The organism is Ramlibacter montanisoli (assembly GCF_013087525.1).
Lineage (GTDB): Bacteria > Pseudomonadota > Gammaproteobacteria > Burkholderiales > Burkholderiaceae_C > Ramlibacter > Ramlibacter montanisoli.
Window position 1 is genome coordinate 1570402 of sequence record NZ_JABFCS010000001.1, and the last position, 54880, is coordinate 1625281.

A 54880-nucleotide genomic window follows, 5' to 3' on the forward strand; every position below is an offset into this window, starting at 1 on the left:
GTGGGTGCCCAGCGGGCTCGACGCCGCCATGAAGGAAGGCCTGTGCTTCGAGGCGCAGTACCCCTACGTGCCGGTGAACCAGACCCCGGACATCGCCCAGGGCACGGTGCGCACGATCAAGGTCAGCGGCTACGACTCCAGCACCAGCACCGCGCAGATGAAGCGCTGGCTGGTGGAAGACGGCCCGCTGGTCACGGCCTTCACCGTGTTCGACGACTTCTTCGCCTTCTTCAACAGCGGCACCGGCGTGTACCAGCACCTCACCGGCGGCGTGGCGGGCGGCCACGCGGTGTGCGTGGTGGGCTACGACGACCACCAGCACGCCTGGATCTGCAAGAACAGCTGGGGCAGTTCCGCCACCCACGGCGACGGCTGCTTCCTGATCGGCTATGGCGAGTGCGGCATCGACGCGCGCATGTACGTGCCGCAGGACGCCGTGGACACCTACACCGTCGACGAGATCCCCTACGACCCCTGCAAGCTGGTGGTGGTGAACCGCGGCGCGCTGGGCTGGATGCTGACCGACGGCCGCATGTCGATGCGCCTGTTCGACAACGCCGAGGACGCGCGCAACGGCCTGCGCGTGGCGCGCCGCCCAACCGGCAATGCTTCGTCGGGCGCGACAACCCGCGCACCAACCGCATGGACTACATCCTGGAGTACTGGAGCGGCAACAGCGGCCTGCCCCGCGAGCCGCTGACGCGCACCGACGGCATCCCCTACCAGCCGGCCAACGTCAAGGCGCTGGACATCGACGCGCAGGGCTGGCGCATCCACGAGGGCGACCACTGGATGCTGATCGCCCACGACATGAACGACGCGCTGGCCATGCTGCGCGTGGCGGAGCGCCACTCGCGCATCTGCTTCATCGGGCGCAACAACCAGCGGCCCAATCGCAAGAACTACATCATGACGTACTTCGAGTGAGGGGCCGGGTGCCGCGCCGCGCCGCACGGATGGCGGCGCGTGCGCGGGCCTCGATCAGCGCGAGGCGGCCGGCGACGGCACGACGATGATGTTGTCGCCGGTGCGGCCACGCTGGCCGGTCGCGCCGGTGTCGCCCGTGCTGCCAGTGCTGCCGGTGGCGCCCGTGTCGCCCGTGCTGCCTGTGTTGCCCATGCTGCCGGTGCTACCGGTCGATCCGGTCGCGCCGGTGGCGCCTGCAGGGCCGGCCGGTCCCGGAACGGGCACCGCGATCACGGTCGGTGCCGGGGCGGGGGCTTCCACGACGGGAGCGGGTGCCGGGGTGACGACGACGTCGCGCTGGCAGGCCGCCAGGGTCACGGCCATCACGGCCATCGAGAAAGCTGCTGCGTATTTCATGGGGATCCCGTTCGTTTGCAAACGACGCCCCGATGCACAGGAATTGGCATGGCGCGAAGTTCATGGCACAGGCTATCCCGGCAGCTGCGGGCGATCTGTACGGTGCCGCACGCTCAGGCCCGCGGTGGCTGAACTGGCGGTGCCGGCCTACAGGAGCGGTGGCGCGCGACGCGATGCGCCCTCAGTCCAGCGCCCGGATCACCCGGCAGGGATTGCCGGCAGCCAGCACGCCGGCGGGGATGTCTCGGGAGACCACGCTGCCCGCGCCGATCACCGCGCGATCACCGACCTGCACGCCCGGCAGGATGATCGCGCCGCCGCCGATCCACACGTCGCTGCCGATGGTCACCGGCTTGCCGTACTCCTGCCGCCGCCGCAATTGCGCGTACACCGAGTCGCCACCGGAGCCGACCAGCTCGCGCAGCAGCTTTCGCGCCGCTGTGCGTCCTCGGAATCCAGGGCGTTGATGCGCGCGCACAGCGAACGCGCCCGCCGGCGGCCGGCGACGAGCTCGGAATCCTGCGCGTCGTAGAGCTCGCCGGCGAGCATCTTCTGGCGTGCGCTGGTCATGCGTCCCTCAGCTTGGCCTCGGGCCGCGCGGCAATCCGCGTCGGCGCGAACATGCTGCGCCCCAGCCAGCGCCACAGCGACTGCCCCTGGCGCCCGGCGCCCTGCACGTCCAGCAGGCCGGCGCGGATCTCCTGGCCCGGGTCGCTGTCGCCGGTCCAGATGTCGGTGAGCGAGCGAACGGTGGATTCCACGATCACCGTCACGTCGTGGCCGGGGTCGTCGCGGCAAAGGTCGGCGGCGCCGTCCTCCACCACCAGCCACCACAGCCGCTCCGCAGCGGGTGCGTCGCGGAAGCGGAAATGCACGACGGTGCGCTGGCTGGAGGGGAATTCATCGATGCGCGCGAAGCGGCGGATGTCCCACATCAGGAACCCGGCATCCAGCTGCTCGCGCCGCAGGCGGCTGCCGATCCAGCGCGCGCCCCAGTGGCCGATGCCCACCACGATGGGCCGCAGCTCCTCGCCGGCGGTGGTGAGGTGGTACTCCCAGCTCTTGCCGGCCCGCCTTCGTTCGACCACGCCGATCGCCTCCAGCTTGCGCAGCCGCTGCGTGAGCAGCGTCGCGGACATGCGCGGCACGCCGCGGTGGATGTCGTTGAAGCGGCAGCTGCCGCAGAGTAGCTCGCGCACCACGAGCGGCGTCCACAGCTCGCCGAGCACCTCGGCGCCACGGGCCACCGTGCAGAACTGCATGTAGTCGATCATGGCGCAGTCTATGCCCGATCGCCCGGATGGAAGACTCCAGAATCTGGACTTGAGGGGAGCGCGCGCGGGGAATACCTTGGCGCCAGCCCACGCATCTCGCGCCGGCACCGCCACCAGGAGAGCCGCATGGCCGAAACCCTTCAAGCCCCCACCGCCGCCGCCACCTTCGACCCGGACAAGTTCCGCGCCACCACGCGCACCCAGTGGGAGGCGGCGGCCGAGGCGTGGGACCGCTGGTCTCCCCTGCTCGCGCGCTGGCTGGGCGCCGCGACCGAAACGATGCTGGCCGCGGCCGGCGTCCAGGCCGGCAGCCGCGTGCTCGACATCGCAGCGGGCGCCGGCGAACAGACGCTGTCGGCCGCGCGCCGTGCCGGCCCGGAGGGATACGTGCTGGCCACGGACATCTCGCCCACCATCCTGCGCTACGCGCGCGGCGCCGCGGAGAAGGCCGGCTTGGCGAATGTCGAGACGCGTGAGCTCGACGGCGAACGGCACGACCTTCCCCGCGGGCTCCTTTGACGCCGCGATTTCGCGCGTCGGCCTGATCTACTTCCCGGACCAGCAGCGCGCGCTGGCGGGCATCCGGCATGCGCTGCGCGAGGGTGGCCGCTTCGCCGCGGTGGTGTATTCGACGCCGGACCGCAATCCCTTCTTCGCCCTGCCGGTGGGCATCATCCGCCGGCGCGCGCAGCTGCCGCCGCCGCTGCCGGGCCAGCCGGGGCCGTTCTCGCTGGGCGGCGAAGGCGTGCTGCAGCGCACGCTGGAGCAGGCGGGGTTTCGCGACGTGCGGGTGCAGAAGGTCGACTCGCCGCTGCGCGTGCCGACGGCCGCGGAGTGCGTGCGCTTCGAACGCGAATCCTTCGGTGCGCTGCTGCAGATGATGTCGGGCATGGGCGATGACGAGCGTGCCGCCACCTGGGCGGAGATCGAAAGCACGCTGGCGCAGTTCGAGACGGCGGAGGCAGGCTTCGTCGGGCCCTGCGAGATGCTGGTGGGGAGCGGGACGCGCTGAGTGAAGGGTCGGGGTTCGGCTTCGCGCTCACCCCGACCTACCGGGGCCCATGGACTCAACCCCGCCGTGCCGCCTCGATGGTGGCGATGTCGATCTTCCCCATCGTCATCATCGCCTCGAAGGCGCGCTTGGCCGCCGCGCGGTCCGGGTCGTTGATCGCTTCCACCAGCGCGCGCGGCGTGATCTGCCACGACACGCCCCACTTGTCCTTGCACCAGCCGCAGGCGCTTTCCTGGCCGCCGTTGCGGACGATCGCATTCCACAGGCGATCGGTCTCGGCCTGGTCGTCGGTCGCGATCTGGAAGGAGAAGGCCTCGTCGGGCTTGAACTCGGAGCCGCCGTTGAGGCCGATGCAGGGAATGCCGCAGACGGTGAATTCGACGGTGAGGACGTCGCCTTCCTTGCCCGCGGGATAGTCACCCGGCGCGCGCAGGATGCGCCCCACGCTGCTGTCCGGGAAAGTCTTCGCATAGAACTGCGCGGCTTCCAGGGCAGTGCCGTCGTACCAGAGGCAGATCGTGTTCTTGCTGATCACTTTCGTTCTCCACTGCGTGACAGGCGAAGGAGTCTGCCACGGATCGCGGATCGTGGGCCGCGGCCGAGCTTCGCCGAGCGATCACCTGCGGCGGCTCGCGTACTCGACGAGCGCGCGCAACTTGGTGGACTGGTTCCGGCGGCTCGGGTAGTACAGGTAGAAGCCCGGGAAGGTCGGCGAGAAGGACGCCAGGACTCGCTTGAGGCGCTTGTCCTTGAGGTGCTGGTGCACCAGCGGTTCGAAGGTGTACGCCAGGCCGACGCCTTCCAGCGCGGCCTCCACGCTGAAGATCGTGTCGCTGATGGTCAGGTTGCCACCGATCTCGTACTCCACGAGCCGGTCGTTCACCTGGAACTCCCACTTGTAGATGGCGCCGGTGCCCGCGAAGCGGAACCGCACGCAGTTGTGCCGCGCCAGGTCATCGGGATGCCGGGGCGCGGGAAAGCGCTGCAGGTACTCGGGTGAGCCCACGACGGCGACGGTCACGGGCCCGCCCAGCGGCACGGCCACCATGTCCTTGTGCACGCTCTCGCCCATGCGGACACCGGCATCGAAACCGCGTTCGACGATGTCCACGAAGCCTTCGTCGTTGGTCAGCTCCAGGTGGACGTGCGGATGCTCGCGCAGGAAGCCCGCGAGCATCGGCTGCAGGACCATCGCGATGGAAATGCGCGCCGCATTCAGGCGCAGGGTGCCTGCGGGCCTGCCTTGCAGCGCATTGAGGTCCTCGCCCGCCTCCACCACCTGTCCCAGGGCCGGCCCGACCCGCGCGAGGTAGGCCTCGCCCGCTTCGGTCAGGCTCACGCTGCGGGTGGTCCGGTGCAGCAGTTGCACGCCCAGGCGGGCTTCCAGCTGGCGTATGGCCTGGCTCAGTGCGGAAGGGGAAACCTCCAATTCCGCAGCGGCGCTCGTGAACCCACGGTGCTCCGCGACCTTCCAGAAAGCCATCAGTCCATCGAGTTGGTTCAGCTTCACACCATGAAGCTTACCTTCACAAGTCGTTCAGCGTTACCCCATTTTTCTTTGGGTCACGGCTCCCTACATTCGATGCATCCCCCACGACACATCCTCGAAGGAGCCTTCATGGAACACCCCAACCGCCGCCGGTTCATCGCCGGCACCACCCTGGCCAGCGCCGCGCTGGCCCTCTCGCCCGCATCCTGGGCAGCAACGTCCACCCGCAAAGGAGCCCGCATGAAGACACGTCAACTCGGCAAGCTGCAGGTGTCGGAACTGGGCGCCGGCTGCATGAGCATCAGTGCGAACTACGGACCGCCCGCCGACCGCAAGCAGGGCATCCGCGTGATCCGGGCCGCGCACGACAACGGCGTCACCTTCTTCGACACCGCCGAGGTCTACGGCCCCTACACCAACGAAGACCTGGTCGGCGAGGCCCTCGCGCCGGTCCGCGACAAGGTGGTGATCGCCACCAAGTTCGGCTTCGACATGGACCGGGGCGGCGCGCTGAACAGCCGGCCCGCGCACATCCGGAAGGTGGTCGAGGGCTCCCTCAAGCGCCTGCGCACCGACCGCATCGACCTGTACTACCAGCACCGCGTCGATCCGGGCGTGCCGATCGAGGACGTGGCCGGCACGGTCAGGGACCTGATCCGCGAAGGCAAGGTGCTGCACTTCGGCCTGTCGGAGGCGAGCGCGCGCACGATCCGCCGCGCCCATGCAGTGCAGCCGGTGGCGGCCGTGCAGACGGAGTACTCGGTGATGAACCGCGACCCGGAACACAACGGCGTCCTGCAGGCATGCGAGGAACTGGGCATCGGCTTCGTGCCATGGGGCCCGCTCGGGATGGGCTACCTGCCTGGGACGCTGAATGCGCGCACCCGGCTCGACCCGAAGACCGACCTGCGGTCCGGATTCGACCGATTCAGTCCTGCGAACCTGGCCGCGAACCAGCCCTTCGTCGATCTCCTGAAACGGGTGGGGCAGAAGGAGAATGCGACGCCGGCCCAGGTCGCACTGGCGTGGCTGCTGGCGCAGAAGCCCTGGATCGTGCCGATTCCCGGTACGCGCAGCCTGGGACACCTGCAGGAGAACCACCGTGCGCTGGAGGTGCAGCTCTCGCCTGCGGACCTGCGCGAGATCGACGCCGCGCTCGCCCGCCTCCAGGTGCACGGCGGCCGAATGAACAAGGAGCAGATGCTGGTGGTCGACGAGAGCGTCTGAAGCGTCAGGCCACCCACCGCCCCGCCCGAGTCAGGGCGGAGTGACGCCCGGGAACCTCGCCACGAAGTAAGCCAGCGTGTCGAGGTCGTCCACCGGCACGTGGCTCACCGCTGCCGTCATCGCCTGCGTATAACCCGCGCGCGTGCCGGCCTGGAAGCCGCGCAGCGTCATCTTCAGGTAGTCCTCGCGCTGGCCGGCGATGCGCGGAACCTGCTGGCCGCCATCCAGCGCGGCACCGTGGCAGGCCACGCACCTGTGCTGCTGTGCCAGCGCGCGTCCTTGGCCATGCCATGCGCGCCGGATCCGAGCTGCGGCCGGTGGCGGCGCCGGGACCGGCGGCAGCGTTCCGATGTGGTCGGAGAAGCCGCGCAGGTCGTCGTCGCTCATGTTCTTGGCGACGGCGTTCATCGCATCGCTGCCGCGCCGCGCCTCGCGGAACAGGAACAGCTGCGTGATGGCGTACAGCGAAGGCTGGCCCGCCAGCACCGGCGTGAGCGGCATGTCGCTGCGCCCGTTGGCGCCGTGGCAGGCCGCGCACTCGGCGGCGAAGCGCTGTGCGTATTTCGCCGCCGTGCCGTCCCTGGCCTTCGCCGCGGCGCTGGCGGCGCTCGCCGCGGCGCGGGCCTTGCGGGCCTTGTCCTGTGCTCCCGCTTGCGGAGCGGCGGCCACCAGGACCAGCATGGCCGTGCAGGACGCGAGGCCCGTTGCCCAGGCCCTCCTCATTTCTTCCCGTAGCTGATGCGGTAGATGGCACCGGCGTGGTCGTCGCTCACCAGCAGCGATCCGTCCCTGAGGATCAGGAAGTCCACCGGCCGGCCGAGGTAGTTGTTGTTCTCGACGAAGCCCGTCATGAAGGGCTCGACCTTCGCGCCGCCCTTGCCGTCAGGCCAGGCGACCGAGACGTCGGCGTACTTGATGGTGCGGTTCCACGGGCCATGGCGGGCGATGAACATGGCGCCGCGGTACTTGGGCGGGAACATCTTGCCGGTGTAGAACTTCATGCCCAGCGAACCTGCGTGGGGCCCAGCAGCGCCGCCGGCTTCTGGTAGTCGTTGCAGGACTTGCCCCAGCCGAATTCCGGGTCCGGCAGGTTGCCCTGGTGGCAGAACGGATAGCCGAAGTGCTGCTGGCCGGGCTTGGTGACCACGTTCAGCTCGTCGTTCGGCAGTTCCTCGCTCAACCAGTCGCGCCCGTTGTCGGTGAACCAGAGGTTGCCGGTCTTCGGGTCGAAGTCGAAGCCCACCGTGTTGCGCACACCGGAGGCGATCGTCTCGAGACCGCTGCCATCGAGGTTCATGCGGTAGATCTTGGCCCACTGGCCGGGATCGCAGATGTTGCAGGGCGCGCCGACCGCGTAGTACAGCTTGTTGTCGCGGATGCGCAGGTACTTCCAGCTGTGGTCCGTGCCGCCGGGAAGCGTGTCGTAGATCACCTTGGGCTCGCCCAGGTTGTCCAGTTTCCCATCGACGTTGTCCCAGCGCATGATCTTCGTGTTCGTCGCGAGGAACAGGCTGCCGTTGTGGTACTCGATGCCGGTGGCCAGCGGCATCTTGTCGACGATCACCTTGGCCTGGCGGTTGCCCTGCTCGGGCACCACGTAGACCTTGTTGGCGACGAACAGCGAACTGACGAAGACGTTGCCGTTCGGTCCCTGGCGCAGGCCGCGCGCGTCGAGGATGCCCGAGGCCCAGGTCTCCACCTTGAAACCGGGCGGCAGCTTGAACTTCGACGTGGGCAGCTTGTCCGCTGCGGTGGGAATCGGGAACGCCGGCACCGGCGCCATCTTCATGGCGGTGTCGTTCGCCTTCGGGCGTCCCTTGGCCCAGCCCGGTTCTTCCGCGGGCGGCGTCTGCGCCAGCACCGAGAAGCCCGCGCACAGCGCGCCCAGGGCAATGAGAGATCGAACGTTCCTCATGACTCGTCTCCTTTGGGGTTTTTGGTGGCGAGGATTCTGGAGGAAGCCCATGCACCGGGCAATGAGGCAAGCGCCTATGGATGAGACTCGAAGGGTCATGTTTCCAAGCGTCATCAACGACACAGCCCGTCACGTGCCGCTAGAGCTGCAGGGCTTGTCGCGGATGAGCTGCATCGCGCGTCACGCGCAGCCCTTCGCCGCCACACGCCGTCACGCGCATCTTCTATCCTCGGGGCCATGCCCCTGGAACTCGCGCGCGTGCGTGCCCTCTGCTTCGACGTCGACGGCACCATCGCCGACACCGACGACCACCTGGTTGCCCAGCTCGCCCTGCTGGTGAGCAAGATCCCCGGCGTGAGCGGCCGGCGCAGCGAACGCGTGGCGCGGCAGGTGGTGATGGGCATGGAAACGCCGGTGCATGGCGCCTACGCCCTGCTCGACCGGCTGGGCCTGGACACGCCCGTGGACAAGCTGCGCGCCCGCCTCAAGGCCACCAAGCAGCGCGGCGCCGACCCTGGCCACACGCGCAACCCGGAAGCGCTGGACGAAGTACCGCACGAGATGATGGCCGGCGTGCAGGAGATGCTCAAGACGCTGCACAAGTTCTACCCCATGTGCACCATCTCCACCGGCAGCGCGCCGCGGGTGGAGCGCTTCCTGGAGCACTACGGCGTGCGCGACCTGTTCACCGAAGTCGTGGGCGCGCAGACCACGCAGCGCATGAAGCCGCACCCGGAGCCGCTGCTCTATGCGGCCGGCAAGATGGGCGTGGCGCCCGAGAACTGCCTGATGATCGGCGACACCACCATCGACATCCGCACCGGCCGGTCCGCCGGCGCGCAGACCGTGGGCGTGCTGTGCGGCTTCGGCACCGAGGACGAACTGGTCGCCGCCGGCGCCGGCATGATCCTGCGCACCACCTCCGACCTGCTGGCCGTTCTCGATCCTCAGGAAGACGCGCTGGGCGAGACGGCCAGCCCGGAACCCAAGTCCTAGCCTCGGCGCATCGAGTCCTCCCGCAGGAGGATGAGCTTCCACGCGAGGCTTTCCGGCATCGAAAAAGTGCGTCGCTCGCCTTGTGATCTCCGCGGCACGCCCGATATGTTGCGATGCAATAACCCTTTGGAAAGGCTCGCCATGGGCTTCGATCCCGCCGCGCTCCAGCGAGCGACACAACTCACCCGCGAAGGCCGGCTGATGGACGCCACGCGCGCCATCCAGGAGGCGCTGGGCAACGGCGGCTTCGCGTCCCCCGAGACATCGCACGCGCCGCCGCCCACCTGGGCCGCGAAGGATGACGTCACGGACGTTGAATACCGCGAAGTCTCCAGCGTCCCGATGATCGAGACGCGCGCTGCGCCCGCCTCGGCGCGCCCGGCCCGCGATGCGTCTTTCACCGCCCACGTGTTCGCCTTCGGCGGCCATCGCTGGCGCTATCGCCTGTACGAGCCGCGCCGCGCGGACCCGGCCGCCCTGCTGCCGGTGCTCGTGATGCTGCACGGCTGCAAGCAGGACTCCGAGGACTTCGCCCGCGGCACCGGCATGAACGCGGTCGCGGAACGCGACGGCTTCCTCGTCGTGTATCCCGAGCAGCTGCGCAAGTCCAACCAGATGGGTTGCTGGAACTGGTTCGAGGCGCAGCACCAGCGGCGCGGCGCCGGCGAGCCGGCGATGATCGCCGCGCTGGTACAGGCGGTGGTGGCCAGCCACGGCGGCGATCCGAAGCGCGTGTACGTCGCCGGCCTGTCCGCCGGTGGCGCGATGGCGGCGATCCTGGGCGAGCTCTATCCCGACGTGTTCGCGGCGGTGGGCGTGCACTCGGGCCTGCCCGCAGGATCGGCGAGCGACGTGCCCTCCGCCTTCAGCGCCATGCGCAAGGGCCCGAGCCCGCACGCCGTGGTCGGCCGGCGCGCGGTCGCGATCCCCACGATCGTGTTCCACGGCAGCTCCGACAAGACGGTCGCGCCCGGCAACGGCCAGGCCATCGTGCAGCAGCAGCTGGCAGCGCATGCGACCGGCGGCACCTGGCTGGAACGCGAGGAAGCCCGGCCTGCGCAGGCACAGCGCGCCGCGACGCGCGAGCAGTGGCTGGACGACCAGGGCCAGGTGCGCCTGGAGAGCTGGCGCATCGCCGGCGGGCCGCACGCCTGGTCGGGCGGCCATGCCTCGGGTTCCTTCACGGACCCGCAGGGGCCGGCCGCCTCGGAGGCGATGGCGCGCTTCTTCCTGCGCCACGCCCGCTGACGCCGCCACCCCGCTTACGTTTGCTTGCCGTTGAGGCGACGGTGGCGCCCACCTGCGATTGACCCTCCCCTGCGTGCGGCGCACACTGCCGCACGCAGCGCTGCCCGCCTTCGGCGGACAGGGTTCCTGCGCCATCGTGAGGGCACCATGAACCCGCGTCACTCGCTCACCGCAGCCGCCTGCGCGCTGCTGCTCGCCTCCGGAACCACGCTCGCCCACGAAGCGGAGGGCAAAGGCAACGTCGGGCGCGTGAAGTTCGCATCCTCCTGCAGCGCCGAGGTGCAGCCCCTGCTGGAGACCGGCGTCGCCATGCTGCATTCCTTCTGGTTCAGCGCGACCGAGAAGGCGTTCCGCGAGGTGCTGGCGCGCGAGCCGTCCTGCACCATCGCCCAATGGGGCGTGGCCGCCATCCTGATGGGCAACCCGCTCGCCGGCCAGGGCGCGCTGGCCAGGGATGCCGCCGCCGCGCAGGCCGCCATCGACGCCGGACGGCTCACACCGCCCAAGACGCAGCGCGAGCGCGACTACATCGAGGCGGTCGCCACCTACTACCGCGACTTCGCCTCGCGTCCCGAGCGCGCGCGCCAGCAGTCGCGCGCCGAAGCCTTCCAGGCGCTGGCCGCACGCTACCCGGACGACGACGAGGCGCAGATCTTCGCCGCGCTGTACATCGCCGGCACCCAGTCCCAGTCCGACCAGACCTTCGCCGCCTACCGCAAGGCCGCCGCGGTGCTGGAAACGCAGTTCGTCCGCTACCCCGACCACCCCGGTGTCGCGCATTACCTGATCCACAGCTACGACGCGCCGCCCCTGGCGCAGCAGGGCGTGAAGGCGGCACGGCTGTATGCGGGCATCGCGCCCGCGGCGCCGCACGCGCTGCACATGCCCTCGCACATCTTCACCCGCATCGGCGCCTGGGAGGATTCCGCCGAGACCAACCGCCGCTCGGCCGATGCAGCCAAGAAGAGCGGCGAGCCCGACCAGGCCTATCACGCCAGCGACTACTCCGTGTATGCCTACCTCCAGCTCGGCCGCGATGCCGACGCCCAGCGCGAGATCCAGGATGCGCTGCAGGTGAAGGGCTTCAACGCCGCGGTGCGGACCGCGCCGTACGCGATCGCGGCGATGCCCGCGCGCTACGCACTGGAGCGGGGCGCGTGGCGCGAGGCCATGCAGCTGCAGCCGCAGCCCACCCGCCACCTGTACCCCGATGCCATCACGCATTTCGCCCGGGCGTTCGGGGCCGTGCGCAGCGGCGACACGGCGGCGGCGCAGAAGGAAGCGGCGGAACTGGAGCGGCTGCACAAGGGCCTGCAGGCCGCCGGCGACAACTACTGGGCCAACGAGGTCGAGGTGCAGCGGCTCACCATCGCAGGCTGGCTGGCGCTGGCGAACGGCGAGCGTGCGGAAGCCGTGCGCATGATGCGCGCCGCGGCCGACCTGGAAGACGGCACCGAAAAGCACATCGTCACGCCGGGGCGCGTGCTGCCCGCGCGCGAGCTGCTGGGCGAGATGCTGCTGGAACTCGGGCAGCCGGCGGCCGCGCTGCGCGAATTCGAGACTTCGCAGGTGCGCGAGCCGAACCGCTTCCGCGGCTTCTACGGGGCCGCGCGCGCCGCCGAAGCATCGGGCGATCGCATCAAGGCGGCGCAGTACTACGGCAGGCTCGTGGCCCTCGGCCAGCGCGCCGACAGCCCGCGGCCGGAACTCGTGCGCGCCCGTTCCTGGGTGGCGCAGCGCTGACGGTGGCGGGATCGCGGGGGCCGGCGGGCGGGGGAATCCTGGCGTGCGTGCCGGCGCAGCCTGCCTGCTGCTGGCCGCACTGCTGCTGCCCGCCGCGCGGGCCGAGCCGAGCGAGGACGCGCCGGCCGCGGCGATGCGCGACGCGGACTACGCCGCCGGCAAGGCGGCCCTGGAGCGCAAGGACTGGGGCGAGGCGGTGCGGCGGCTGCAGCTGGCGGCGCAGCGCGACCCCGAGAGCGCCGACCTGCAGAACCACCTGGGCTACGCGCATCGCAATCTCGGCCGGATGCCCGAAGCGCTGCGGCATTACGAACGCGCCATCGCGCTCAACCCGCGGCATCGCGGCGCGCACGAATACATCGGCGAGGCCTACCTCATGCTCGGCGACCTGGCGAACGCGGAAAAGCACCTGGCCGCCCTGCGGCGCATCTGCCTGCTGCCCTGCGAGGAACAGAAGGAGCTGGAAGAGGCCATCCGGCAGCACCGCCTGCGCCCGCAGCGAAGGTGAGCCGGCATCCCGCTGCTCAGGCCTTCTTCTCCAGCAGCTTCACCAGCGCCCACAGCACGCGGTTGGCGGGCGTGGGCACGCCGAGTTCCTGGCCGCGCCGCACCACGTAGCCGTTGAGGAAGTCGATCTCGGTCGGCTTGCCGCGCGCGAGGTCCTGCGCGGTGGAGGAGTACTGCGAGGGCATGCCTTCCACCAGCTTGCGCGTCGCGGTGTGCGCATCGGCCGGCACGTGCACGCCATCGGCCTTGGCGACGGCCAGGCACTCGTCGACCACGTCGCGCATCACGTCCCAGATGCCCTCGCCCCTGACGTTCTCGCCATAGGGCTTCTGCGCGATGGCGGAGATGGCGTTGTAGGCGCAGTTCAGGATCAGCTTGAGCCAGAGCGCGCCGCGCACGTTCGCCGAGATGTCGGTCGGCACGGCCGCCGCGCGCAGCGCCTCGGCGACGCGCTCGCTGGCGAGAGCAGGCTCGATCACCAGTTCGCCGCGGCCGTGGTGCTTCAGGTGGCCGGGGCCGGCCATCTCGGTCGCCACGTAGACCACTGCGGCGGCGACCGGGTGCTCGGGCAGCACGGTCCGCAGCCGGTCGGCGTTGTCCACGCCGTTCTGCAGGCACAGCACCAGGGTGTCCGGGCGCAGGAAGGGCTTGAGCTCGCGGCCCGCGGACTCGGTGTCCATCGACTTGACGCAGAACAGCACGAGGTCCGCACCCCTGGCGCCGCTCGCGTCGGTCACCGCCTCGAGGCGCACCTGCTCGTCGAAGGTCTTCGTCTCCATGCGCAGGCCGTCGCGCCGGACCGCCTCCACGTGCTGCGGCCGCGCGATCAAGGTCACCGCGTGTCCTGCGCGCGCGAGCATGCCGCCGAAGTAGCAGCCGACGGCGCCGGCGCCCATGACGGCGACCTTCAATGACGGGGATGCGGGCATGCCTGGCTCCTTCGGGGTGGGACCGTCATTCTAGGAAGGGATAATGACCCGCGATGGCCTACGTGGATCTCTCGCGCGACGCGGCCGCCATGCGCTGCATCTTCCTGTCCCTCGGCCTCGCCGGCGCAGGCGAGGAAGTGCGGGCAACGGCCCTCACCGGCGGCGTGTCCTCGGGCATCTACCGGGTGGACCTGCGCTCGGGCAGCTACTGCGTCAAGCAGGCGCTGCCGCAGCTGAAGGTGGCCAAGGAATGGAAGGTGCCGGTGGAACGCGTGTTCGCCGAGATCGGCTACCTGCAGGTGGTCGGCGCGATCGCCCCCGGCCAGGTGCCGCGCGTGCTGGGGCAGGACGAGGCCAGCCGCAGCTTCGTCATGCCCTTCCTGGGCGCCGAATACCGCAACTGGAAGGCGGAGCTGCTGGCCGGGCGCCTGGACCCGCAGGTCGCGCCTGCCATGGGGGCGCTCCTGGGCCGCATCCATGCCGCCACGGCCGACGACGCGCAGCTCGCGGCACGCTTCGCCACCGACGACAACTTCCACGCGCTGCGCCTCGAGCCCTACCTGGTGGAGACCGCGCGCATGCATCCCTCCTTCTCCGAGGCCCTGCTGGCGATCGTGCAGCGCACGGCGCAGACGCGGCGCGTGCTGGTGCACGGCGACGTGAGCCCGAAGAACATCCTGGTGGGGCCCGGCGGGCCGGTGCTGCTGGACGCCGAGTGCGCCTGGTTCGGCGACCCGGCCTTCGACCTGGCCTTCTGCCTCAATCACTTCCTGCTCAAGGCGGCGCACCGGCCCGCGCAGGCGGGCGAACTGCTGGCGTCCTTCCGCGCCTTCACCGATGCCTACTGGCCGCACGTGCGCTGGGAGGAGCCGCGGGCGCTGGAGGCGCGCGTCGCCGCCCTGCTGCCGGGCCTCACGCTCGCGCGCATCGACGGCAAGTCGCCGGTGGAGTACCTCGGCGAGCCGCAGCGCGAGGCCGTGCGCCGCGCCAGCATGGCGCTGCTGCAGGCCCCGCCCCTTCCCTGGCCAGCATCGCGTCCCGCTGGGCGCAGGTATTTTCCGCATGACCATCCGAAGCATCCTTGCCCGCCGCATCTGGGATTCGCGCGGCCGCCCCACCATCGAAGTCGAAGTCACCAACGCGGACGGCAGCGTCGGCACCGGCCTGGCGCCTGCGGGTGCCTCGCGCGGCACGCGCGAAGCGGTGGAACTGCGCGACGGCGGCGAGCGCTTCCGCGGCCTGGACGTGCAGAAGGCCGTGCGCGGCATCGAACGGGAGATCGTGCCGGCGCTGCTCGGGCGCGACGCCGCCGACCAGGCCGGCATTGACGCCGCGCTGATCGCGCTGGACGGCACGCCGAACAAGTCGCGCCTGGGCGGCAATGCGCTGATCGCCACCTCGCTGGCCGTGCTGCACGCCGCCGCCGCGCAGGCGCGCCAGCCGCTGTGGCAGTACCTCGCGCAGGGCAGTCCCGTGCAGCTGCCGCTGCCGCAGGTGCAGATCTTCGGCGGCGGTGCGCACGCCGGCCGGCGCGTGGACATCCAGGACTTCATGGTGATCGCCACCGGCGCGAGCTCCTTCGCGCAGGCCATGGAGATGACGGCGGAGGTGTACCGCGCCGCCGGCGAGATCATGGCGGGGCGCGGCGCGCTGGCCGGCGTGGCCGACGAAGGCGGCTGGTGGCCGAACTTCAGCCGCAACGAGGAAGCCCTGGACACGCTGGTGCACGCCATCGTCAAGGCGGGCTACATCCCGGGCGAGGACGTCGCGATCGCGCTGGACATCGCCGCTTCCGAATTCGGCCAGGGCGGCCGTTACCGCCTCGGGCTGGAAGACACCGAGCTGGACACCGACGGGCTGTGCGAGCGCCTGCTGCAATGGCTGGACCGCTATCCCATCGTCTCCATCGAGGATCCGCTGGCGGAGGACGACGAGCGCGGCCTGGCCGCGTTCACCCGCGCCGCGGGCTCACGCGTGCAGGTGGTCGGCGACGACTACCTGGTCACCAACGCCGACCGCGTGCGCGCGGCGTCCGAGGCCGGTGCCTGCAACTGCGTGCTGATCAAGCCCAACCAGGCGGGCACCATCACCGAGACGAAGGCCGCGCTGGATGCCGCGCGCGCCCTTGGTTACGCGACCATCGTGTCCGCGCGCTCGGGCGAAACGGAAGACGTGGCGATCGTGCACCTCGCCACCGGCTGGAACGCGGGCCAGCTCAAGGTCGGCTCCTTCGCCCGTTCCGAGCGCATGGCCAAGTGGAACGAAGGGATTCGCCTGGAAACGCGCCGTCCGGCACCCGCCGGCTTCGCGGGTCGCTCAGTGCTCGCACCGCGGCGCTGAACCCATCCGTCGCGGCTTGTAGGTGAGCCGCCGACACCGCCGAGGTCTTGCAGCCGACGAGGCAGCAGGCTCGAGCGGCGCACCCTGGAGGCAGGCGCCGGGCAGCTGTGCGAACCGCGCGCCAGGCACGACCTCAATCCAAAGGAGATTCTCGATGAGCGACAAAAAGCCAAGCAATCCCGATCCCATCACCGGCGAACCCGGCGCCCACCCCGTCGGCACGGGCCTCGGCGCAGCGGGTGGCGCGGTGGCGGGTGCCACCGTGGGGTCGATCGCGGGCCCGGTGGGCACGCTGGTCGGCGGCGCGGCCGGCGCGATCGCCGGCGGACTGGCCGGCAAGGGCGCGGCCGAAAGCGTGAACCCGACGGCCGAAGACAGCTACTGGCGCGAGAACTACAACAAGCGCCCGAGCTACAAGCAGGGCTACAGCTACGACGACTACGCGCCGGCCTACCGCACCGGCTACACCGGCTGGGAACGCGCCCGCGCTTCCGGCGAGAGCTGGGACAGCTACGAGCCCAAGCTGCGCAGCGAGTACGAGCGCAACCGCGGCTCCTCGCGGCTGGACTGGGAAGAGGCCAAGGACTCCGCGCGTGACGCGTGGCACCGCGTCGAGCGCGCGATGCCGGGCGACGCGGACAAGGACGGCCGCTAGGCGATCAGGGTGGGTGGAACCGGGCAGGCCCTTCGGGGCCTGTTTTTTTCGATAATGGGCCGCCATGAACTACTGGCTCATGAAATCCGAACCGGACGAGGTGTCCGTGGACGACGCGCTCGCCGCGCCCGAGTCCACCGTGCCCTGGACCGGCGTGCGCAACTACCAGGCCCGCAACTTCATGCGCGACGGCATGCGGGTGGGCGACGGCGTGCTGTTCTACCACTCCAGCTGCGCCGAGCCCGGCATCGTCGGCATCGCGCGGGTGGCGTCCACGGCCTACCCCGATCCGACGCAGTTCGACAGGAAATCGCCGTACCACGACCCGGCGTCGAAACGTGAGGAGCCGCGCTGGCTGCTGGTGGACGTGCAGGTGCTGAAGAAGACGCGCAACCTGACACTGCCGGAACTGCGCGCCGACCCCGAGTTGCAGGACCTGGTCGTGCTGCGCAAGGGCAACCGCCTTTCGATCACGCCCGTGGAGCCGCGGCACTGGAAGCGCATCCTGAAGCTGCTCGACGTCCGGGCGTGACCCGGCCCGGAGCGGCGTTCAGACCAGCACGTCCTCGAGAGGCCGCCGCGCGGTGGCAGGCAACTCCGCCTCCGCATAACCCAGGCGCAGCACCAGCTGCGGAATCCCGTCCGCCAGTTCGCGCAGGCGCGGACGCACGCTCGCCACCTGCGCCGGCTGGTTGAGGAAGGACGCCTGCAGCCCGGCGGCGCAGGCCCGCAGCAGGAGGTGCTGCAGGCCCTGGCCGGCGGCGATCCAGCTGGCGGGCGTGTCGTCCGGCGTCACCAGCACCGCGAGCAGCGGCGAGCCGTCCGCGAGCTGCCTGTCCTTGGCCGCGATGCCGTCGCCCATGTCGAAGCTGCGCACCACGAACTGCGCAACGCGCGCGGCCAGGGCCGGCACTGCCAGTCCGTCGCCACGGCGGCGCGGATGCAGCCAGGCCGCGAGCTCGCGCCGCCAGCGGGGATCGCCCCACTGCGCACGGTCGCCTTCGGCCACCAGCAGCGCCAGTTGCTGCCGCTGCCCTTCGACCGTGAGCGGCCGCAGCGTCGCCCCTCCTGTGCGCAGGCGGTGGCCAGGTGGTCCAGCAGCTTCCCCGGCACGGGACGGGCGTCGAAGCGCTGGCGGCAGGTGCGCCGGCGCGCCACGAAGGGCAGCAGGGTGCCGAGATGGGCATCGCGCGTGCCTGGCACCGCCCGGACGCGGGCAAGCAGGTCCGCATCCAGGCGGTCCGGCTGCAGTTGCACCTCGGTGTCCAGGCCCGAGGCGGCGGCCGCCACGCGCAGGTTGAACAGCGCGCAGCCGCAGCTGATCGTGAGCTCGCGGTCGTCGGTGTCGTTGACGGGCAGCGCGCGCGTGCGATCCGCGAACAGCGAGATGGCGTCGCCGTCGACGCGGAAGCACCACGGCTGCGTGTTGTGGCTGGAAGGCGCGAGGATCGCCGCTTCGAGCAGCGCGCGCGTGCGGGTGTCGAGGGTGGCATGCGCCATGGATGCTCCTGGAGTCCTCGTGGCATTGTTCCCGCCGAGGCGCGGGCGCCCTTGACGGCGCGCAAGGGATGCGCGCGGCCGGCCGATAATCGCACCCCATGCCCCGCATCGATTCCTGCCGGCCGCCGACGCGTCTTTCATGACGGGCTGGGAGATCGCCGCCTTCCTGCTGTGCGTGGCCGTCGCCACCTGCGCCCAGAGCATCACCGGCTTCGCACTCGCCCTCATCCTGCTGGGCCTGACCGGCCTGTTCGAGCTGGCGCCGCTGGCGGATGTCGCCAACGTCGCCACGGTGATGGCGCTCTGCACGGCGGTGATCGCCTTGCGCGGCACGCACGACTCGCTGGACTGGCCGATGATGCGCTGGACCGTCACCGGCAGCGTGTTCGGCGTCGCGGCCGGCGTGGCGCTGCTCGCCTGGCTGAGCAGCAACGTCGTGATGGCGCTGCGGCTGCTGCTGGGGCTGGTGGTGATCGCCTGCGCGATCGTCGTGCTGGTGCGCGCGCATCCGCTGCCGCAGCGTTCCTCTGCGGCTTCGTTCCACGGCTTCGGCTTCCTCTCGGGCGTGCTGGGCGGGCTGTTCTCCGCCTCCGGGCCACCGCTGGTGTACCAGTTCTACCGGCAGCCGCTGGCGCTCGACGCGGTGCGCGACACCCTGGGGGCCACGCTCGCGGCCGGTGGCGTGATCCGGCTGGTGATGGTGGTGGCCAGCGGCCAGTTCAGCCTGCGTTCGCTGTGGCTGTCCGCCCTGGCCGTGCCGCTGGCGATGGCGATCACCTGGTGGCTGCGCCGGCATCCGCCGGCATGGCGGCGCGAAACGGTGCTGAAGGTGGTGTGCGTGCTGCTGGTCATCACGGGCGTAGGGCTGATCGCCCCGGCCGCCCAGGCCCTGTGGCCCTGGGCCAGAATGGGTGCATGACCGGCACGCAAGAGAACCCGCTCCTTTCCCCTCGACCGCACCCTACGGCCTGGCACCCTTCGACCGCATCGCGCCCGGCCATTTCGAGCCGGCCTTCACGCTGGCGATGCAGGAGCACCGCGCGGCGCTCGATGCGATCGCCGGCAACGCCGCGCCGGCCACTTTCGACAACACGCTGGCCGCCTTCGACCGCAGCGCGGGCCGGCTGCGGCGCGTGAGCATGGTGTTCCACAATCTCTGTTCGTCGGAGACCTCGCCCGAGCTGCAGGAAGTGCAGCGGCAGCTGGCCCCGGTGCTGGCCGCGCACTACAGCTCCGTCTACCTGCATGCCGGCCTGTTCCAGCGGATCGCGGATCTGCACGAGCGGCGCGCCGTCCTCGGCCTGGACACCGAGGAGATGCGCCTGCTGGAGCGCGTGCACCTCGACTTCGTCCTCACCGGCGCGCGCCTGCCAGCCCCAGCGCAGGCGCGGATCCGGGAGATCGCCCAGGAGCTGGCCGCCTGCCACACGGCCTTCGGGCAGAACGTGCTGCACGACGAATCGACCTGGTCCCTGGTGCTGCACGACGAGGAGGAGATGGCGGGCCTGCCGGAGTTCGTGCGCTCGGCCGCCCGCATGGCGGCGCAACAGCGCGGGCTGGGCGACGTGCACGCGATCACGCTGTCGCGGCCCCTGGCCTCGCCCTTCCTCACCTTTTCCGCGCGGCGCGACCTGCGCGAGCTGGCGTGGCGTGCCTGGGTCGGGCGCGGCGCGCACGCCGGCGAACACGACAACCGGCCGCTGATCGCGCGCATCCTCGCGCTGCGGCACGAAGAGGCACGGCTGCACGGCTACGCGAACTACGCCGAATACGCGCTGGTGGACCGCATGGCGCGCACGCCGCAGGCGGTGGACCGCCTGCTGGACGAGGTGTGGGAGCGCGCCAGGCCCATGGCCGAACGCGATCGCGCGACGCTCGAGGCCATGCAGCGTGCCGCCGGCGTGGACGCGCCGCTTCAGGCCTGGGACTGGCGCTACTGGGCGGGAGAAGCTGCGCCAGCGCGAGTTCGCCGTCGACGACGCCGAGGTCAAGCCCTACTTCCCGCTGGACGCGATGGTGCGGGCCGCCTTCGACTGCGCGCAGCGCCTGTTCGGGCTGCGCTTCACGCCGCGCGAGGACCTCGTGCTGTACCACCCCGACGCGCGCGCCTACGAGGTGCACGACGCGGCCGGCCGCGCCGTCGGCCTGTTCATCCAGGACAACTTCGCGCGCACCAGCAAGCGCAGCGGCGCCTGGATGAGCGCGCTGGCCGTGCAGGGCCGCAACGGCGGCGAGGTGCTGCCGGTCATCCTGAACACCAACAACTTCGCCCAGGCCACGCCCTCGCTGCTGGGTTTCGACGACGTGCGCACCCTGTTCCACGAGTTCGGCCACGGGCTGCACGGCCTGCTCTCCAACGTCACCTACACGCAGCTGGCCGGCACCAGCGTGCTGCGCGACTTCGTGGAGCTGCCCTCGCAGCTGTTCGAGCACTGGATGTCCGAGCCCGAGGTGCTGCGCCAGCACGCGCGCCACGTGGAGACCGGCGAGCCGATCCCGGGCGCCCTGGTGGACCGGTTGCGTGCCGCCGAACGCTTCGGCGAGGCCTACGAGACGGTGCGCTACTGCGGCAGCGCGATCGTCGACATGGCGGTGCACCGCCACCCCGATCCGGCATCGGTCACGGACTGGAGCGCCTTCGAGGAGCAGGTGCTGGAGCAGCGCGGCCTGCCCCACGCGACCGGCATCAACCACCGCCTGACGCACTTCCAGCACCTTTTCAGCAGCAGCGGCTATGCGGCCGGCTACTACGTGTACCTGTGGGCCGAGGTGCTGGATGCCGATGCCTGGAACGCCTTCCAGGAGGCGGGCAGCCCGTTCGATGCGGCGGTGGCGGAGCGCCTGAAGCGCTGCATCTATTCGGTGGGAAACAGCGTGGAGCCGGGGCAGGCGTTCCGCAACTTCCGCGGGCGCGATCCGGTGATCGAGCCGCTGCTGCGGCAGAAGGGGCTGCTGTGACGCCCGTCGCGGTTCGGCTTCGCGCTCACCACGACCTACGGAGGTCCGGCCCGTCTTCGTAGGTCGTGGTGAGCGGCGAAGCCCGAACCGCGACACTCCAGGAAAAAGCCGCCCGAGGGCGGCTTCTTCGTGGACGGCGAGGCCTACTGCCCGTCGGTGGAGATTTCCTCCGGCTCCGGCTTGGCCTTGCCTTCCTTCTTCGGCAGCGGCTGGATGTCCAGCTTCACGTCCGGCGTCTCGGTGCCCTTCTCGTCGGTCTTCACCTCGATGTCCACCGTCAGGCGGCCGCCTTCGGTGAGGCGCCCGAACAGCAGTTCGTCCGCCAGCGCACGACGGATCGTGTCCTGGATCAGGCGCTGCATCGGGCGGGCGCCCATCAGCGGGTCGAAGCCCTTCTTGGCCAGGTACTTGCGCAGCTGGTCGGTGAAGGTGACCTCCACGCGCTTCTCGGCCAGCTGCTGCTCCAGCTGGAGCAGGAACTTGTCGACCACGCGCAGGATGATCTGCTCGTCGAGCGCGCGGAAGCTCACGATCGCGTCCAGGCGGTTGCGGAACTCCGGCGTGAACAGGCGCTTGATGTCGGCCATCTCGTCGCCCTGCTCGCGCGAGTTGGTGAAGCCGATCACCGACTTGTTCATGGTCTCAGCCCCCGCGTTCGTGGTCATGATGATGATCACGTTGCGGAAGTCGGCCTTGCGACCGTTGTTGTCGGTCAGCGTGCCATGGTCCATCACCTGCAGCAGCACGTTGAAGATGTCCGGGTGCGCCTTCTCGATCTCGTCGAGCAGCAGCACCGAGTGCGGCTTCTTCGTGATGGCTTCGGTGAGCAGGCCGCCCTGGTCGAAGCCGACGTAGCCGGGAGGCGCGCCGATCAGGCGCGACACCGCGTGCCGCTCCATGTACTCGGACATGTCGAAGCGGATCAGGTCGATGCCCATGATGTAGGCCAGCTGCTTGGCCGCTTCCGTCTTGCCGACGCCCGTGGGCCCGGAGAACAGGAAGGCGCCGATCGGCTTGTCGCCGCGGCCCAGGCCGCTGCGCGCCATCTTCACGGAAGCCGCCAGCACGTCCAGCGCCTTGTCCTGGCCGAACACCACGCTCTTCAGGTCACGCTCCAGCGTCTGCAGCTTGCTGCGGTCGTCGCTGGACACCGACGCGGGCGGGATGCGCGCGATCTTGGCCACGATCTCCTCGACTTCCGCCTTGGAGATGGTCTTCTTGCGCTTGTTCACCGGCAGGATGCGCTGGGCGGCGCCGGCCTCGTCGATCACGTCGATGGCCTTGTCCGGCAGGTGCCGGTCGTTGATGTACTTCGCGGACAGTTCCGCGGCAGCCTGCAGTGCGGCGGCGGCGTACTTGACGCTGTGGTGCTCCTCGAAGCGCGACTTCAGGCCCTTGAGGATCTCCACCGTCTGCTCCACGCTCGGCTCGACCACGTCGACCTTCTGGAAGCGCCGCGACAGGGCCGCGTCCTTCTCGAAGTGCCGCGGTACTCGGTGAAGGTGGTCGCGCCGATGCACTTGAGCGCCCCGCTCGAGAGCGCGGGCTTGAGCAGGTTCGATGCGTCCAGCGTGCCGCCCGACGCCGCGCCGGCGCCGATCAGGGTGTGGATCTCGTCGATGAACAGGATCGCGTTGGGCTTGTCCTTCAGCGAACGCAGCACGCCCTTCAGGCGCTGCTCGAAGTCGCCGCGGTACTTGGTGCCCGCCAGCAGCGCGCCCATGTCGAGGGAGTACACATTGGAGTCCGCCAGGATCTCCGGCACTTCCTTCTGCACGATGCGCCAGGCCAGGCCCTCGGCGATGGCGGTCTTGCCGACACCGGCCTCGCCCACCAGCAGCGGGTTGTTCTTCCTGCGGCGGCACAGGATCTGGATCACGCGCTCGACCTCGTACTCGCGGCCGATCAGCGGGTCGATCTTGCCGTCCTTGGCCGACTGGTTCAGGTTCAGCGTGAACTGCTCGAGCGGCGAGGCCTTCTCGTTCTTCTCGCTGCCTTCCTCACCTTCGGAGCCCTGGCTCTCGCCGCCCTTGGCCGGCTCGGGCGGGTCGCTCTTCTTGATGCCGTGCGCGATGTAGTTCACCACGTCCAGGCGCGTCACGCCCTGCTGGTGCAGGTAGTACACGGCATGCGAGTCCTTCTCGCCGAAGATGGCGACCAGCACGTTGGCGCCGGTCACTTCCTTCTTGCCGTTGCCGGTGGACTGCACGTGCATGATCGCGCGCTGGATGACGCGCTGGAACCCCAGCGTGGGCTGGGTGTCCACGTCGTCGGTCCCGGCGACCTGGGGCGTGTTGTCCTTGATGAAGTTCGCCAGCGACTTGCGCAGGTCGTCGATGTTGGCGCTGCATGCGCGCAGCACTTCGGCCGCGCTGGGATTGTCCAGCAGGGCCAGCAAGAGATGCTCCACGGTGATGAACTCGTGGCGCTGCTGACGCGCTTCCACGAAGGCCATGTGGAGGCTGACTTCCAATTCCTGGGCAATCATGAGATTTCCTTCTGCCTGTCGTTCAATCTAACTCTACTTCCTTCTGAGCGCCGGCTCACTCCACCGGTTCACTCAAACATTGCAGGGGATGCCCTGCCTGGCGCGCGGCTTCCTGCACCTGCTGGACCTTCGTGGCCGCGACGTCCCGGGAATAGACGCCGCAGATCCCTTTTCCGTCCAGGTGGATCTTGAGCATGATCTGCGTTGCCGTCTCCCTGTCCTTGTTGAAAAACTCCTGGATCACCACCACCACGAATTCCATCGGGGTGTAGTCGTCGTTCAGCATCACGACCTGGTACATCTGCGGGGGCTTGGTCTTCTGGAGCTTCTTCTCCGCCACGACCGAGCCGCCGTCGTCGTCCGACGGCCGGATGACGGGCCCGGCCGGGGAGGAATCGGTGTCTGGCTGGCCATGAAATTCATTCTATCGACGCAAAACAGCACCCGCCGACCCAAGGTGAATTGGTGACGCTCCCGTCACATTCAAGCGACAGCCGCGTCATGCGGCACATTCTTCGCACGAACGCAAGGCCTGCCGAGCAGAAATCGAACAATGACAGGCACTTGCGCTCCACTAAGTGAAAATATTGACAGCTGAGCGCTTCTCAAGGACACTCTCCCGCCTCTGAGGGAACAAAAACGGGGGCGCGCGATCATGGCGACCGGCACTGTCAAGTGGTTCAACGATGCCAAGGGGTTCGGGTTCATCGAGCCTGACGGTGGCGGTTCGGACGTGTTCGCGCATTTTTCGGCGATCACCATGGAAGGCTTCAAGACCCTGAAGCAGGGCTCGCGCGTGAGCTTCGAGATCCAGCAGGGCCCCAAGGGGCAGCTCGCCCAGAACATCCACGCCGAGCCCGGCCCGATCCAGACGCAACCCGCGGGCCCCGGCGTGGACCGCCCGCCGCGCCAGCCGAAGGTGCGCGCACCGCAGTTCCATGCGGCCGGCGGGCACGGCGGCGGCGAACACGCGAACAAATAGCCGTCGTTTCCAATGAAAAAGCCGCCCGGGGGCGGCTTTTTTGCTGCGTCGCTGGCGATCCATACGCCGTCCGGCCGCCGGCATGCCGTGCCGCGCGAGCGCTGCGTTCCCTGCCCCTGGACGCGCATTTCCATCGTGTAGGGCCGGCAATAGGAGCCCTGCACGTAGTTCACCTGGCCGGGCACCACCACGTAGTTCGCCGGGCCGTCGGCCCACTGCACGCGGCGGCCGGCCGGTGCCACTTCCAGCACCTCGCCGACGCAGCCCTGGTCCTGCGCGTCCATGCGCCGGCCGACCTCTCCGCCCACCAGCACGCCCGCGACGGCGCCGCCGACCGTGGCCAGCGTGCGGCCGTCGCCCTTGCCGATCTGGTTGCCCAGCACGCCGCCGACGATGCCGCCGAGGACCTGGCCGACCGCCTTGCTGTTGCAGCGGTAGGTGCCGGCCACCGGGGCGGGACGGTACTGCGGCTTGTAGGCGTAGTGGCCCTGCTCCCGGTGCATCCAGGGCACGACCGCCACGGCCGGCTGCGGCGGCGGCGGCGGCACCACGTAGACCTGGCGCTCAGGCGCCTTGCACTTGCGCTTTTCCTTGTATTCGCCGTCCTTCTTCCACTCGCGCGTCACCTTGCAGTTGCCGTCCCAGAACTCCTCCTTGTGCTTCTTGCCCTTGCCATGGCGATGACCGTGGCGATCGTCATCGTCATCGGCCATGACGAGGCCGGAGGCCAGGACGGCGGCAATGGCGCCGAGGAGGATGGGGGTTCGCATGCGGTGAGGCCTTGTCGAGTGGATGTTCCTCCAACGGTAGCCGGAACGGCCGCGTTGACGGCAGGGTGTAACAGAGCGCAGCCGACAGCGGAGCGTCAGCAGCCCAGCTCTTCACAGAGCTGTTGGACGCGCGCCGCGACCGCCGGTTCCATGGCGATCGGCCGGCCCCATTCGCGCTGGGTCTCGCCGGGCCACTTGTTGGTGGCGTCCATGCCCATCTTGCTGCCCAGGCCCGCAACCGGCGAGGCGAAGTCCAGGTAGTCGATCGGCGTGTGCTCGATCATCATCGTGTCGCGCGCCGGGTCCATGCGAGTGCTCAGGGCCCACATGACCTCGCGCCAGTCGCGCACGTCCACGTCGTCGTCCACCACCAGCACGAACTTGGTGTACATGAACTGGCGCAGGTGGCTCCACACGCCCATCATCACGCGCCGCGCGTGGCCCGGGTAGGCCTTGCGGATGCTCACCACCGCCATGCGGTAGCTGCAGGCTTCCGGCGGCAGGTAGAAGTCCACGATCTCCGGGAACTGGCGCTGCAGCAGCGGGATGAACAGTTCGTTCATCGCCAGGCCCAGCACCGCCGGCTCGTCGGGCGGCTTGCCGGTGTAGGTGGAGTGGTAGATGGGGTCGCGCCGCATGGTGATGCGGTCGATCGTGAGCACCGGGAAGGACGCCTGCTCGTTGTAGTAGCCGGTGTGGTCGCCGTAAGGGCCCTCCAGCGCGTGCTCGAAGCCGCTCGGGTGCGCAGGATCCGGGCGCACGTGGCCTTCCAGCACGATCTCCGCCGTGGCCGGCACGCGCAGCGGCACGCCGATGGCGGGCGCGACTTCGGTGCGGCTGCCACGCAGCAGGCCGGCGAACTGGTATTCCGACAGCGAGTCCGGCACCGGCGTCACCGCCCCCAGCAGCGTGGCCGGATCGGCACCGAGGGCCACGGCCACCGGGTACGGCTCGCCCGGGTGCGCCAGGCAGTGGTCGCGGAAATCGAGCGCGCCGCCCCGGTGCGGCAGCCAGCGCAGGATCAGGCGGTTGCGCGAGAGCACCTGCTGGCGGTAGATGCCCAGGTTCTGGCGCGGCTTGTTCGGGCCCTTGGTGATGGTGAGCCCCCAGGTGATCAGGGGCGCGACGTCGCCCGGCCAGCAGTGCTGCACCGGCAGCATGCCGAGGTCGACGTCCTCGCCCTCGAACACCTTTTCCTGGCAGGCTGCGCTGGAGAGTTCGCGCGGCGCCATGTGCCACAGGCGCTTGAGCAGGTCCGTCATGCCCAGCATCTCCTTGAAGCCGCGCGGCGGCTGAGGCTCCTTCAGGCGCGCGAGCAGCTCGCCGAAGGGACGCACGCCCTTCAGGTCGGCCACGCCCATGGCGCGGGCCACGCGCTGCGGCGTGCCGAACAGGTTGGCCAGCACCGGCATGCGGTGGCCAGTGGGTTGCTCGAACAGCAGCGCCGGGCCGCCGGCGCGCAGCACGCGGTCGGCCACCGCGGTCATCTCCAGGTGCGGCGACACCGGCTGCCGCACGCGGCGCAGGTCACCGTCCTGCTCCAGTTGCGCGATGAACTCGCGCAGGTCCCGGTAAGTCATCTCAGGCCGCGGTTTCGCCGGCCCAGCGCGCCGACAGCGCGTGCGGCACGTCCAGCAGGTCCAGCGTGCGCGCCACCGCCTGGTCGACGATGTCCTGCACGGTCTGCGGCCGCAGGTAGAAGGCGGGCACGGGCGGCGCGACGATGGCGCCCATCTCGGTCACGACGATCATGTTGCGCAGGTGGCCCAGGTGCAGCGGCGTCTCGCGCACCATCAGCACCAGCCGGCGGCGCTCCTTGAGCATCACGTCGGCGGCGCGGGTGATCAGGTTGTCGCCCAGGCCGTGGGCGATCGCCGCCAGCGTGCGCATCGAGCACGGCGCGACCGCCATGCCGGCCGCGCGGAAGCTGCCGCTGGCGATGGTGGCGCCGACGTCGCCGACGTCGTGCACGTGGTCCGCAAGCGGCCGCAGGTCGCCGGGCGACATCTGCAGTTCCTGGCGCAGGTTGCGCCAGCCGGCGGGCGACACCACCAGGTGCGACTCGAAGCCGGGCGCGTCGCGCAAGGCCTGCAGCATGCGCACGCCATAGCAGGCGCCGCTGGCGCCCGAGATCGCGACGACGATGCGCTTCGCCGCCTGGGGGTCGCTCAGGCCCATGGGCCGGCGCTCCGCCGCCCGGGATCGCGCGGCGTCCCGGGCTTGCGGCCGAAGCGGCTCAGGTGCTCCAGCACGGGCAGCTCCAGCGCGTCGAGCGTGTTCTTGACGACCAGGCCCAGCTCGGTGTCGCCTTCCATCATGAGACGGCGGCTGAAGAACAGCGTGTCGGGGTCTTCCTCCCGGCGCGCCATGCGCAGGAAGTCGGGGCCGCTGGCGCTGATGGTGAGGTCGGTCTGCGCCTGCCGGGACAGCGGCGCGAAGCGGCTGCCGGTCCAGGTGAAGTCGAAGGAGACGCGCGCGTCGCGCACGTGGATGCGGAACTTGCGGCCCGTCATCAGCTGCGCCACGTCGGCCGGCAGCTGCGGCGCCAGCCCGGCGTTCAGCGCCGTGGACAGCAGCAGCGAGCCGGGATAGGCCGGCAGCTTCTCCAGCAGCGAGGCCACGAAGGGCGGGCATTCGGGCAGCGTGCGCGCGATGATCTTCATGCCGCCACCTCGCTGACGCGGTCGAGGCCGGGGCGCCCGTGCCAGTGGCCGTTGCAGTCCTCGTCGGGCAGCAGCGCGCGCAGCTTCTCCTGCGCGGCGCGGCCCGTCATGTCGCCGTTGCGCGCGGCATCGAACAGGGCGACGACTTCGGCCATGTTCTGCGACTGCGGGCTCAGGCGCAGCACGTCGACGCCGGCCGTGACCAGCTCGCACAGGTCCTGCAGCAGGCTGTACACCCGCGCCGATTGCGTCTGGATGCCATTGAGCACCAGGAAGGGTTCGTCCTCGCGCGTGCGCAGCACCAGGCCGTCCGGGTGGGCGATGCAGCTGAAGCCGCAGTCGTCCTTCGGCAGGTTGGCGTGGCGGGCGGTGAAGCAGCGCGCGGAGAACGCCAGCGGCAGCCGGCCCATGGCGAACACCTCGGTCTCCAGGCCCTCGGGCTTTTCCCGCTGCAGCACGGCGAGGTCGTCGCGCTTCATCTCGGTGGGCATCACCCAGCGCGTGGCGCCCAGCCCGGCCATCCAGCGCAGCGCGTCGCCGTTGTACAGGTTCAGGTGCGGGCCGGCCACGAAGGGCACCTTGCCCGCCAGGCAGTGCACCGAGCCCATCTCGTTGGCCTCGACGGTGAACTCGCCGTTGGCGGCGATCTTGTGCATGGTGGCGACGTCGGCGCCGGACTCCAGCAGCACCTGCGTGGACAGGACCACTTCCTTGCCGGCCTCGCGCAGCATGCCCGCGACCTCCAGCCAGTCGGGCAGGCGCATCTCGTGGCGGCGGGAACAGACCGCTTCGCCCAGGTAGACGATGTCCACCGGCGTTTCCGCCATCCGGGCGTAGAAGGCCAGCACGGTGTCGCGCGGCCAGTAGTACAGCAAGGGGCCGAGGGAAAGCTTCATGGTCCTACTTCCAGTTGCGGTGGTACGCGCCCAGGGTGTGCTGCTGGCCTTCGGCCAGCTGGTCGAGGCCCGCCATCCAGCCGGTGCGCACCGCGTAGCGGTGGCCGAGCTCCAGGCACTGGTCGATCGCTTCGCGCCAGATCTTCGTGACCTGGGCGACATAGGCGGGGCTGCGCTGGCGGCCCTCGATCTTCACGGCGCGCACGCCCATCTTCACCAGCTGCGGCAGCAGGTCGAGCGTGTTCAGGCTGGTGGGTTCCTCGATGGCGTAGAAGGCCTTGTCGTCGGCGACGTCGAAGCGGCCCTTGCACAGCGTGGGGTAGCCGGCGCTCTCGCCGGGTGCGTAGCGGTCGATCAGCACGCCACCCAGGCGCGCTTCCAGCCCCTTGGGCGTCTCCTGCCAGCGCACGGCCTTCGGCGGCGAGCAGACACCGTGGGTGTTGGGCGATTCGCCGGTGACGTAGGAGGACAGCGAGCAGCGGCCCTCCACCATCACGCACAGGCTGCCGAAGCCGAACACCTCGATCTCCACCGGGGTGCGCTGCACCAGCTGCTTGACCTGTTCGAGCGACAGCACGCGCGGCAGCACGGCGCGCTGGATGCCGAACTGCTGGTGGTAGAAGTTGATCGCCTCGTAGTTGGTGGCCGAGCCCTGCACCGACAGGTGCAGGCGCAGCTTCGGGTGTGCGTGCGCGAGGCGTACTGCAGCAGGCCCGGGTCGGCCACGATCACCGCGTCCACGCCCATCTCGGCGGCCTGGTCGATGCTCGATCGCCAGGGGCCGGGATTGCTGGCCTGGGGATAGGTGTTGATCGCCATCAGCACCTTGGTGCCGCGCTCGTGCGCGTAGCGGATGCCGTTCTCGATGGCGGCGCGGTCGAAGTTCAGGCCTGCGAAGTTGCGCGCGTTGGTCGCATCGCGCATGCCCATGTAGACGCAGTCGGCGCCGGCGTCGACGGCGGCCTTGAGGGCCGGCAGGCTGCCGGCGGGGCAGACGAGTTCGAAGGAGGCGGGGTCGGCGGCCGTTTCGGCCACGCCAAAAGGTGCAATTGCGGACATGGGGCCCAGGGGTCCACCGGGGAGAGGCGGACAAGGCGCGAACGATAAGCGTGCGCGCCCCCGGGGTTATGACCGTCGTCAAGCTTTCGCCTGCGCCGGCAGGCGGCCGTCAGGCGATGAAAGCCTCCGCGGGCTGCTCGGCCATCCCCACCGTGGTCATGGGCAGCAGGGTGATGTCGTGCATGCCGTCGCCGAAGTTGAGGTATTCCACGCCGGAAAGGGTGTCCGTTCCGTCACGCCCCAGGATGTGGTCGCTGACCAGGTAGGTCCCGCTCGCCGCGTCCCAGCCGAGGTCGTATTCCCAGGAGTAGCCCCGATAGTTCGCCACGTCGGTGCCGTTGCCGCCCGCCAGCAGGTCGTTGCTCTCCTTGCCCTCCAGCGTGTCGTGGCCGTCCAGGCCCTGGAGGGTGTCGGCGCCATAGGTCCCCGACAGGTACTCGCCGAACTCCGTGCCGACGATGTCCTGGCCGGGGACGCCATCTCGCCGGGGTCGCGCCAGTTGTCGGCGAAGGCCAGCACCTCCACGTCGCGCAGCGTGTCCACGCCCTCGCCGCCCACGTTGTCGGTGACGGTGTACTGGCCGGAGGCGCCGTCGAAGCTCACCGTGTAGTTCCAGCTGTTGCCGTCGTACATGGCCCGGTCCCAACCGGTTCCGCCGTCGAGCACGTCATTGCCTGCATTGCCGTACAGGTAGTCGTCGCCGTCGCCGGCCTGGACCACGTCGTTGCCGCCCATGCCGCGGATCGTGTCGGTGCTTTCCATGGCGTAGAAGGTGTCGTCGCCGCCGGAGCCCACGAGGTAGTCGCCCGCCGTCGTGCCGTAGAAGGTCTGCCCCGGCCAGCCACCGCCCAGCACGCTCTCGATCGGGCGGAGCCCGTCGGAGAAGCTCACGTATTCCACGCCGGTGAGCGTGTCGGTGCCGCTGCCCGCCTGGTGGGCGAAGGTGTACTGGCCGCTGGCGGCGTCGTAGCTGATGTTGAATTCGTGGGAGTAGCCTGCGAAGGAGACCGTGTCCAAGCCTTCTCCACCGTCGATGAAGTCGTTGCCTCCATGGCCATCGATCCAGTCGTCTCCGGCTTCGCCGTACACCGCATCATCCGACTCGCGGGCGTAGACGCGGTCGTTGCCCGCGCCGCCGTGGATCACGTCGTAGCCGGTGCTGCCGTACAGGTCGTCGTCCCCATCGGTGCCGGACAGTTCCACGCCCTCGCCCGCACCCATCACCAGGTTGCTCCAGTCGCGGTAGCCGTCCTGGAACTGGACGTACTCGACGCGCTGCAGCGTGTCGACGCCGTCGCGGCTGCCGTAGGGGTAGTAGTAGTTGCTGTTGTTGTCGGCGATGGTGTACTGGTGCGCCACCGCGTCCCAGCTGATGCTGTATTCCCAGCTGTAGCCACTGAAGTAGGCCCAGTCGAAATCGTCGGCGCCGCCATCCAGGTGGTCGTTGCCCGCACCGCCGACGAGGGTGTCGGAGCCGCTGCCGCCCTCGAGCACGTCGCCGCCGGCCATGCCGTACAGGTTGTCCCAGCCAGCGCCGCCCTGCAGCGTGTCGTAGCCCTCGCTGCCGTACAGGTAGTCGTCGCCTTCGGTGCCTGCCACCGTGATGCCGTCGCCGGCGCCGTAGACCAGGTTGCTCCAGTTGCGCGTGCCGTCCTGGAACTGGAAGAGCTCCACGCCGCTCACCGTGTCGATCCCATCGCGGCTCGCGTACTGCGGGTACGGGTAGAAGGTGTACGTGGACGTGTTGTCCGCGATCGTGTACTGGCGTGTTGCTGCGTCCCAGCTGATGCTGTATTCCCAGCTGTAGCCACTGAAGACCGCCCAGTCCACGCCCTCGCCGCCCACCAGCACGTCGTTGCCTTCGCCGCCTTGCAGCCAGTCCCCGCCGCCGCCGCCCACGAGCTGGTCGGCGCCGAAGCCACCATCCAGCATGTCTTCGCCGGCGCCGCCGTCCAGGGAGTCGGACGAGAAGGAGCCGTACAGCGTGTCGTTGCCCTCGCCGCCTTGCAGCGTGTCGTAACCGACGCTGCCTTCCAGGAAGTCGGAGGCATCCGTGCCTATCAGGGACACGCCGTCGCCGGCGCCGTAGACCAGGTCGCTCCAGTTGCGCGTGCCATCCTGGAACTGGAAGATCTCCACGCCACTGGTCGTGTCCGTGCCGTCGCGGCTCACGAACTGCGGGTACGGATAGAAGATGTAGGTGGAGGTGTTGTCCGCGATCGTGTACTGCCGCGTGGCCGCATCCCACGTGACGCTGTACTCCCAGAAGGAGCCGCTGAACACCGCGATGTCCACGCCCTCGCCGCCCACGAGCACGTCGTTGCCTTCATCACCGCGCAGCCAGTCGCCGCCGCTGCCGCCCAAGAGCTGGTCGGCGCCGAAGCCGCCATCCAGCATGTCTTCGCCGGCGCCGCCGTCCAGGGAGTCGGACGAGAAGGAGCTGTACAGCGTGTCGTTGCCCTCGCCGCCTTGCAGCGTGTCGTAACCGACGCTGCCTTCCAGGAAGTCGGAGGCATCCGTGCCTATCAGGGACACGCCGTCGCCGGCGCCGTAGACCAGGTCGCTCCAGTTGCGCGTGCCATCCTGGAACTGGAAGATCTCCACGCCGCTGGTGATATCGTGCCGTCGCGGCTCACGAACTGCGGGTACGGATAGAAGATGTAGGTGGAGGTGTTGTCCGCGATCGTGTACTGCCGCGTGGCTGCATCCCACGTGACGCTGTACTCCCAGAAGGAGCCGCTGAACACCGCGATGTCCACGCCCTCGCCGCCCACCAGCACGTCGTTGCCTTCATCACCGCGCAGCCAGTCCCCGCCGCCGCCGCCCACGAGCTGGTCGGCGCCGAAGCCGCCATCCAGCATGTCTTCGCCGGCGCCGCCATCGAGCACGTCGTTGGCGGTGTAGGCGTACAAGGTGTCGTTGCCGTCTCTCCCCTTGCAGCGTGTCGTAACCGACGCTGCCTTCCAGGAAGTCGGAGGCATCCGTGCCTATCAGGGACACGCCGTCGCCGGCGCCGTAGACCAGGTCGCTCCAGTTGCGCGTGCCATCCTGGAACTGGAAGATCTCCACGCCACTGGTCGTGTCCGTGCCGTCGCGGCTCAAGAACTGCGGGTACGGATAGAGGATGTAGGTGGAGGTGTTGTCCGCGATCGTGTACTGCCGCGTGGCCGCATCCCACGTGACGCTGTACTCCCAGAAGGAGCCGCTGAACACTGCGATGTCCACGCCCTCGCCGCCCACCAGCACGTCGTTGCCTTCGCCGCCTCGCAGCACGTCGCTGCCCGCGCTGCCCTGAAGTTGGTCGTTGCCGGCACCGGCATCGACGAAGTCGTCGCCGGCACCGCCATCGAGCGCGTCGTTGGCGGAGTAACCGTACAGCATGTCGTTGCCCTCGCCGCCCTGCAGCGTGTCGTAGCCCATGCTGCCTTCGAGCGTGTCGGCAGCCTCGGTGCCCATCAGCGTGACGCCGTCACCCGCGCCTTCCACCAGGTTGCTCCAGTCCCGGTAGCCATCCTGGAACTGGAAGATCTCCACGCCGCCGACCGTGTCGCTGCCGTCACGGTTGCCGTAATGCGGCGAAGGGAAAGGTTCGTAGACATACATGTTGTCCGCGACCGTGTACTGGCGCGTCGCCGCGTCCCAGGTGATGCTGTATTCCCAGCTGGAGCCGCTGAAGCGCACCGTGTCCACGCCGTCGCCGCCCGCGATCGCGTCGTTGCCGGCGCCGCCTTCCAGCATGTCGTTGCCGATGCCGCCATCGAGCACGTCGCTCGCTGCGTAGCCGTTCAGGAGGTCGTCGCCCTGGCCGCCCTGCAGCGTGTCGTAGCCCATGCTGCCTTCGAGGACGTCCGCACCATCGGCGCCCACCAGGGTGACGCCGTCGCCTACGCCGTCCACCAGGTTGCTCCAGTCGCGGTAGCCGTCCTGGAACTGGAAGATCTCCACGCCGCCGACCACGTCGGTGCCATCACGGCCGGAATGGGTGTCGGCCACCGTGTACTGCCGCGCGGCGGCGTCCCAGGTGATCCCGTACTCCCAGCTGGAGCCGCTGAAGCGCACCGCGTCCCCGCCCGCCCCGCCGGTGATCGCATCGTCGCCGCCGGCGCCTTCGAGCACGTCGTTGCCCGCGCCGCCGTCGATCACGTCGTAGCCGACGTTGCCCGCCAGGACGTCGTCGCCGTCCGTGCCGGTGAGGACTTCGCCGTCGCCCTGCGCCAGCCCGAGATCCGAGATGGCGCGCAGGCCGTCGGCAAAACCGAAGTATTCGACGCCGCTGACCGTGTCGGTGCCGTCGCGCCCCAGGACCTGGTCGGCGATCGTGTACTTGCGCGCGTTGGCGTCCCAGGTGATGCGGTAATCGAGGAAGTTGCCGCTGAAGCGCGCGCTGTCCGTGCCGCTCCCTCCGGCCAGGACGTCCGCCGACCCGCGACCCTCCAGCAGGTCGTTGCCGGCGCCGCCGTCCAGGCTGTCGTAGCCGATGCCGCCCGTGAGCACGTCGTCGCCGGCGGTGCCGATCAGGACGAGGCCGTCGCCCATGCCTTCGACCAGGTTCGCGATCGACCAGGTGCCGTCGGTGAAGCGGAAGTACTCCACGCCCGAAACCAGGTCCGAGCCGTCGCGGCCGCTGCGATCGACGATGCGGTACTGGCGCGCGGCGCTGTCCCAGGTGATCGTGTAGTCGAGGAAGGAGCCGCGGTAGCGCGCCGAGTCGGTGCCGGCACCACCGTCGATGACATCGCTGCCGCCGCCTCCGTACAGGCTGTCGTCGCCACCATTGCCGCGAAGGCTGTCCGCGCCCCCGTTCCGTTGATCGCGTCGTTCCCCGCCGTGCCCTGGTAGCTGGCCATCGTCTCTTCCTCCTGATTTCTTGTCGCCGAAGTCTCGCCGCGAAGCGAATCCCGACGCAATCAACCATTCGGAAGGTGTCGCAAAAAAGCCCCGGTGCCTGGGGCACCGGGGCTCGTCACGAGCGCGCGCTTAAGCCTGCTGCTTACGCGCCTGCGCGCAAGAGGTGTTTCAGCCCTGCGCGGCCTCGAGGACGGCGTTGAAGGTCTGGCTGGGACGCATGACGGCGCTGACCTTCTTGCGGTCCGGGAAGTAGTAGCCGCCGATGTCCACCGGCTTGCCCTGCACCGCGTTCAGCTCCTCGACGATCTTCTGCTCCTTGGCCGTGAGCTCCTTGGCCAGGGGCGCGAAGCGCGCGGCCAGTTCGGCGTCGTCCTTCTGCGCCGCCAGCGCCTGCGCCCAGTACAGCGTCAGGTAGAACTGGCTGCCGCGGTTATCGAGCTGGCCGGTCTTGGGCGAGGGGTTTTTGTTGTTCTCGAGCAGCTTGCCCGTGGCGGCGTCCAGCGCCGTGGCCAGGACCTGCGCCTTCTTGTTGCCGGTCTTGATGCCTTCGTCTTCCAGGCTCACCGCCAGCGCGAGGAACTCGCCCAGCGAGTCCCAGCGCAGGTGGTTTTCCTCCACCAGCTGCTGCACGTGCTTGGGGGCCGAGCCGCCGGCGCCCGTCTCGTACATGCCGCCGCCCGCCATCAGCGGCACGATCGACAGCATCTTGGCGCTGGTGCCCAGCTCCATGATCGGGAACAGGTCGGTCAGGTAGTCGCGCAGGATGTTGCCGGTGACGCTGATGGTGTCCAGGCCGCGGATCACGCGCTCCAGCGTGTAGCGCATGGCGCGCACCTGGCTCATGACCTGGATGTCCAGGCCCTTGGTGTCGTGGTCCTTCAGGTAGGTGCGCACCTTCTTGATCAGCTCGTTCTCGTGCGGGCGGTAGGGGTCCAGCCAGAACACCGCCGGCATGCCGGAATTGCGCGCACGCGTCACGGCCAGCTTGACCCAGTCGCGGATCGCGGCGTCCTTGACCTGGCACATGCGCCAGATGTCGCCCTTCTCCACGTTCTGCGCCAGCAGCACTTCGCCGGTGGCCAGGTCGGTGATGTTGGCGACGCCGTCTTCCGGGACCTCGTAGGTCTTGTCGTGCGAGCCGTATTCCTCGGCCTGCTGCGCCATCAGGCCCACGTTGGGCACGGTGCCCATGGTCTTGGGGTCGAAGTTGCCGTGCCACTTGCAGAAGTTGATGATCTCCTGGTAGATGCGGGCGAAGGTCGACTCGGGCATCACGGCCTTCACGTCCTTCAGGCGGCCGTCGGCGCCGTACATCTTGCCGCCCTGGCGGATCATGGCCGGCATCGAGGCGTCGACGATGATGTCGTTGGGCGAGTGGAAGTTGGTGATGCCCTTGGCGGAATCGACCATCGCCAGCTCGGGGCGGTGCTCCTGGCAGGCGTGCAGGTCGCGCTTGATCTCGTCCTGCTGCGACTGCGGCAGCGTGGCGATCTTGTCGTACAGGTTGGCCATGCCGTTGTTGACGTTCACGCCCAGCTCGTCGAACAGCTTGCCGTGCTTCTCGAAGGCTTCCTTGTAGAACATGCGCACGCAGTGGCCGAACACGATGGGGTGCGACACCTTCATCATCGTGGCCTTGACGTGCAGGGAGAACATCACGCCGGTGTTCTTCGCGTCCTCGATCTGCTGCTCGTAGAAGGCCAGCAGGGCCTTCTTGCTCATGAACATCGAGTCGATGATCTCGCCGGCCAGCAGGGAGACCTTGGGCTTGAGCACGATGGTCTTGCCGGACTTGGTGACCAGCTCCATCTTGACGTCGCGCGCGCGGTCCAATGTCATCGACTTCTCGCCGTGGTAGAAGTCGCCGTGCGTCATGTGCGAGACGTGCGTGCGCGAAGCGGGGCTCCAGTCGGCCATGCTGTGCGGGTTCTTGCGGGCGTATTCCTTCACCGCCTTGGGCGCGCGGCGGTCGGAGTTGCCCTCGCGCAGCACCGGGTTCACCGCCGAGCCCAGCACCTTGGAGTAGCGCTGGCGGATCGCCTTCTCTTCGTCGGTCTTCGGGTTCTCCGGGTATTCGGGAACCATGTAGCCGCGCGCGCGCAGCTCGCGCACCGCCGCCAGCAGCTGGTTCTGCGAGGCGCTGATGTTCGGCAGCTTGATGATGTTGGCATCGGGCTGCAGCGTCTTCTGGCCCAGCTCCGCCAGGGTGTTGGGCACCTTCTGCGCGTCGGTCAGGAAGTCGCCGAACTCGCCCAGGATCCGGTTGGCCACGGAGAGATGTCGCTCTCCACCACCTCGATGCCCGCGGCAGCCGCGAAGGTGCGCACGATGGGCAGGAAGGAATGCGTCGCCAGGTAGGGAGCTTCGTCGGTGAGCGTGTAGATGATCTTGGAACGGTCGGCAGCCACGGAATGTCTCTCTCGGGTGGTGGGTGGATGGCAGCAGGCTGCCACGATGCGAGCCGATATTTTAGGCTGTGGAACCTTACGCGATCCCTGCCGTGGTGCGGGCCAGCAAAAAGCCGCCCATGGGCGGCTTCCTGAACGCTTTGGGTCCCCGCCTCCGCGGGGATGACGGGAGAGGCAGCGTGGCCCGCCCCCGCGGCAAGGATCACATGTTCTCGATCATCACCTGGCCGAAGCCCGAGCAGCTGACCTGCGTCGCGCCGTCCATGAGGCGCGCGAAGTCGTAGGTCACCTTCTTGGAGAGGATGGACTTCTCCAGCGAGCTGATGATCAGGTCGGCCGCCTGGGTCCAGCCCATGTGGCGCAGCATCATCTCGGCCGAGAGGATTTCGGAGCCGGGGTTCACGTAGTCCTTGCCCGCGTACTTGGGCGCCGTGCCGTGAGTGGCTTCGAACATGGCAACCGAGTCGCTCATGTTGGCACCCGGGGCGATGCCGATGCCGCCGACCTGCGCGGCCAGCGCGTCGGAGATGTAGTCGCCGTTCAGGTTCAGCGTGGCCACCACGCTGTATTCGGCGGGGCGCAGCAGGATCTGCTGCAGGAAGGCGTCGGCGATCACGTCCTTGACGATGATGTCCTTGCCCGTCTTCGGGTTCTTGAACTTCATCCACGGGCCGCCGTCGATCTCCGCGGCGCCGAATTCCTTCTTGGCCAGCGCATAGCCCCAGTCACGGAAGCCGCCTTCCGTGAACTTCATGATGTTGCCCTTGTGCACCAGCGTGACCGAGGGCTTGTCGTTGTCGATCGCGTACTGGAAGGCCTTGCGCACCAGGCGCTCGGTGCCCTCGATGGACACCGGCTTGATGCCGATCGCGGAGCTTCCCGGGAAGCGGATCTTCTTGACGCCCAGCTCCTTGGTCAGGAAGTCGATGACCTTCCTCGCCTTGTCGGTGTTGGCCTCGTACTCGATGCCGGCGTAGATGTCTTCCGAGTTCTCGCGGAAGATCACCATGTTGGTCTTCTCCGGCTCCTTCAGCGGCGAGGGCACGCCCTTGAAGTACTGGATGGGGCGCAGGCAGACGTAGAGGTCCAGTTCCTGGCGCAGCGCCACGTTCAGCGAACGGATGCCGCCGCCCACGGGCGTGGTCAGCGGGCCCTTGATCGACACCACGTACTCGCGCGAGGCGGCCAGGGTTTCGTCGGGCAGCCAGACGTCGGGGCCGTACACCTTGGTCGCCTTCTCGCCGGCGAACATCTCCATCCAGTGGATCTTCTTCTTGCCACCGTAGGCCTTCTCCACCGCGGCATCCACCACCTTCAGCATCACCGGCGTGATGTCCACGCCGGTGCCGTCGCCCTCGATGTAGGGGATGATGGGCTGGTCCGGCACGTTGAGGGACATGTCGGCATTGACACTGATCTTCTGGCCCTGGGAGGGGACCTTGATGTGCTGGTAGGCCATGGGGGAAAGTCTCCGGGAGGGAAAGGGGTCGCTGTGCCCGCCAGGAGCCGGGGGCACCGGGGCAGCCGGCGAATTCTAGCCCCCAATCTGTCGCGCTCCTTTCGCCCACGCCTGCCGGCACGGGGCCTTGTCAACCGGCTCAACCGTTGCCGCGTTGCCGGAGGGTCTGACAGATTCGTTGGGCACTTTTGAAAACGATCGACCCGAAGGAAATATCCATGAACAAGCTCCTCGCCACCCTGATCGCCGGCCTCTTCTCCGCCGCCGTGTTCGCGCAAGCCACCCCCGCCACGCCCGCCATCCCGGCGACCCCCGCCGCCAAGGCCGAAGTGAAGGCCGCCGCCCCGGCCGCCAAGGCCGAAGTGAAGGCCGAAGCGAAGAAGGAAGTCAAGGCCGAAGCCAAGGCTGAAGCCAAGAAGGAAGACAAGGCCGCCGCCAAGACCGAGAAGAAGGCCAAGGTTGCCAAGAAGGCCGCCCCCAAGAAGGAAGAAGCCAAGAAGGAAGAGAAGAAGTCGTAATCGACTGCTTCGGCATCCCGCGAAAGGCCGCCTCCGGGCGGCTTTTTCATTGGTACTCGGTGATTACCCTGCCCCCGCCCGGACCGGCGAGTGTCAACCGCGGTCCTCTACGTCCCGTTACGGATGGGCCGCCCGGTGGACCGGGAGGTGAGAACCACCCAAAGCAACCTTGAAAGGACTTTCCCAATGAGCAAGCTGCTGGCCGCCCTGGTCGCCTCCCTGTTCGCCGTTTCCACCGCCTTCGCCGCGTCGCACGCGGGCGCCCCGATGGCCGGCGCTTCCGGTGCCAAGGCCGAAGCCAAGAAGGAAGCCAAGGCGGATGCCAAGGCTGACAAGAAGGACGCCAAGGCCGGCGACAAGAAGGTCGCCAAGAAGACCACCACCAAGAAGGCCGCCGCCAAGAAGGACAAGAACTAAAGGTTCTTGCTTCCCTGCCGAAATGCCCGCCGCGCGCGGGCATTTTTCTTGGGTACCCGACAATGCGACCATGAAGAAGATCTCCGTCCTTGCCGCCGCCCTGCTCGCCTTCGCGTCCTTCGCGCAGGAACCGCAGATGAACCTGCCGCGCGTGAAGTTGCGCGCGGGCATGCACGTCATCGACGCCCAGGTGGCCGCCAGCCCCGAGCAGCGCATGACCGGCCTGATGCACCGCAAGGAGATGCCGCAGCACGAAGGCATGCTGTTCGTCTTCGAATACGCGGCCCAGCAGTGCTTCTGGATGAAGGACACGCTGCTGCCCCTGTCGATCGCCTTCGTGGCCGAGGACGGCACCATCGTGAACGTCGACGAGATGAAGCCGCAGACGCTGGACTCGCACTGCTCGCACAAGCCCGTGCGCTACGTGCTGGAGATGAACAAGGGGTGGTTCGCGAAGAAGGGCGTGAAGGCCGGGCAGAAGCTGACCGGCGCGCCGTTCCAGGCGAAATGAAAAAGGACCGCGATGCGGCCCTTTTCGTTTCAATGCCCTGGGGTCAGGCGAAGTTCTTCGCCGCAAAGTCCCAGTTCACCAGCTTGTCGAGGAAGGTCTCGACGAACTTCGGGCGCAGGTTGCGGTAGTCGATGTAGTACGCGTGTTCCCACACGTCCACCGTCAGCAGCGCCTTGTCGGCGGTGGTCAGGGGCGTGCCGGCCGCGCCGGTGTTGACGATGTCCACGCTGCCGTCGGCCTTCTTCACCAGCCAGGTCCAGCCGGAGCCGAAGTTGCCCACGGCGGACTTCACGAAGGCCTCGCGGAAGGCCGCGTAGCTGCCCCACTTGCCGTTGATCGCCTGCGCCAGCGCGCCGGTGGGCTCGCCGCCGCCCTGCGGCTTCATGCAGTTCCAGAAGAAGGTGTGGTTCCAGATCTGGGCGGAGTTGTTGTAGATCGCGCCCGAGGACTTCTTGATGATGTCCTCCAGCGGCATGTTCTCGAACTCGGTGCCCTTCTGCAGGTTGTTCAGGTTCACCACGTACGCGTTGTGGTGCTTGCCATGGTGGTATTCGAGCGTCTCGCGCGAGTAGTGCGGAGCCAGCGCGTCGATCGGGTACGGCAGGGGGGCAGGACGTGTTCCATCTTCTTCCTCGGTGGGTTTGTGGTTCGAACGGGCCGATTCTAGGCACCATTGGCGCTGCCGGGCGCCACGCGAAGATCAACCTCGCCGTCCGCAAGGGCGGCGCGCACCGCCTGCCCCGCATGGGCCTGGCGCACGCTCGTGATGGGGTGGCCCGAGGCCGTGTCGGTGAGCAGCGCATAGCCACGCTGCAGCACCAGCCGCGGGTCCAGCAGCTGCAGCCGCATCTCGATGCGCTCGCACTGGCGCGATGCACGCTCCAGCCGCTGCGCGACGCGCGCACCCAGGCTTTCCTGGCGCGTGGCCAGCTGCTCCTGCGCCTTCCTGAGCCGCGCCGCCAGCGCCTGCCGCAGCCGCTGCGCCTGCCGCTCGATGCGCAGGTGCTGCTGGGCCGTGCGTGCGGACGGCCGGCCGAGGTGTGCCGCGGCCTGGTCGAGCCGCTGGCTGGCGCGGTCGATGCGGCGCAAGGCGGCATCCTGCAGGCGCTCATGCACCATGCCCAGCGCCGCGAGCCAGGTCTCCTGTGGCTGCGCGGCGAGCTCCGCCGCGGCCGTGGGCGTGGGCGCGCGCACGTCGGCGCAGAAATCGGCGATCGTGAAATCGGTTTCGTGGCCCACGCCGCTCACCAGCGGGACCGGTGACTCGACGATGGTGCGGGCCAGCCGCTCGTCATTGAAAGCCCAGAGGTCCTCCATGGAGCCGCCGCCTCGCACGAGCAGGATCACGTCGATGCTGCCGCGCTCGGCCATGCGGTACAGCGCCTGCAGCGCATCCACCAGTTCCCCGGGCGCCTGGCTGCCTTGCACCGCCGCGGGCACCAGCACGACCGGCACGTGCGGCGCACGGCGGCGCAGGCAGGTGACGACGTCGTGCAGCGCCGCTGCGCCCAGCGAGGTGGCGATGCCGATGCCGCGCGGCAGCAGCGGCAGCTCGCGCTTGCGCGCGCCGTCGAACAGGCCCTCCGCCTCCAGCCTGGCCTTCAGGCGCAGGAACTGCTCGAACAGCGCGCCCTGCCCGGCGCGCCGCATGCTCTCGACGACCAGCTGCAGGTCGCCGCGCTGCTCGTACACGCCGAGCCGGCCGCTCACTTCGACCAGTTCGCCGTCGCGCGGCGCGAAGTCCAGCAACGTGGCGGCACGTCGGAACATCGCGCAGCGCACCTGCCCTTGTGCATCCTTGAGGGAAAAGTAGCAGTGCCCGCTGGCGGCGCGGGAGAAGCCGGTGATCTCGCCGCGCACGGCCACCGGGTTGAAGCGCGCTTCCAGCGCGTCGGCCACGGCGCGGCACAAGGCACCCACGGCCCACACGCGCCGCGCGCCTGCAGGGGATGGAGTTCCGTCCGTCAAAAAGACACCCTCTTGTACGGGTAAACCCGATGGAAATCCATCCACAGCGGGCGCGTTTTCCCACCAGCCCCGGCGTTAGCGTGCGAACGCTGATTCTTCCGAGCAAGTCATTGATTCCTAAAGGAATTTTCCTGCTCATTTCGTCATCGTTTTGTCACTGTGAAGCATTGGCGCGGGTCGGCGGGGTGGGGAGGGGGTTTTCTCAACAAAGTTATCCACAACTTTTGTGAGTGTCGTCCTACGGCCACGCGTCCAAGTCCTACGAAGCGGGACACGAATCCTACAGCGCGGAGTCCGCGCATAATCCGCCGCATGCGAGGCGCGGGTGACACGTGCCTTCCAGCAGTAGAGACCCGGCGGAGTACCCCTTTTGCTTTCGATCATACAAGCCGCAGGCTGGCCGATCTGGCCCCTCGTTGCCTGCTCCATCCTCGCCCTGGCCCTGGTCATCGAGCGCTTCCTGAGCCTCAAGACCGCGAAGATCGCGCCGCCGCGGCTGCTGGACGAAGCCCTCGCCGTCTCCCGCGTCTCGGTGCCCGCACCGGACGTCGTGCGGCGCTGGAACAGAACTCGGCCCTGGGCGAGGTGCTCGCCAGCGGCTTCCGCGCGCTCAACTCCGACCCGCGCTGCACCGAGGCCGACCTGCGCGCCAACATGGAAAGCACCGGCCGGGCCGTGGCGCACCGGCTGGAGCGCTACCTCAACGCGCTGGCCACCATCGCCTCCGCGGCCCCGCTGCTCGGCCTGCTGGGCACGGTGATCGGCATGATCGAGATCTTCGGCTCGCAGACGCCCACCAGCGGCGGCGCGGTCGGCGGCAACCCGGCGCAGCTCGCCCACGGCATCTCGGTGGCGCTCTACAACACGGCCTTCGGCCTGATCGTCGCCATCCCGGCGCTGATCTTCTGGCGCTACTTCCGCGCCCGCGTGGACGAGTACCTGCTGACGCTGGAACTGGCCGCGGAACGCTTCGCCCGCCACCTGAACAACCTCCGTCGCGCATGAACTTCCGCCCCCGCGTCAAGGAGGAACCGGAGATCAACCTGATCCCGTTCATCGACGTGCTGCTGGTGGTGCTGATCTTCCTGATGCTGACCACCACGTACAGCAAGTTCACCGAGATGCAGCTGAAGCTGCCGGTGGCGGACGCCGATGCGCAGCGCGACTACCCGCGCGAAGTCGTGGTCGCGGTCTCCAGCGACGGCCGCTACATGGTGAACAAGCAGCCGGTCACCGGCCGCGGCCCGGAGGCGCTCTCGGAAACCATCGCCGGAGCCGCCAAGGCGGGCAAGGACACCACGATCATCATCAGCGCCGACGCCACCGCCACCCACCAGTCGGTGATCACGGTGATGGAGGCGGCGCGGCGCGTCGGCCTCGCGCACATCACCTTCGCCACCCAGTCCTCGGGGCAGGCCGCCGCGCGGTGAGCGCGCTCCAGCGCGCCTGGCTGCGCCGGGGACCGCTGGCGTGGCTGCTGTCCCCCTCTCCCTCCTCTCTACGGCGCGCTGGCCGCGCTGGATCGCGCGCTGCATGCGATCGGGCTGCGCCGGCCGGAGCGCCTGCCGGTGCCCGTGATCGTGGTGGGCAACGTCGTCGCCGGCGGCGCGGGCAAGACGCCGGTGGTGCTCGCCTTGCTGGAACACCTGAAGGCGCGGGGCCTCCGTGCCGGCGTGGTGTCGCGCGGCTATGGTCGCACGGGCGAGGAGTGCATCGAGGTGAACCTCGACGATGACCCGGCGCGTGCCGGCGACGAGCCGCTGCTGCTGCGGCGCAAGTCCGGCGTGCCGGTGTTCGTCGCGGCCCGCCGTGCCGATGCCGGTCATGCGCTGCTGCGCACGCACCCGCGACCCAGGTCATCGTCAGCGACGATGGCCTGCAGCACCACGCACTGGCGCGCGACCTGGAGATCTGCGTGTTCGACGCGCGCGGCACCGGCAACGGCTGGCTGCTGCCCGCCGGCCCCTTGCGCGAGCCCTGGCCGCGCCAGGTGGACCTGGTGCTGCGGCACGAAGCGGCGCAAGGCATCGCCGGGCACGTGATGCAGCGGTCGCTGGCGGCACAAGCCGTGCGCGCCGACGGCACCCGCCGCGCCCTGGCCGAACTCGCGGCGGCCCCCGTGCACGCGCTCGCCGGCGTCGCCAACCCCGAGGCCTTCTTCCAGATGCTGCGGCAGGCAGGCCTTGCACTGGCCGGCACGCAGGCCCTGCCCGACCACCACGCCTTCGGCGACGCGAGCGAACTGCCCTCCGGCACGCTCGTGTGCACCGAGAAGGACGCGGTGAAGCTCTGGCGGCTGCGCCCCGACGCCTGGGCGGTGCCGCTGCAGGTCGCCATCCCCGAGGCGTTCTGGGCGGAGTTCGATCGCCTGCTGGCCGCGCGGCTATCATCGCCGCATGGATCCCCGCCTGCTTGAGCTGCTCGTGTGCCCCGTGACCAAGGGGCCGCTGGACTATGACCGCGAACGCCAGGAACTGCTCTCGCGCAGCGCCCGCCTCGCCTATCCCATCCGCGACGGCATCCCGGTGCTGCTGGAGGAAGAGGCGCGCACCCTGAGCGACGAGGAGCTCGAGCGCCTGCCCGCCCGCACGCCGCTCGTGTAGGGCGCGCCGTGGGCTTCACCGTCCTGATCCCCGCGCGGCTGGCTTCCACGCGCCTGCCCGACAAGCCGCTGGCCGACATTGGCGGGCTGCCGATGGTGGTGCGCGTCGCGCAGCGCGCCGAGCAGTCGTCCGCGGCGCAGGTGGTGGTGGCCGCCGACAGCGCGCGCATCGCCGATGCCTGCAGCAGGCACGGCGTGCGCGCGGTGCTCACGCGGCCCGACCACCCTTCCGGCAGCGACCGCCTCGCCGAAGCCTGCGAACACCTTGGCCTCGCGCGCGATGACGTGGTCGTCAACGTGCAGGGTGACGAGCCCCTGATCGATCCGGCGCTGATCGACGCCGTCGCCACGCTGCTGCAGCAGCGGCCGCAAGCCAGCATGAGCACGGCCGCGCATCCCATCGCCAGCGTCGCCGACTTCACCAATCCCAACGTCGTGAAGGTCGTGCTGCAGGCCGATGGCCTGGCGCTCTACTTCAGCCGCGCGCCCATCCCCTGGTGGCGCGACGGCTTCGCGCAAGGCGTGAACGCCCTGCCCCAGCCGGCGCCGCTGCGCCACGTCGGCATCTATGGCTACCGGGCCGGCTTCCTGCGCGAGTTCCCGCGCATGCCGCAGGCGCCGGTGGAGTCCTGCGAGGCGCTGGAGCAGCTGCGCGCACTCTGGCACGGCCACCGGATTGCCGTGCACGTGACCGACCAGGCACCGGGCGCCGGGGTCGACACGCCCGAGGACCTGGAGCGCGTCCGCCAGCTCGTTCTGGCCGGCGCCTGAGGCGCCGCGCGTAAGGTCCGCGCAGGAGGGTGCGTGCTATCCTCCGCGCCAACAGGCACGAAGGCCGGTGGTGACGTCCGCCCGCAGTGCCGCGCGAATCGAAACCATCCGAGGATTCCCCCATGAGACTGATCCTGTTGGGCGCGCCGGGCGCCGGCAAAGGCACGCAGGCCACCTTTCTCTGCCAGAAGTACGGCATCCCGCAGATCTCCACCGGCGACATGCTGCGCGCCGCGGTGAAGGCCGGCACGCCGCTCGGCCTGGCGGCCAAGAAGGTCATGGACTCGGGTGCGCTGGTCAGCGACGACATCATCATCGGCCTGGTGAAGGAACGCATCGCCCAGCCCGATTGCGCCAAGGGCTTCCTGTTCGACGGCTTCCCCCGCACCATCCCGCAGGCCGAGGCGATGAAGAACGCCGGCGTGAAGATCGACTGCGTGCTGGAGATCGACGTGCCCTTCCAGGCGATCGTCGAGCGCATGAGCGGCCGCCGCTCGCACCCGGCCTCGGGCCGCACCTACCACGTCAAGTTCAATCCGCCCAAGGTGGAAGGCAAGGACGACGAGACCGGCGAGCCGCTGATCCAGCGCGACGACGACCGCGAAGAGACCGTGCAGAAGCGCCTGGAGGTGTACGCCGCCCAGACGCGCCCGCTGGTGGACTACTACAGCAACTGGTCCAAGGCCGATCCCAGGAACGCGCCCAAGGTCCGCAAGATCGACGGCATGGGCAGCGTCGAGGACATCACCGCGCGCGCCCTGCAGGCCCTCGCCGACTGCTGATCAGGCCGGGCTGGACCGCAGGGCATAGGCCTTGCCGTCCACGTACAGGTATTCGGCGCGCAGCACCGCCGCCCCCTTTTCATCCTTGAAGGTGTAGCCCAGCACGCCCAGCGCGGCGCCGGGCTGGATCGGCGCGAGCTTCCATGCTTCCAGGCGCGTGAGGGGCGCCAGCTCGATCTCCCAGCGGCGGTCCCGCCGCGTGGGCGCGACCGCGCGTGCCAGCAGCGCCTTGCCGTCCAGGGGCGCGGACTGCGCCGGCACGGGCCGGCTCGCGACGTCCGCCGGCAGCTGGTAGCCGGCCGGCAGTTCCAGCACCAGCTCGGCGTGCGGGTTCTGCCACTTCACCGACACGACACGGCCCTGCAGGAACAGGGGACGGTCCTGGTCGAAGCTGCTCCAGCCATGGTGGGCGCGCGCGGCCAGCGGCAAGCTGGCCAGGGCGGCGAGGCAGGTACGGCGTTTCATCATCGGTGGTCCTTCTTCATCAGAGGTAGGCGATCCAGCGGCCGCACGCGAGCACGGCCAGCCACAGCAGGCTCGACACGGCCAGCAGCACGCGGGCCGGCAGGTCGCAACGCGCCAGCGAGCCGCGCGCGTGGAACCAGGCCGCATTGCAACCCGCCGCGAAAATCAACAGCATCTTCAGGGTGAATGCGCGGTTGGCGAGCAGTTCGCCCGGCTGGCCCGCGAACATCATCAGCCCCGAGCCGGCGGCCAGCAGGAAGCCCGTGGCCGCCGTCGTCAGGGCGATGCGCGCCAGCGGCAGCACGGCCAGTTCCCTGGCGCGGCCGAAGACGCGCAGCTCGAACAGCACCAGGTTGCCAAGCAGCAGCGCGATGCCCAGCGTGTGGACGATCTCCAGGACCGGCCAGGCCCAGGGGTGCGACCGCAGCGCCGCGAACATCAGGGCATCAGTTCCAGCAGCAGCGCGATGCGCGCCTTCACGGGCGACAGGCCGCCGGCGTCCGGCAGGCGGTCGCCCGCCTGCGGCAGCACCCGCCCGAGCAGGCAGCGCGAACTGCGCCGCACGCTGGTGCCCTGCTCCTGCGCCCTGGCGAGCGCGCCCTCGAGCGCGTGGTGCACGCTGCCGTTACCGGTGCCCGCCACGACGATGCCGTCCACGCCATCCTTCACCAGCGCTTCCACGATGGCGGGGCCGGCCCCGGCGAAGTTCATGACGATCTCCACCCGCGGCCACCGCGCCGCATCGGGCAGCGAGCCCGCATTGCGCAGGGCCGGGCCCTGCGGCCAGGCCCGCAGCACGCGCAGCCGGCCTTCCTCGACGTAGGCCAGCGGACCGGCATCGCCCGACGAGAAGGCGTCGGGCCGGTAGCCGTGCACCTTCTGCACGTCCAGAGCCGCATGCACCGTGCCCGCGAACACGACGCACACGCCCTGCGCCAGGGGCGAGGCGGCGACGGCGAGCGCATCGGCCAGGTTCTGCGGGCCGTCCGCTGCCGCGGAGGTCGCGGGGCGCATCGCCCCCGTCAGCACCACCGGCTTGGCCGGCGCCAGCACCGAGTGCAGGAAGAAGGCGGTCTCCTCCATGGTGTCGGTGCCGTGCGTGACGACGATGCCGGCAACGTCCTGCTGCGCGAGCCAGTGCGCGCAGCGCTGCGCCAGCACGCACCAGGTGGCGAAGTCCATGTCCTTGCTGTCCAACTGCGCGACCTGCTCGGTGTGCAGGGCGAGGCCGGCCAGGCCGGGGAGGCCTCGCACCAGCTCTCGCGACACCGACCTCGCCGGCGCGGTAACCCAGGTTGTCCTGCGCCGAGGCCGCGCGGCCGGCGATCGTGCCGCCGGTGCCCAGCACGACGATTCTTCGTTGACTCACTTGCATTCCTGTCCAAACTGTTCAAAAATACAGGCACTGGATATCAACACAGTAACCCGAATCCCGTCATGCCCACCGTGGCCTGCCGGGACCACCCGCCGGAGCCGCCGATGATGGACACACCGAAGCTGACGCCCCGCCAGCAACAGATTCTGGACCTGATCCAGAGCGCCATCGCGCGCACCGGTGCGCCGCCCACGCGCGCGGAGATCGCGGCCGAACTCGGCTTCAAGTCGGCCAACGCGGCAGAGGAACACCTGCAGGCCCTCGCGCGCAAGGGCGTGATCGAACTGGTCAGCGGCACCTCGCGTGGCATCCGCCTGAAGAGCGATGCGTTGCGCTCGATCCACGAATCGCGCATCAAGCAGTTCCAGCTGCCCCTGCAGGGCCTGGCGCAGCTGGCGCTGCCGCTGGTGGGCCGCGTGGCCGCCGGCTCGCCGATCCTCGCGCAGGAACACGTGGACCAGACCTATTACGTCGAAAGCGGCCTGTTCCAGCGCCGCCCCGACTACCTGCTGAAAGTGCGCGGCATGTCCATGCGCGACGCCGGCATCATGGACGGCGACCTGCTGGCGGTGCAGGCCACCAAGGACGCGAAGAACGGGCAGATCATCGTCGCGCGCCTCGGCGACGACGTGACGGTCAAGCGCTTCCGGCGCAACAAGCACCTGATCGAACTGCACGCGGAAAACCCCGACTACTCCACCATCGTGGTGGAGCCGGGCGAGCCCTTCGAAGTCGAGGGCGTGGCCGTCGGCCTGATCCGCAACACCATGCTGATGTAATCCCACCCCGCGGCCGCCGCAGGTGGCAGGCGTATGGCGGGCATCGCCATCACCCTGCGGCCGCCGCATGTCCAGACGAATCCTGCCTGTGTCCTTTCCCATTCAGGAGCTGTCACATGGCAACCGCATTCTTCCTTCCCCTGGCCCAGCTGTCCGCACCGCTGCAGGCGCTGGCATCCTGGTTCTCGCCGCGCCCGCAGCCCGCGCGCGGTTGCGCGGCGCGCACCCCCGCGCCGCGGCAACCGACGCGTCCGCTGGTGGCACAGCGCCTGCCCGGCCAGGGTCCGGTGATCCTGCCCGCGCCGAAACCGCTGCGCGTGACGCGCGTGGTGGACGCCAGCGCGCCGCGCGCGGTGGCCGGCCGCATGGTGATCTCCGGCCGGCTCGCCGACGTCTGCGCCGAGCTCGATCGCCTGGCCGCGCAGGAAGGCGCTAGCGCTGCCCGCCGGTGAGGTAGTCGGTCTTGCCCAGGTCCACCCCGTTGTGCCGCAGGATGGCGTAGGCGGTGGTCACGTGGAAGAAGAAGTTCGGCAGCACCCAGGTGGTGAGGTAGGCCTGGGCCTTCATCGTCTTCGTGCTGTCGCGGCCGACCGGGAAGGTGATCTCCCTGTCCTCGGTGCCGTCCACCTTGGCCGCCGGCACCGTTTCCAGGAAGGCCAGCGTCTTCTGGATGCGGGCCTTCAGCTCGGCGAAGCTGGCCTCGTTGTCCTCGAACTTGGGCGCTTCCACGCCGGCGATGCGCGCCACGCCGTTCTTGGCGGCGTCGCAGGCGATCAGCACCTGGCGGGTGAAGGGCAGCATGTCCGGCGCCAGCCGGGCGGTCGCCAGCACCGAAGGCTCGAACTTGCGCGCCTGCGCGTTCGCCTCGCCCTTCTCCAGGACATGGGACAGGTTGCGCAGCATGTGCTGGAACACCGGCACGCTGGCCGCATACATGGACATCGCCATCGGGAGTCTCCTGGGGTCAAAACGACGATCCTAGCGCCGGCGCAACAGCCCTGCCGTCGCCCGCTCAAGCTCCAAGGCACAATCGCGGGAATGAACATCGTGATCCTCGATGACTACCAGGACGCGGTCCGCAAGCTCCAGTGCGCCTCCAAGCTGGAGGCGTACCCCGCCAAGGTCTTCACCAACACCGTCAAGGGCATAGGCCAGCTCTCGGTGCGCCTGCGCGATGCCGACGTGATCGTGCTGATCCGCGAGCGCACGCACATCACCCGCCAGCTGGTGGAGAAGCTCCCGCGGCTGAAGCTCATCTCCCAGACCGGCCGCGTCGGCGCCCACGTGGACATCGAAGCCTGCACCGAGCGCGGCATCGCCGTGGCCGAGGGCGTGGGCTCGCCGATCGCGCCGGCCGAACTGACCTGGGCGCTGATCATGACGGCGATGCGCCGCCTGCCGCAGTACATCAGCAGCCTCAAGCACGGGGCCTGGCAGCAGGCCGGCATGAAGTCGGCCTCCATGCCGCCCAACTTCGGCGTGGGCATGCTCCTGCGCGGCAAGACCCTGGGCATCTGGGGCTACGGCAAGATCGGCCAGCTGGTGGCCGGCTACGGCAAGGCCTTCGGCATGCGCGTGCAGGTCTGGGGCAGCCCGGAGTCGCGCGCCCGGGCGGAGGCCGACGGCCTGGTCGCGGCGCCGAGCCGGGAGGCGCTGTTCGCCGACAGCGACGTGCTCAGCCTGCACCTGCGCCTGAACGAGGAGACCTTCGGCATCGCCAAGCTGGAGGACCTCAACCGCATGAAGCCCACCGCGCTGATCGTCAACACCTCGCGCGCCGAGCTGATCGAGCCCGAGGCGCTGATCGCTGCGCTGAACCGCGGCCGGCCGGGCATGGCCGCCATCGACGTGTTCGAGAGCGAACCCATCCTGCAGGGCCACGCGCTGCTGCGGCTGGAGAACTGCATCTGCACGCCGCACATCGGCTACGTGGAGCAGGAAAGCTACGAGCTGTACTTCGGCGCCGCCTTCGACAACGTGGTGAACTTCATCAAGGGCACGCCGACCAACATCGTCAACCCGGGCGCCCTGCAGGTCCGCCGCTAGGCCGACGATGCAAGCCCCGGCGCGCGCCGGCATGCCCGCGGTGCTCTGGGCGCTGCTTTTCGGCAACTTCGTGATCGGCACCGGCGTGATGGCCGTGCCCGGCACGCTCAACGACATCAGCAGTTCGCTCGCGGTCTCGGTGGCCACGGCGGGCCAGCTGATCTCCGCCGGCGCCGTGCTGATGGCGCTGGGCGCGCCGCTGTGTGCGGCCCTGGTCGCCGGCTGGGACCGCCGCCGGCTGCTCGCGCTGTCCATGCTCTGGTACGCGCTGCTGCACCTGGCCTGCGCGATGGCGCCCAACTTCGCGGCGCTGCTGCCGCTGCGCGTGCTGGCGCTGGTGTCGCCCGCCATCTTCACGCCGCAGGCCGCCGCCTGCGTCGGCCTGCTGGTGCGGCCCGAGCAGCGCGGGCGCGCCATCACCTTCATCTTCCTCGGCTGGTCGGTGGCCTCGGTGCTGGGCATGCCGATCAGCGCCTTCGTGGGCGGCACGCTGGGCTGGCGCAGTGCCTTCGTGCTGGTCGCGCTCCTGAGCGTCGTGAGCGCCGCCTGGGTGTGGCGCTCCATGCCCGACGGCGTGAAGCCGCCGGCGCTTTCGCTGGCCGCCTGGAAGGAAACCTTCCGCTCCAAGGCGCTCATGACCTGTGTGGCGGTGACGGTGCTGTACGCGGCCGGCCAGTTCGTGCAGTTCTCCTACTTCGCGCCCTACTTCAAGCAGAAGCTGGACATCACGCCCGGCGCGCTGAGCCTCTACTTCATGTGGTTCGGCGCTTTCGGGCTGCTGGGCAACCTGGTGATGTCGCGCTACATCGACCGCGTCGGCGTCGAGCGCTCGGTGATGATCGGCGTGGCGCTGATGGCCACCAGCCTGCTGCTGTTCCCGCTGGGCACCACGCTGTGGCTGGCCGCCGCGGTGAGCGTGCCCTGGGCGCTGGGCTGCTTTTCGTCGAACTCCGCGCAGCAGGCGCGGCTGGTGGGCATCGCGCCCGCGCTGGCCGCCGCTTCGGTCGCGCTCAATTCCTCCGCGATGTACGCGGGCCAGGCGATCGGCGCCGCCACCGGCGGCTGGATGATCTCGCGCGGCGGCATGGAGTCGCTGCACTGGGTCGGCCTGGCCGGGCTGCTGGCGGCGATGGCCGCCAGCGCGCTGGCGACGCACTATGCGCGACGCGGCGAGTGAAGCGGCGAGCGAGGCCGGCTAGCCGCGCTTGCGCGGGGGCTCGGCGGCGGTGATGTCGTCGTAGGCGCTGAAGTCGAAGTCCAGCCCCTGGGCCGCGATCCGGTCCGGCGGCGCCTCCTCCAGCTCGATGTCCACGCCGAGGCGCGAAGAAGCCGGCGGGATCATCAGGCGTTCGTGCTCGTCCTCCACCGGCGGCACCTTGGGCGGTTCGACCGCCAGCATTTCCTTGGCGATGTGGTACAGCAGCACGAGCTCGCGGTACGCCTCCAGGGTGAAGGGCTCGGCGCCCGGCAGCCCCGGCTTGCGGAAGAGGGACTCCTCGATCACGTCCAGCACCGGCTGCGCGGGCCACAGCGCCACGATGCGGCTCACGGCGCCGCCGTGGCTTTCCAGCGGTGCTCCGGCCTCCTCGAAGTGCTCGAAGTCCGGCGCCTGCACGCCGGAGCGCCGGGCGAACTCCGCGCGCACGCGCTCGTACTCCGGCCGGCGGCCCAGCGCGTGGTACAGATCCAGCAGGTGCATCCAGGCCAGCGCGCCGGTCTCCACCTGGTCGTGCACGTGCGCCTCCAGTGCACCGATGGCCTGTTCGGTCTCGCCGATCGACAGGAAGAAGTCCGCCTTGTCGTGCACGTCGATCAGTTCCTCGACGCCCACCATGCGCAGGGCCGTGCCGCGGCTGGCCTGCGAGTCGTCGGCGTGGAGCGCGATGACAGCGCCGGCCGCAGCCAGCGGCGACGGCGCGACGATGACGGGCGGCGCGGCCGCCTTCTTCGCGCCGGTGGTGCCGGTGGCGGGCGGCAGGGGCGCGAGCGGCAGCGGCCCGGTTTCGGCCGCCGCCGCGGCGGCGGCCCGCGCCGCCTCGCCATGCAGCTCGAACCAGCGGCCCACGCGATCCACCTGGCGCACGCGGTACCAGCGCAGCGCGAACCAGGCGAGCACGGCCGCCAGCACCAGGGCAAGCGCGAGCACCAGCAGCGCAGCGGTCCTGCGCCCCGCCTCTGCCCGTTCCACTTGCCCGCGCATCTCGCCGATCACGTCGCGCTCGACGCCCTGCAGGCGCAATGCCTCCTGCGCCGCCTCCTCCGGCCCGCGTTGCAGCACCTGCCAGAGGGCGGCCGCGGCCTGGCGCTGCTGCGGTTGGGCCGCAGGCTGCGTGCGGATCTCGGAGGTGATCCGCAGGACGGGGTCGCGATCCTTGCTCGGATCCAGGGGCTCCCGCTTCAGGCGGGCCTGGGGCTGTGCAAAGGCGGGGCTCTGCACGCGGGGATCGGGCCCAGGGGCCGATGCGCGCACGGGGCGCGTCGCCGCAGGTTCGGGCGCAGCGGCGGGTCGGGACGCGGGAGCTTCAGCGGATGCGGGCGGCGACGCGGCCGGAGCAACCGGGGATACGACAGGGCTCTGCTCGTTCTCGGTTGCCAGTTCCGACGGCAGCGTGAGAGCCATGGCCTCACCCGCGAGCAGCCATCCGCACGCCACGAGTGCCAGGGTACGGAAGGTAACCGGGTGCAACATCTGGTCGTCCATTCTAGGCACGCATGCGCGCCGCGCCAAAGGGAATGTTGCGGGGACCCGCCATGCGGCGCACCGATAATGGCCGGATGGAGACTCGTTACAAGACGATTGGCGTCGCCGGAGCTGGCGCCATGGGCCGCGGCATCGCACAGATCGCCGCCCAGGCAGGCAGCACGGTCCGCCTTTACGACACGCAGCCTGAGGCCATGCAGCGCGCCATCGCCGAACTCGGCTCCCAGTGGGACCGGCTGCTGGAAAAGGGCCGCATGGACGCCGCCGCGGTGCAGGCCGCGAAGCAGCGGATGCATGCTGCAGCGAGCCTGCGCGACCTGGACGATTGCGAGCTGGTGATCGAGGCGGTGGTCGAGCGGCTGGACGTCAAGAAGTCGCTGTTCGCCGAACTGGAAGGCATCGTCGGCCCCGAGGCAGTTCTCGCCACCAACACCTCCTCGCTGTCGGTGACCGCGATCGCCGCCGGCCTGAAGCGCCCGCAGCGCGTGGCGGGCTACCACTTCTTCAATCCCGTGCCGCTGATGAAGGTGGTGGAGGTCATCGCCGGCCTGAAGACCGATCCTTCCGTGTGCGAAGGCCTCACCGCCTACGCGCGGCAGATGGGCCACACGCCGGTGCAGGCGCAGGACACGCCCGGCTTCATCGTCAACCACGCGGGACGCGGCTACAGCACCGAGGCCCTGCGCATCGCCAGCGAAGGCGTGGCCGATTTCGCGACCATCGACCGCATCCTGCGCGACCAGGTCGGCTTCAAGCTCGGGCCCTTCGAGCTGATGGACCTCACCGGCCTGGACGTGTCGCATCCGGTGATGGAGTCGGTCTACCGCCAGTACTACGACGAGCCGCGCTACCGGCCCAGCGTGATCACCGCGCAGCGCCTTGCGGGCAACGTGCTGGGGCGCAAGACGGGCGAGGGCTTCTACCGCTACGTCGATGGCAAGGCGCAGGTCGCCGCCGAAGCCGCGGCGCCGCAGGTGGACGAACTGCCGCCGGTGTGGGTCTCCACGCGCGCCGCGCGCCGCACCGAGCTGTACCAGCTGCTCAAGGACCTGGGCGCGAAGATCGAGACCGGCCAGTCGGCCTCGGCCCAGGCGCTGACCTTCGTCGCGCCGCTGGGCTTCGACGTGACGACCGTGGCGGTCGTCGAGCGGCTGGATCCCGCGCGCACGGTGGGCATCGACATGCTGATCGACGACGCGGCCACCAAGCGCCGCGTGCTGGCCACCAACCCCGCGACGCGCGCCGACATGCGCGAC

At 69.5% G+C, this 54880-nt stretch carries 54 protein-coding genes and 10 pseudogenes (2 of these 64 running past the window's edge); 30 read left to right on the forward strand and 34 right to left on the reverse strand.

The genetic code is table 11. The features are described 5' to 3' along the window. A protein-coding gene (locus tag HK415_RS07960) for a C1 family peptidase (RefSeq protein ID WP_171557945.1) crosses the window boundary here: on the forward strand, nt 1-700 show its 3' portion. Its footprint begins 485 nt before the window's first position; 700 of the gene's 1185 nt are visible here — the last part of the coding sequence; the start codon falls outside the window, past its left edge; it ends in the stop codon at nt 698-700. Further along, nucleotides 643-927 (forward strand): hypothetical protein, encoded by a 285-nt coding sequence (locus HK415_RS07965; protein WP_171557948.1) that lies wholly within the window; start codon nt 643-645, stop codon nt 925-927. The genes HK415_RS07960 and HK415_RS07965 overlap by 58 nt, the downstream gene beginning before the upstream one ends. 54 nt (nt 928-981) lie before the next feature. On the opposite strand, the gene HK415_RS26030 is transcribed toward HK415_RS07965, so the two are convergent. The 4 genes from HK415_RS26030 to HK415_RS07980 all read right to left on the reverse strand — a co-directional run bounded on the left by HK415_RS26030 (nt 982) and on the right by HK415_RS07980 (nt 2597). Then, entirely contained in the window at nt 982-1323 is a 342-nt protein-coding gene (locus tag HK415_RS26030; protein WP_171557951.1) for a collagen-like protein, read from the reverse strand. Nucleotides 1324-1504: 181 nt separating this feature from the next. Next, entirely contained in the window at nt 1505-1672 is a 168-nt protein-coding gene (locus HK415_RS07975; protein WP_309246622.1) for a DapH/DapD/GlmU-related protein, read from the reverse strand. After that, a complete protein-coding gene (locus HK415_RS23825) occupies nt 1669-1893 on the reverse strand; it encodes a maltose acetyltransferase domain-containing protein (RefSeq protein ID WP_216369752.1) in 225 nt (74 codons plus the stop codon). Before HK415_RS23825 ends, HK415_RS07975 begins: the two co-directional genes overlap by 4 nt. Continuing rightward, nucleotides 1890-2597 (reverse strand): winged helix-turn-helix transcriptional regulator, encoded by a 708-nt coding sequence (locus tag HK415_RS07980; RefSeq protein WP_171557955.1) that lies wholly within the window; start codon nt 2595-2597, stop codon nt 1890-1892. Before HK415_RS07980 ends, HK415_RS23825 begins: the two co-directional genes overlap by 4 nt. A gap of 126 nt (nt 2598-2723) precedes the next feature. On the opposite strand from HK415_RS07980, the gene HK415_RS24750 reads away from it, so the two are divergent. Together HK415_RS24750 and HK415_RS24755 are read left to right on the forward strand one after the other, a co-directional pair. Further along, nucleotides 2724-3116 (forward strand): class I SAM-dependent methyltransferase, encoded by a 393-nt coding sequence (locus HK415_RS24750; protein WP_253261810.1) that lies wholly within the window; start codon nt 2724-2726, stop codon nt 3114-3116. Continuing rightward, complete coding sequence (locus tag HK415_RS24755) at nt 3070-3609, forward strand: class I SAM-dependent methyltransferase (protein ID WP_309246623.1); 540 nt, start codon at nt 3070-3072, stop codon at nt 3607-3609. The genes HK415_RS24750 and HK415_RS24755 overlap by 47 nt, the downstream gene beginning before the upstream one ends. A 55-nt stretch (nt 3610-3664) precedes the next feature. Here HK415_RS24755 and HK415_RS07990 read toward each other — a convergent pair whose 3' ends face one another. After that, nucleotides 3665-4144 (reverse strand): VOC family protein, encoded by a 480-nt coding sequence (locus HK415_RS07990; protein WP_171557958.1) that lies wholly within the window; start codon nt 4142-4144, stop codon nt 3665-3667. Nucleotides 4145-4225: 81 nt separating this feature from the next. Then, a complete protein-coding gene (locus tag HK415_RS07995; protein ID WP_171557960.1) occupies nt 4226-5092 on the reverse strand; it encodes a LysR family transcriptional regulator in 867 nt (288 codons plus the stop codon). Nucleotides 5093-5338: 246 nt separating this feature from the next. On the opposite strand from HK415_RS07995, the gene HK415_RS08000 reads away from it, so the two are divergent. Beyond that, nucleotides 5339-6325, forward strand: a complete 987-nt coding sequence (locus HK415_RS08000; protein ID WP_171563247.1) for an aldo/keto reductase — start codon at nt 5339-5341, stop codon at nt 6323-6325. A gap of 30 nt (nt 6326-6355) precedes the next feature. Here HK415_RS08000 and HK415_RS08005 read toward each other — a convergent pair whose 3' ends face one another. From HK415_RS08005 to HK415_RS08010, 3 genes are read right to left on the reverse strand one after another with little or no spacing between them, the layout of a single operon-like run. Continuing rightward, a complete protein-coding gene (locus HK415_RS08005; RefSeq protein ID WP_171557963.1) occupies nt 6356-7048 on the reverse strand; it encodes a c-type cytochrome in 693 nt (230 codons plus the stop codon). Further along, nucleotides 7045-7326: a PQQ-dependent sugar dehydrogenase family protein gene (locus tag HK415_RS23830; RefSeq protein WP_216369753.1), complete on the reverse strand. Its 282-nt coding sequence runs from the start codon at nt 7324-7326 to the stop codon at nt 7045-7047. Before HK415_RS23830 ends, HK415_RS08005 begins: the two co-directional genes overlap by 4 nt. Next, a complete protein-coding gene (locus HK415_RS08010; protein ID WP_216369754.1) occupies nt 7323-8240 on the reverse strand; it encodes a PQQ-dependent sugar dehydrogenase in 918 nt (305 codons plus the stop codon). The genes HK415_RS23830 and HK415_RS08010 overlap by 4 nt, the downstream gene beginning before the upstream one ends. 237 nt (nt 8241-8477) lie before the next feature. On the opposite strand from HK415_RS08010, the gene HK415_RS08015 reads away from it, so the two are divergent. The 4 genes from HK415_RS08015 (at nt 8478) to HK415_RS08030 (ending at nt 12735) form a co-directional block, all read left to right on the forward strand. Further along, nucleotides 8478-9236 (forward strand): HAD family hydrolase, encoded by a 759-nt coding sequence (locus HK415_RS08015; RefSeq protein ID WP_171557966.1) that lies wholly within the window; start codon nt 8478-8480, stop codon nt 9234-9236. A 201-nt stretch (nt 9237-9437) separates the two neighbouring features. Continuing rightward, on the forward strand, nt 9438-10484 hold the full coding sequence (locus HK415_RS08020) for an extracellular catalytic domain type 1 short-chain-length polyhydroxyalkanoate depolymerase (RefSeq protein WP_253261812.1): 1047 nt from the start codon (nt 9438-9440) through the stop codon (nt 10482-10484). Between the two features lie 147 nt (nt 10485-10631). Further along, nucleotides 10632-12227, forward strand: coding sequence for a hypothetical protein (locus HK415_RS08025; RefSeq protein WP_171557970.1), 1596 nt, complete (start codon nt 10632-10634; stop codon nt 12225-12227). Between the two features lie 43 nt (nt 12228-12270). Continuing rightward, entirely contained in the window at nt 12271-12735 is a 465-nt protein-coding gene (locus tag HK415_RS08030) for a tetratricopeptide repeat protein (RefSeq protein ID WP_171557973.1), read from the forward strand. Between the two features lie 16 nt (nt 12736-12751). Here the strand turns inward: HK415_RS08030 and HK415_RS08035 are convergent, their stop codons facing one another. Continuing rightward, the gene (locus HK415_RS08035; RefSeq protein ID WP_171563248.1) at nt 12752-13645 is read right to left on the reverse strand and encodes a ketopantoate reductase family protein; all 894 of its coding nucleotides are present in this window, start codon (nt 13643-13645) and stop codon (nt 12752-12754) included. 107 nt (nt 13646-13752) lie between these two features. Here HK415_RS08035 and HK415_RS24760 point away from each other — a divergent pair. The 4 genes and pseudogenes from HK415_RS24760 to HK415_RS08055 form a co-directional block, all read left to right on the forward strand. Then, nucleotides 13753-14424 (forward strand): annotated as a pseudogene (locus HK415_RS24760) (phosphotransferase); the annotation flags it as partial. Nucleotides 14425-14725: 301 nt separating this feature from the next. Then, on the forward strand, nt 14726-16003 hold the full coding sequence (gene eno, locus HK415_RS08045; protein ID WP_171557975.1) for a phosphopyruvate hydratase: 1278 nt from the start codon (nt 14726-14728) through the stop codon (nt 16001-16003). Between the two features lie 154 nt (nt 16004-16157). After that, the gene (locus HK415_RS08050; RefSeq protein WP_171557977.1) at nt 16158-16658 is read left to right on the forward strand and encodes a hypothetical protein; all 501 of its coding nucleotides are present in this window, start codon (nt 16158-16160) and stop codon (nt 16656-16658) included. A 64-nt stretch (nt 16659-16722) separates the two neighbouring features. Beyond that, the gene (locus tag HK415_RS08055; protein ID WP_171557981.1) at nt 16723-17190 is read left to right on the forward strand and encodes an EVE domain-containing protein; all 468 of its coding nucleotides are present in this window, start codon (nt 16723-16725) and stop codon (nt 17188-17190) included. Between the two features lie 18 nt (nt 17191-17208). Here HK415_RS08055 and HK415_RS08060 read toward each other — a convergent pair whose 3' ends face one another. After that, complete coding sequence (locus HK415_RS08060; protein WP_171557983.1) at nt 17209-17520, reverse strand: nitroreductase family protein; 312 nt, start codon at nt 17518-17520, stop codon at nt 17209-17211. Further along, nucleotides 17451-18158, reverse strand: a complete 708-nt coding sequence (locus tag HK415_RS08065; RefSeq protein ID WP_171557986.1) for a nitroreductase family protein — start codon at nt 18156-18158, stop codon at nt 17451-17453. Before HK415_RS08065 ends, HK415_RS08060 begins: the two co-directional genes overlap by 70 nt. A gap of 139 nt (nt 18159-18297) precedes the next feature. Here HK415_RS08065 and HK415_RS08070 point away from each other — a divergent pair, with 139 nt between their 5' ends. Beyond that, on the forward strand, nt 18298-19077 hold the full coding sequence (locus HK415_RS08070; protein WP_171557988.1) for a sulfite exporter TauE/SafE family protein: 780 nt from the start codon (nt 18298-18300) through the stop codon (nt 19075-19077). Here the strand turns inward: HK415_RS08070 and HK415_RS26245 are convergent. Continuing rightward, nucleotides 19010-19906, reverse strand: a complete 897-nt coding sequence (locus tag HK415_RS26245) for a hypothetical protein (protein ID WP_309246625.1) — start codon at nt 19904-19906, stop codon at nt 19010-19012. The two genes, HK415_RS08070 and HK415_RS26245, sit on opposite strands and share 68 nt — an antisense overlap. Between HK415_RS26245 and HK415_RS24765 the strand changes: the two are divergent. Both HK415_RS24765 and HK415_RS24770 read left to right on the forward strand, forming a co-directional pair. Next, nucleotides 19799-20041 (forward strand): annotated as a pseudogene (locus HK415_RS24765) (M3 family metallopeptidase); the annotation flags it as partial. The gene HK415_RS26245 and the pseudogene HK415_RS24765 sit on opposite strands and share 108 nt — an antisense overlap. A gap of 7 nt (nt 20042-20048) precedes the next feature. Next, nucleotides 20049-21116, forward strand: coding sequence for a M3 family metallopeptidase (locus HK415_RS24770; RefSeq protein WP_309246626.1), 1068 nt, complete (start codon nt 20049-20051; stop codon nt 21114-21116). 143 nt (nt 21117-21259) lie between these two features. On the opposite strand, the pseudogene clpA reads toward HK415_RS24770, so the two are convergent. From clpA to icd, 14 genes and pseudogenes are all read right to left on the reverse strand, one after another. Further along, a pseudogene (gene clpA, locus HK415_RS08080) lies at nt 21260-23604 on the reverse strand (ATP-dependent Clp protease ATP-binding subunit ClpA). 55 nt (nt 23605-23659) lie between these two features. After that, entirely contained in the window at nt 23660-23977 is a 318-nt protein-coding gene (clpS, locus tag HK415_RS08085) for an ATP-dependent Clp protease adapter ClpS (RefSeq protein ID WP_171563249.1), read from the reverse strand. Between the two features lie 110 nt (nt 23978-24087). Next, nucleotides 24088-25356, reverse strand: a complete 1269-nt coding sequence (locus HK415_RS27445; RefSeq protein ID WP_171557991.1) for an RT0821/Lpp0805 family surface protein — start codon at nt 25354-25356, stop codon at nt 24088-24090. 95 nt (nt 25357-25451) lie between these two features. Beyond that, entirely contained in the window at nt 25452-26936 is a 1485-nt protein-coding gene (gene ubiD, locus HK415_RS08095; protein WP_171557993.1) for a 4-hydroxy-3-polyprenylbenzoate decarboxylase, read from the reverse strand. 1 nt (nt 26937) lies between these two features. Then, nucleotides 26938-27534 carry a UbiX family flavin prenyltransferase gene (locus tag HK415_RS08100; protein WP_171557996.1) on the reverse strand — a complete coding sequence of 199 codons (597 nt, stop codon included), beginning with the start codon at nt 27532-27534 and terminating at the stop codon, nt 26938-26940. Then, nucleotides 27525-28019 carry a ubiquinone anaerobic biosynthesis accessory factor UbiT gene (ubiT, locus tag HK415_RS08105; protein WP_171557998.1) on the reverse strand — a complete coding sequence of 165 codons (495 nt, stop codon included), beginning with the start codon at nt 28017-28019 and terminating at the stop codon, nt 27525-27527. The genes HK415_RS08100 and ubiT overlap by 10 nt, the downstream gene beginning before the upstream one ends. Then, nucleotides 28016-28915, reverse strand: a complete 900-nt coding sequence (locus tag HK415_RS08110) for a U32 family peptidase (RefSeq protein WP_171558000.1) — start codon at nt 28913-28915, stop codon at nt 28016-28018. The genes ubiT and HK415_RS08110 overlap by 4 nt, the downstream gene beginning before the upstream one ends. A gap of 4 nt (nt 28916-28919) precedes the next feature. Further along, a pseudogene (gene ubiU, locus HK415_RS08115) lies at nt 28920-29974 on the reverse strand (ubiquinone anaerobic biosynthesis protein UbiU). 109 nt (nt 29975-30083) lie between these two features. Continuing rightward, the gene (locus tag HK415_RS23845) at nt 30084-30620 is read right to left on the reverse strand and encodes a hypothetical protein (RefSeq protein ID WP_216369924.1); all 537 of its coding nucleotides are present in this window, start codon (nt 30618-30620) and stop codon (nt 30084-30086) included. Between the two features lie 11 nt (nt 30621-30631). After that, nucleotides 30632-32578: pseudogene (locus HK415_RS26040) on the reverse strand (calcium-binding protein); the annotation flags it as partial. Beyond that, nucleotides 32500-32886: a calcium-binding protein gene (locus tag HK415_RS08125; RefSeq protein WP_171558005.1), complete on the reverse strand. Its 387-nt coding sequence runs from the start codon at nt 32884-32886 to the stop codon at nt 32500-32502. The pseudogene HK415_RS26040 and the gene HK415_RS08125, both read right to left, overlap by 79 nt. Continuing rightward, a complete protein-coding gene (locus HK415_RS08130) occupies nt 32768-34885 on the reverse strand; it encodes a calcium-binding protein (protein WP_171558008.1) in 2118 nt (705 codons plus the stop codon). Before HK415_RS08130 ends, HK415_RS08125 begins: the two co-directional genes overlap by 119 nt. Before the next feature lie 105 nt (nt 34886-34990). Further along, nucleotides 34991-37230, reverse strand: a pseudogene (locus HK415_RS08135) (NADP-dependent isocitrate dehydrogenase). A gap of 202 nt (nt 37231-37432) precedes the next feature. Beyond that, a complete protein-coding gene (icd, locus tag HK415_RS08140; RefSeq protein WP_171558010.1) occupies nt 37433-38689 on the reverse strand; it encodes an NADP-dependent isocitrate dehydrogenase in 1257 nt (418 codons plus the stop codon). Between the two features lie 218 nt (nt 38690-38907). Here icd and HK415_RS08145 point away from each other — a divergent pair, with 218 nt between their 5' ends. The 3 genes from HK415_RS08145 (at nt 38908) to HK415_RS08155 (ending at nt 40135) form a co-directional block, all read left to right on the forward strand. Continuing rightward, nucleotides 38908-39207: a hypothetical protein gene (locus tag HK415_RS08145; RefSeq protein ID WP_171558013.1), complete on the forward strand. Its 300-nt coding sequence runs from the start codon at nt 38908-38910 to the stop codon at nt 39205-39207. A gap of 186 nt (nt 39208-39393) precedes the next feature. After that, nucleotides 39394-39624, forward strand: a complete 231-nt coding sequence (locus HK415_RS08150; protein ID WP_171558015.1) for a hypothetical protein — start codon at nt 39394-39396, stop codon at nt 39622-39624. Between the two features lie 70 nt (nt 39625-39694). After that, complete coding sequence (locus HK415_RS08155) at nt 39695-40135, forward strand: DUF192 domain-containing protein (RefSeq protein WP_171558018.1); 441 nt, start codon at nt 39695-39697, stop codon at nt 40133-40135. 43 nt (nt 40136-40178) lie between these two features. Here HK415_RS08155 and HK415_RS08160 read toward each other — a convergent pair. Beyond that, nucleotides 40179-40759, reverse strand: a pseudogene (locus tag HK415_RS08160) (superoxide dismutase). Between the two features lie 39 nt (nt 40760-40798). Beyond that, nucleotides 40799-42103, reverse strand: a complete 1305-nt coding sequence (xseA, locus tag HK415_RS08165; protein ID WP_171558020.1) for an exodeoxyribonuclease VII large subunit — start codon at nt 42101-42103, stop codon at nt 40799-40801. A gap of 370 nt (nt 42104-42473) precedes the next feature. Here xseA and HK415_RS08170 point away from each other — a divergent pair. The 6 genes and pseudogenes from HK415_RS08170 to adk all read left to right on the forward strand — a co-directional run bounded on the left by HK415_RS08170 (nt 42474) and on the right by adk (nt 46258). Continuing rightward, a pseudogene (locus HK415_RS08170) lies at nt 42474-43108 on the forward strand (MotA/TolQ/ExbB proton channel family protein). Further along, on the forward strand, nt 43105-43533 hold the full coding sequence (locus tag HK415_RS08175; RefSeq protein WP_171558022.1) for an ExbD/TolR family protein: 429 nt from the start codon (nt 43105-43107) through the stop codon (nt 43531-43533). Before HK415_RS08170 ends, HK415_RS08175 begins: the two are co-directional and overlap by 4 nt. Then, nucleotides 43530-44519, forward strand: a pseudogene (lpxK, locus tag HK415_RS08180) (tetraacyldisaccharide 4'-kinase). The gene HK415_RS08175 and the pseudogene lpxK overlap by 4 nt, the downstream one beginning before the upstream one ends. Continuing rightward, nucleotides 44500-44706: a Trm112 family protein gene (locus tag HK415_RS08185; protein WP_171558025.1), complete on the forward strand. Its 207-nt coding sequence runs from the start codon at nt 44500-44502 to the stop codon at nt 44704-44706. The pseudogene lpxK and the gene HK415_RS08185 overlap by 20 nt, the downstream one beginning before the upstream one ends. An 8-nt stretch (nt 44707-44714) precedes the next feature. Further along, nucleotides 44715-45476 carry a 3-deoxy-manno-octulosonate cytidylyltransferase gene (gene kdsB, locus HK415_RS08190; protein WP_171558027.1) on the forward strand — a complete coding sequence of 254 codons (762 nt, stop codon included), beginning with the start codon at nt 44715-44717 and terminating at the stop codon, nt 45474-45476. Between the two features lie 122 nt (nt 45477-45598). Next, nucleotides 45599-46258 (forward strand): adenylate kinase, encoded by a 660-nt coding sequence (gene adk / locus HK415_RS08195; protein WP_171558030.1) that lies wholly within the window; start codon nt 45599-45601, stop codon nt 46256-46258. Here adk and HK415_RS08200 read toward each other — a convergent pair whose 3' ends face one another. From HK415_RS08200 to HK415_RS08210, 3 genes and pseudogenes are all read right to left on the reverse strand, one after another. Next, entirely contained in the window at nt 46259-46726 is a 468-nt protein-coding gene (locus HK415_RS08200) for a DUF6152 family protein (protein ID WP_171558032.1), read from the reverse strand. 16 nt (nt 46727-46742) lie between these two features. After that, entirely contained in the window at nt 46743-47162 is a 420-nt protein-coding gene (locus tag HK415_RS08205) for a hypothetical protein (RefSeq protein ID WP_171558035.1), read from the reverse strand. After that, a pseudogene (locus tag HK415_RS08210) lies at nt 47162-48098 on the reverse strand (asparaginase). Before HK415_RS08210 ends, HK415_RS08205 begins: the two are co-directional and overlap by 1 nt. Nucleotides 48099-48202: 104 nt before the next feature. On the opposite strand from HK415_RS08210, the gene lexA reads away from it, so the two are divergent. Both lexA and HK415_RS08220 read left to right on the forward strand, forming a co-directional pair. Then, on the forward strand, nt 48203-48877 hold the full coding sequence (gene lexA, locus HK415_RS08215; RefSeq protein ID WP_171563251.1) for a transcriptional repressor LexA: 675 nt from the start codon (nt 48203-48205) through the stop codon (nt 48875-48877). 116 nt (nt 48878-48993) lie between these two features. Continuing rightward, nucleotides 48994-49329, forward strand: a complete 336-nt coding sequence (locus tag HK415_RS08220) for a hypothetical protein (protein WP_171558037.1) — start codon at nt 48994-48996, stop codon at nt 49327-49329. Here HK415_RS08220 and HK415_RS08225 read toward each other — a convergent pair. Further along, nucleotides 49310-49825 (reverse strand): DUF1993 domain-containing protein, encoded by a 516-nt coding sequence (locus HK415_RS08225; RefSeq protein ID WP_171558039.1) that lies wholly within the window; start codon nt 49823-49825, stop codon nt 49310-49312. The two genes, HK415_RS08220 and HK415_RS08225, sit on opposite strands and share 20 nt — an antisense overlap. Nucleotides 49826-49915: 90 nt before the next feature. Between HK415_RS08225 and HK415_RS08230 the strand changes: the two genes are divergently transcribed. Both HK415_RS08230 and HK415_RS08235 read left to right on the forward strand, forming a co-directional pair. Beyond that, complete coding sequence (locus tag HK415_RS08230; RefSeq protein WP_171558042.1) at nt 49916-50923, forward strand: D-2-hydroxyacid dehydrogenase family protein; 1008 nt, start codon at nt 49916-49918, stop codon at nt 50921-50923. Nucleotides 50924-50930: 7 nt separating this feature from the next. After that, on the forward strand, nt 50931-52100 hold the full coding sequence (locus HK415_RS08235) for an MFS transporter (RefSeq protein WP_171558044.1): 1170 nt from the start codon (nt 50931-50933) through the stop codon (nt 52098-52100). Between the two features lie 18 nt (nt 52101-52118). On the opposite strand, the gene HK415_RS08240 is transcribed toward HK415_RS08235, so the two are convergent. Next, entirely contained in the window at nt 52119-53360 is a 1242-nt protein-coding gene (locus tag HK415_RS08240; protein WP_171558047.1) for a hypothetical protein, read from the reverse strand. A 338-nt stretch (nt 53361-53698) separates the two neighbouring features. Here HK415_RS08240 and HK415_RS08245 point away from each other — a divergent pair, with 338 nt between their 5' ends. Next, a protein-coding gene (locus tag HK415_RS08245) for a 3-hydroxyacyl-CoA dehydrogenase (protein WP_171558049.1) crosses the window boundary here: on the forward strand, nt 53699-54880 show its 5' portion. It continues 339 nt past the right edge of the window; the window shows 1182 of its 1521 coding nt (coding positions 1-1182); it begins with the start codon at nt 53699-53701; the stop codon falls past the right edge of the window.

Coding starts and splice junctions, on each gene's coding strand:
- HK415_RS08200 (WP_171558032.1), bottom strand. CDS start 46,726: ATGATGAAACGCCGTACCTGCCTCGCCGCCCTGGCCAGCTTGCCGCTG.
- HK415_RS08110 (WP_171558000.1), bottom strand. CDS start 28,915: ATGAAGCTTTCCCTCGGCCCCTTGCTGTACTACTGGCCGCGCGACACC.
- HK415_RS08145 (WP_171558013.1), top strand. CDS start 38,908: ATGAACAAGCTCCTCGCCACCCTGATCGCCGGCCTCTTCTCCGCCGCC.
- HK415_RS08175 (WP_171558022.1), top strand. CDS start 43,105: ATGAACTTCCGCCCCCGCGTCAAGGAGGAACCGGAGATCAACCTGATC.
- HK415_RS08005 (WP_171557963.1), bottom strand. CDS start 7,048: ATGAGGAGGGCCTGGGCAACGGGCCTCGCGTCCTGCACGGCCATGCTG.
- HK415_RS08155 (WP_171558018.1), top strand. CDS start 39,695: ATGAAGAAGATCTCCGTCCTTGCCGCCGCCCTGCTCGCCTTCGCGTCC.
- HK415_RS08185 (WP_171558025.1), top strand. CDS start 44,500: ATGGATCCCCGCCTGCTTGAGCTGCTCGTGTGCCCCGTGACCAAGGGG.
- HK415_RS08025 (WP_171557970.1), top strand. CDS start 10,632: ATGAACCCGCGTCACTCGCTCACCGCAGCCGCCTGCGCGCTGCTGCTC.
- HK415_RS08070 (WP_171557988.1), top strand. CDS start 18,298: ATGACGGGCTGGGAGATCGCCGCCTTCCTGCTGTGCGTGGCCGTCGCC.
- HK415_RS08235 (WP_171558044.1), top strand. CDS start 50,931: ATGCAAGCCCCGGCGCGCGCCGGCATGCCCGCGGTGCTCTGGGCGCTG.
- adk (WP_171558030.1), top strand. CDS start 45,599: ATGAGACTGATCCTGTTGGGCGCGCCGGGCGCCGGCAAAGGCACGCAG.
- HK415_RS24750 (WP_253261810.1), top strand. CDS start 2,724: ATGGCCGAAACCCTTCAAGCCCCCACCGCCGCCGCCACCTTCGACCCG.
- HK415_RS08015 (WP_171557966.1), top strand. CDS start 8,478: ATGCCCCTGGAACTCGCGCGCGTGCGTGCCCTCTGCTTCGACGTCGAC.
- HK415_RS08205 (WP_171558035.1), bottom strand. CDS start 47,162: ATGTTCGCGGCGCTGCGGTCGCACCCCTGGGCCTGGCCGGTCCTGGAG.
- HK415_RS08220 (WP_171558037.1), top strand. CDS start 48,994: ATGGCAACCGCATTCTTCCTTCCCCTGGCCCAGCTGTCCGCACCGCTG.
- HK415_RS27445 (WP_171557991.1), bottom strand. CDS start 25,356: ATGCGAACCCCCATCCTCCTCGGCGCCATTGCCGCCGTCCTGGCCTCC.
- HK415_RS08000 (WP_171563247.1), top strand. CDS start 5,339: ATGAAGACACGTCAACTCGGCAAGCTGCAGGTGTCGGAACTGGGCGCC.
- HK415_RS07995 (WP_171557960.1), bottom strand. CDS start 5,092: ATGGCTTTCTGGAAGGTCGCGGAGCACCGTGGGTTCACGAGCGCCGCT.
- HK415_RS08020 (WP_253261812.1), top strand. CDS start 9,438: ATGGACGCCACGCGCGCCATCCAGGAGGCGCTGGGCAACGGCGGCTTC.
- HK415_RS08100 (WP_171557996.1), bottom strand. CDS start 27,534: ATGGGCCTGAGCGACCCCCAGGCGGCGAAGCGCATCGTCGTCGCGATC.
- ubiT (WP_171557998.1), bottom strand. CDS start 28,019: ATGAAGATCATCGCGCGCACGCTGCCCGAATGCCCGCCCTTCGTGGCC.
- HK415_RS08060 (WP_171557983.1), bottom strand. CDS start 17,520: ATGGGCGACGGCATCGCGGCCAAGGACAGGCAGCTCGCGGACGGCTCG.
- HK415_RS08050 (WP_171557977.1), top strand. CDS start 16,158: ATGAGCGACAAAAAGCCAAGCAATCCCGATCCCATCACCGGCGAACCC.
- HK415_RS07980 (WP_171557955.1), bottom strand. CDS start 2,597: ATGATCGACTACATGCAGTTCTGCACGGTGGCCCGTGGCGCCGAGGTG.
- lexA (WP_171563251.1), top strand. CDS start 48,203: ATGATGGACACACCGAAGCTGACGCCCCGCCAGCAACAGATTCTGGAC.
- eno (WP_171557975.1), top strand. CDS start 14,726: ATGACCATCCGAAGCATCCTTGCCCGCCGCATCTGGGATTCGCGCGGC.
- icd (WP_171558010.1), bottom strand. CDS start 38,689: ATGGCCTACCAGCACATCAAGGTCCCCTCCCAGGGCCAGAAGATCAGT.
- HK415_RS26030 (WP_171557951.1), bottom strand. CDS start 1,323: ATGAAATACGCAGCAGCTTTCTCGATGGCCGTGATGGCCGTGACCCTG.
- ubiD (WP_171557993.1), bottom strand. CDS start 26,936: ATGACTTACCGGGACCTGCGCGAGTTCATCGCGCAACTGGAGCAGGAC.
- HK415_RS08225 (WP_171558039.1), bottom strand. CDS start 49,825: ATGGCGATGTCCATGTATGCGGCCAGCGTGCCGGTGTTCCAGCACATG.
- HK415_RS07965 (WP_171557948.1), top strand. CDS start 643: ATGGACTACATCCTGGAGTACTGGAGCGGCAACAGCGGCCTGCCCCGC.
- HK415_RS23825 (WP_216369752.1), bottom strand. CDS start 1,893: ATGACCAGCGCACGCCAGAAGATGCTCGCCGGCGAGCTCTACGACGCG.
- HK415_RS08150 (WP_171558015.1), top strand. CDS start 39,394: ATGAGCAAGCTGCTGGCCGCCCTGGTCGCCTCCCTGTTCGCCGTTTCC.
- HK415_RS23830 (WP_216369753.1), bottom strand. CDS start 7,326: ATGAAGTTCTACACCGGCAAGATGTTCCCGCCCAAGTACCGCGGCGCC.
- HK415_RS08055 (WP_171557981.1), top strand. CDS start 16,723: ATGAACTACTGGCTCATGAAATCCGAACCGGACGAGGTGTCCGTGGAC.
- HK415_RS08010 (WP_216369754.1), bottom strand. CDS start 8,240: ATGAGGAACGTTCGATCTCTCATTGCCCTGGGCGCGCTGTGCGCGGGC.
- HK415_RS08230 (WP_171558042.1), top strand. CDS start 49,916: ATGAACATCGTGATCCTCGATGACTACCAGGACGCGGTCCGCAAGCTC.
- HK415_RS08065 (WP_171557986.1), bottom strand. CDS start 18,158: ATGGCGCATGCCACCCTCGACACCCGCACGCGCGCGCTGCTCGAAGCG.